The sequence below is a fragment of the Nanoarchaeota archaeon genome (assembly GCA_018897155.1).
GTDB lineage: Archaea > EX4484-52 > EX4484-52 > EX4484-52 > LFW-46 > LFW-46.
Genome location: JAHILE010000025.1, coordinates 1 through 52,707 on the forward strand (window position 1 = coordinate 1; position 52,707 = coordinate 52,707).

At 40.3% G+C, this 52,707-nt stretch carries 53 protein-coding genes and 1 pseudogene; 33 read left to right on the forward strand and 21 right to left on the reverse strand.

Annotated elements, in window-relative coordinates; genetic code table 11:
- From KKB09_02765 to KKB09_02780, 4 genes are all read left to right on the forward strand, one after another.
- Positions 1-250: DUF1016 domain-containing protein (locus tag KKB09_02765; protein MBU4300118.1), on the forward strand; the 250-nt coding region annotated here is incomplete at its 5' end.
- The gene (locus tag KKB09_02770) at positions 247-1,473 is read left to right on the forward strand and encodes a restriction endonuclease subunit S (protein MBU4300119.1); all 1,227 of its coding nucleotides are present in this window, start codon (positions 247-249) and stop codon (positions 1,471-1,473) included. The genes KKB09_02765 and KKB09_02770, both read left to right, overlap by 4 nt.
- A gap of 21 nt (positions 1,474-1,494) precedes the next feature.
- Entirely contained in the window at positions 1,495-2,928 is a 1,434-nt protein-coding gene (locus KKB09_02775) for a putative DNA binding domain-containing protein (GenBank protein MBU4300120.1), read from the forward strand.
- Positions 2,925-5,225, forward strand: a complete 2,301-nt coding sequence (locus KKB09_02780; protein MBU4300121.1) for a DEAD/DEAH box helicase family protein — start codon at positions 2,925-2,927, stop codon at positions 5,223-5,225. Before KKB09_02775 ends, KKB09_02780 begins: the two co-directional genes overlap by 4 nt.
- A 160-nt stretch (positions 5,226-5,385) precedes the next feature.
- Here the strand turns inward: KKB09_02780 and KKB09_02785 are convergent, their stop codons facing one another.
- From KKB09_02785 to twy1, 4 genes are all read right to left on the reverse strand, one after another.
- Complete coding sequence (locus KKB09_02785; GenBank protein MBU4300122.1) at positions 5,386-6,708, reverse strand: site-specific integrase; 1,323 nt, start codon at positions 6,706-6,708, stop codon at positions 5,386-5,388.
- A gap of 397 nt (positions 6,709-7,105) precedes the next feature.
- Entirely contained in the window at positions 7,106-8,434 is a 1,329-nt protein-coding gene (locus tag KKB09_02790; protein ID MBU4300123.1) for an endonuclease Q family protein, read from the reverse strand.
- 29 nt (positions 8,435-8,463) lie between these two features.
- Positions 8,464-10,767: a hypothetical protein gene (locus KKB09_02795; GenBank protein MBU4300124.1), complete on the reverse strand. Its 2,304-nt coding sequence runs from the start codon at positions 10,765-10,767 to the stop codon at positions 8,464-8,466.
- 45 nt (positions 10,768-10,812) lie between these two features.
- Positions 10,813-11,745 (reverse strand): 4-demethylwyosine synthase TYW1, encoded by a 933-nt coding sequence (gene twy1, locus KKB09_02800; GenBank protein ID MBU4300125.1) that lies wholly within the window; start codon positions 11,743-11,745, stop codon positions 10,813-10,815.
- A 277-nt stretch (positions 11,746-12,022) separates the two neighbouring features.
- Here twy1 and KKB09_02805 point away from each other — a divergent pair, with 277 nt between their 5' ends.
- From KKB09_02805 to KKB09_02835, 7 genes are all read left to right on the forward strand, one after another.
- Positions 12,023-14,572: a DEAD/DEAH box helicase family protein gene (locus KKB09_02805; GenBank protein MBU4300126.1), complete on the forward strand. Its 2,550-nt coding sequence runs from the start codon at positions 12,023-12,025 to the stop codon at positions 14,570-14,572.
- A 1-nt stretch (position 14,573) separates the two neighbouring features.
- Complete coding sequence (locus KKB09_02810; protein ID MBU4300127.1) at positions 14,574-15,593, forward strand: virulence RhuM family protein; 1,020 nt, start codon at positions 14,574-14,576, stop codon at positions 15,591-15,593.
- Positions 15,586-18,054: an N-6 DNA methylase gene (locus KKB09_02815; GenBank protein MBU4300128.1), complete on the forward strand. Its 2,469-nt coding sequence runs from the start codon at positions 15,586-15,588 to the stop codon at positions 18,052-18,054. Before KKB09_02810 ends, KKB09_02815 begins: the two co-directional genes overlap by 8 nt.
- Before the next feature lie 65 nt (positions 18,055-18,119).
- The gene (locus KKB09_02820) at positions 18,120-18,527 is read left to right on the forward strand and encodes a Bro-N domain-containing protein (GenBank protein MBU4300129.1); all 408 of its coding nucleotides are present in this window, start codon (positions 18,120-18,122) and stop codon (positions 18,525-18,527) included.
- Positions 18,528-18,585: 58 nt separating this feature from the next.
- Positions 18,586-20,529, forward strand: coding sequence for an NFACT family protein (locus KKB09_02825; protein MBU4300130.1), 1,944 nt, complete (start codon positions 18,586-18,588; stop codon positions 20,527-20,529).
- Between the two features lie 33 nt (positions 20,530-20,562).
- Complete coding sequence (locus KKB09_02830; GenBank protein MBU4300131.1) at positions 20,563-21,165, forward strand: TATA-box-binding protein; 603 nt, start codon at positions 20,563-20,565, stop codon at positions 21,163-21,165.
- Between the two features lie 473 nt (positions 21,166-21,638).
- Entirely contained in the window at positions 21,639-22,766 is a 1,128-nt protein-coding gene (locus KKB09_02835; protein ID MBU4300132.1) for a hypothetical protein, read from the forward strand.
- A gap of 11 nt (positions 22,767-22,777) precedes the next feature.
- Here the strand turns inward: KKB09_02835 and KKB09_02840 are convergent, their stop codons facing one another.
- From KKB09_02840 to KKB09_02850, 3 genes are all read right to left on the reverse strand, one after another.
- Positions 22,778-23,758 (reverse strand): hypothetical protein, encoded by a 981-nt coding sequence (locus tag KKB09_02840; protein MBU4300133.1) that lies wholly within the window; start codon positions 23,756-23,758, stop codon positions 22,778-22,780.
- A gap of 179 nt (positions 23,759-23,937) precedes the next feature.
- Positions 23,938-24,714 (reverse strand): nucleotidyltransferase family protein, encoded by a 777-nt coding sequence (locus tag KKB09_02845; protein MBU4300134.1) that lies wholly within the window; start codon positions 24,712-24,714, stop codon positions 23,938-23,940.
- Positions 24,715-24,751: 37 nt separating this feature from the next.
- Positions 24,752-25,696 (reverse strand): hypothetical protein, encoded by a 945-nt coding sequence (locus tag KKB09_02850; protein MBU4300135.1) that lies wholly within the window; start codon positions 25,694-25,696, stop codon positions 24,752-24,754.
- Between the two features lie 196 nt (positions 25,697-25,892).
- On the opposite strand from KKB09_02850, the gene glmS reads away from it, so the two are divergent.
- The 11 genes and pseudogenes from glmS to KKB09_02905 all read left to right on the forward strand — a co-directional run bounded on the left by glmS (position 25,893) and on the right by KKB09_02905 (position 34,497).
- Positions 25,893-27,653 carry a glutamine--fructose-6-phosphate transaminase (isomerizing) gene (gene glmS, locus KKB09_02855; GenBank protein MBU4300136.1) on the forward strand — a complete coding sequence of 587 codons (1,761 nt, stop codon included), beginning with the start codon at positions 25,893-25,895 and terminating at the stop codon, positions 27,651-27,653.
- A gap of 17 nt (positions 27,654-27,670) precedes the next feature.
- A complete protein-coding gene (locus tag KKB09_02860) occupies positions 27,671-27,919 on the forward strand; it encodes a hypothetical protein (GenBank protein MBU4300137.1) in 249 nt (82 codons plus the stop codon).
- A 4-nt stretch (positions 27,920-27,923) separates the two neighbouring features.
- Complete coding sequence (pgk, locus tag KKB09_02865) at positions 27,924-29,246, forward strand: phosphoglycerate kinase (protein ID MBU4300138.1); 1,323 nt, start codon at positions 27,924-27,926, stop codon at positions 29,244-29,246.
- Between the two features lie 50 nt (positions 29,247-29,296).
- Positions 29,297-29,584, forward strand: coding sequence for a nucleotidyltransferase family protein (locus tag KKB09_02870; GenBank protein ID MBU4300139.1), 288 nt, complete (start codon positions 29,297-29,299; stop codon positions 29,582-29,584).
- Positions 29,581-29,952, forward strand: coding sequence for a DUF86 domain-containing protein (locus KKB09_02875; protein MBU4300140.1), 372 nt, complete (start codon positions 29,581-29,583; stop codon positions 29,950-29,952). The genes KKB09_02870 and KKB09_02875 overlap by 4 nt, the downstream gene beginning before the upstream one ends.
- 9 nt (positions 29,953-29,961) lie before the next feature.
- Positions 29,962-30,450 carry an asparaginase gene (locus tag KKB09_02880; protein MBU4300141.1) on the forward strand — a complete coding sequence of 163 codons (489 nt, stop codon included), beginning with the start codon at positions 29,962-29,964 and terminating at the stop codon, positions 30,448-30,450.
- A gap of 10 nt (positions 30,451-30,460) precedes the next feature.
- Entirely contained in the window at positions 30,461-31,483 is a 1,023-nt protein-coding gene (locus KKB09_02885) for a type II glyceraldehyde-3-phosphate dehydrogenase (protein ID MBU4300142.1), read from the forward strand.
- 200 nt (positions 31,484-31,683) lie between these two features.
- Positions 31,684-32,862 (forward strand): annotated as a pseudogene (gene porA, locus KKB09_02890) (pyruvate ferredoxin oxidoreductase).
- Between the two features lie 60 nt (positions 32,863-32,922).
- On the forward strand, positions 32,923-33,198 hold the full coding sequence (locus tag KKB09_02895; protein ID MBU4300143.1) for a hypothetical protein: 276 nt from the start codon (positions 32,923-32,925) through the stop codon (positions 33,196-33,198).
- A gap of 127 nt (positions 33,199-33,325) precedes the next feature.
- The gene (locus KKB09_02900) at positions 33,326-33,571 is read left to right on the forward strand and encodes a hypothetical protein (GenBank protein MBU4300144.1); all 246 of its coding nucleotides are present in this window, start codon (positions 33,326-33,328) and stop codon (positions 33,569-33,571) included.
- 26 nt (positions 33,572-33,597) lie between these two features.
- Entirely contained in the window at positions 33,598-34,497 is a 900-nt protein-coding gene (locus KKB09_02905; protein ID MBU4300145.1) for a pyruvate synthase subunit beta, read from the forward strand.
- 26 nt (positions 34,498-34,523) lie between these two features.
- Here KKB09_02905 and KKB09_02910 read toward each other — a convergent pair whose 3' ends face one another.
- The 4 genes from KKB09_02910 to KKB09_02925 all read right to left on the reverse strand — a co-directional run bounded on the left by KKB09_02910 (position 34,524) and on the right by KKB09_02925 (position 37,709).
- Entirely contained in the window at positions 34,524-34,988 is a 465-nt protein-coding gene (locus KKB09_02910) for an NUDIX domain-containing protein (GenBank protein MBU4300146.1), read from the reverse strand.
- Positions 34,989-34,997: 9 nt separating this feature from the next.
- Entirely contained in the window at positions 34,998-36,668 is a 1,671-nt protein-coding gene (locus KKB09_02915; GenBank protein ID MBU4300147.1) for a hypothetical protein, read from the reverse strand.
- 50 nt (positions 36,669-36,718) lie between these two features.
- On the reverse strand, positions 36,719-37,066 hold the full coding sequence (locus tag KKB09_02920; GenBank protein MBU4300148.1) for a transcription factor S: 348 nt from the start codon (positions 37,064-37,066) through the stop codon (positions 36,719-36,721).
- Between the two features lie 190 nt (positions 37,067-37,256).
- Positions 37,257-37,709: a signal peptidase I gene (locus KKB09_02925; protein MBU4300149.1), complete on the reverse strand. Its 453-nt coding sequence runs from the start codon at positions 37,707-37,709 to the stop codon at positions 37,257-37,259.
- Positions 37,710-37,833: 124 nt separating this feature from the next.
- Here KKB09_02925 and rnz point away from each other — a divergent pair, with 124 nt between their 5' ends.
- Positions 37,834-38,748, forward strand: a complete 915-nt coding sequence (gene rnz / locus KKB09_02930) for a ribonuclease Z (protein MBU4300150.1) — start codon at positions 37,834-37,836, stop codon at positions 38,746-38,748.
- Here the strand turns inward: rnz and KKB09_02935 are convergent.
- Positions 38,741-39,154: a hypothetical protein gene (locus KKB09_02935; GenBank protein MBU4300151.1), complete on the reverse strand. Its 414-nt coding sequence runs from the start codon at positions 39,152-39,154 to the stop codon at positions 38,741-38,743. The two genes, rnz and KKB09_02935, sit on opposite strands and share 8 nt — an antisense overlap.
- 85 nt (positions 39,155-39,239) lie before the next feature.
- Here KKB09_02935 and KKB09_02940 point away from each other — a divergent pair, with 85 nt between their 5' ends.
- The 3 genes from KKB09_02940 to KKB09_02950 all read left to right on the forward strand — a co-directional run bounded on the left by KKB09_02940 (position 39,240) and on the right by KKB09_02950 (position 41,584).
- Positions 39,240-39,572 carry an OB-fold nucleic acid binding domain-containing protein gene (locus KKB09_02940; protein ID MBU4300152.1) on the forward strand — a complete coding sequence of 111 codons (333 nt, stop codon included), beginning with the start codon at positions 39,240-39,242 and terminating at the stop codon, positions 39,570-39,572.
- An 18-nt stretch (positions 39,573-39,590) separates the two neighbouring features.
- Positions 39,591-40,388, forward strand: coding sequence for a proliferating cell nuclear antigen (pcna) (gene pcn / locus KKB09_02945; GenBank protein MBU4300153.1), 798 nt, complete (start codon positions 39,591-39,593; stop codon positions 40,386-40,388).
- Positions 40,389-40,501: 113 nt separating this feature from the next.
- On the forward strand, positions 40,502-41,584 hold the full coding sequence (locus KKB09_02950; GenBank protein ID MBU4300154.1) for a type I restriction enzyme HsdR N-terminal domain-containing protein: 1,083 nt from the start codon (positions 40,502-40,504) through the stop codon (positions 41,582-41,584).
- Positions 41,585-41,700: 116 nt separating this feature from the next.
- Here KKB09_02950 and KKB09_02955 read toward each other — a convergent pair whose 3' ends face one another.
- From KKB09_02955 to KKB09_02990, 8 genes are all read right to left on the reverse strand, one after another.
- Positions 41,701-41,961 (reverse strand): type II toxin-antitoxin system YafQ family toxin, encoded by a 261-nt coding sequence (locus tag KKB09_02955; GenBank protein ID MBU4300155.1) that lies wholly within the window; start codon positions 41,959-41,961, stop codon positions 41,701-41,703.
- 18 nt (positions 41,962-41,979) lie between these two features.
- Entirely contained in the window at positions 41,980-42,234 is a 255-nt protein-coding gene (locus tag KKB09_02960) for a hypothetical protein (GenBank protein ID MBU4300156.1), read from the reverse strand.
- 107 nt (positions 42,235-42,341) lie between these two features.
- On the reverse strand, positions 42,342-42,767 hold the full coding sequence (locus KKB09_02965; protein ID MBU4300157.1) for an NUDIX domain-containing protein: 426 nt from the start codon (positions 42,765-42,767) through the stop codon (positions 42,342-42,344).
- A gap of 53 nt (positions 42,768-42,820) precedes the next feature.
- Positions 42,821-44,233, reverse strand: coding sequence for a CCA tRNA nucleotidyltransferase (gene cca / locus KKB09_02970; GenBank protein MBU4300158.1), 1,413 nt, complete (start codon positions 44,231-44,233; stop codon positions 42,821-42,823).
- A 239-nt stretch (positions 44,234-44,472) separates the two neighbouring features.
- A complete protein-coding gene (locus tag KKB09_02975) occupies positions 44,473-45,312 on the reverse strand; it encodes a hypothetical protein (GenBank protein MBU4300159.1) in 840 nt (279 codons plus the stop codon).
- 255 nt (positions 45,313-45,567) lie between these two features.
- Positions 45,568-45,780, reverse strand: a complete 213-nt coding sequence (locus KKB09_02980) for a hypothetical protein (protein MBU4300160.1) — start codon at positions 45,778-45,780, stop codon at positions 45,568-45,570.
- A gap of 8 nt (positions 45,781-45,788) precedes the next feature.
- Positions 45,789-46,553: a segregation/condensation protein A gene (locus KKB09_02985; protein ID MBU4300161.1), complete on the reverse strand. Its 765-nt coding sequence runs from the start codon at positions 46,551-46,553 to the stop codon at positions 45,789-45,791.
- 34 nt (positions 46,554-46,587) lie between these two features.
- A complete protein-coding gene (locus KKB09_02990; GenBank protein MBU4300162.1) occupies positions 46,588-46,812 on the reverse strand; it encodes a winged helix-turn-helix domain-containing protein in 225 nt (74 codons plus the stop codon).
- Positions 46,813-46,937: 125 nt separating this feature from the next.
- Between KKB09_02990 and KKB09_02995 the strand changes: the two genes are divergently transcribed.
- The 3 genes from KKB09_02995 to KKB09_03005 all read left to right on the forward strand — a co-directional run bounded on the left by KKB09_02995 (position 46,938) and on the right by KKB09_03005 (position 48,281).
- A complete protein-coding gene (locus KKB09_02995) occupies positions 46,938-47,084 on the forward strand; it encodes a hypothetical protein (GenBank protein MBU4300163.1) in 147 nt (48 codons plus the stop codon).
- An 85-nt stretch (positions 47,085-47,169) separates the two neighbouring features.
- Positions 47,170-47,958, forward strand: coding sequence for a geranylgeranylglyceryl/heptaprenylglyceryl phosphate synthase (locus KKB09_03000; protein MBU4300164.1), 789 nt, complete (start codon positions 47,170-47,172; stop codon positions 47,956-47,958).
- A 38-nt stretch (positions 47,959-47,996) separates the two neighbouring features.
- On the forward strand, positions 47,997-48,281 hold the full coding sequence (locus KKB09_03005; protein MBU4300165.1) for a hypothetical protein: 285 nt from the start codon (positions 47,997-47,999) through the stop codon (positions 48,279-48,281).
- 25 nt (positions 48,282-48,306) lie between these two features.
- Here KKB09_03005 and mtnP read toward each other — a convergent pair whose 3' ends face one another.
- The gene (mtnP, locus tag KKB09_03010) at positions 48,307-49,107 is read right to left on the reverse strand and encodes an S-methyl-5'-thioadenosine phosphorylase (protein ID MBU4300166.1); all 801 of its coding nucleotides are present in this window, start codon (positions 49,105-49,107) and stop codon (positions 48,307-48,309) included.
- 50 nt (positions 49,108-49,157) lie between these two features.
- Between mtnP and mtnA the strand changes: the two genes are divergently transcribed.
- The 4 genes from mtnA (at position 49,158) to KKB09_03030 (ending at position 52,539) form a co-directional block, all read left to right on the forward strand.
- Positions 49,158-50,192 carry an S-methyl-5-thioribose-1-phosphate isomerase gene (gene mtnA / locus KKB09_03015; protein MBU4300167.1) on the forward strand — a complete coding sequence of 345 codons (1,035 nt, stop codon included), beginning with the start codon at positions 49,158-49,160 and terminating at the stop codon, positions 50,190-50,192.
- A 99-nt stretch (positions 50,193-50,291) separates the two neighbouring features.
- Positions 50,292-50,522: a hypothetical protein gene (locus tag KKB09_03020; GenBank protein ID MBU4300168.1), complete on the forward strand. Its 231-nt coding sequence runs from the start codon at positions 50,292-50,294 to the stop codon at positions 50,520-50,522.
- Positions 50,523-50,532: 10 nt separating this feature from the next.
- A complete protein-coding gene (lsrF, locus tag KKB09_03025; protein ID MBU4300169.1) occupies positions 50,533-51,363 on the forward strand; it encodes a 3-hydroxy-5-phosphonooxypentane-2,4-dione thiolase in 831 nt (276 codons plus the stop codon).
- A gap of 192 nt (positions 51,364-51,555) precedes the next feature.
- Positions 51,556-52,539, forward strand: a complete 984-nt coding sequence (locus KKB09_03030) for an alcohol dehydrogenase catalytic domain-containing protein (protein ID MBU4300170.1) — start codon at positions 51,556-51,558, stop codon at positions 52,537-52,539.
- The last annotated feature ends 168 nt before the right edge of the window (positions 52,540-52,707 follow it).

Consider the following 52,707-nt stretch of genomic DNA (forward strand, 5'->3'; position numbering starts at 1 on the left):
ACTTGATTTTTATTTGCAGTTGATAGATGAACAATTGAAGCAGCCGGATGACCGCCCAAGTATTGGAATTTTGTTAGTGCCGCATAAAGACAGGCTGGAAGTAGAATATGCTCTAAGGACTGCATCAAAACCAATAGGGGTAGCAAAATATACTTTAAGCAAAAAATTGCCCAAAGAGCTGTATGGCAAATTGCCTTCAGCCAAAGATTTTCAGAAAATATTGACATCTAAAAAGGATCGGTTGTTATGAAAACCGGTTGGGAAGTGAAGAGGTTGGGGGATGTTTGCGAAATTGAATTGGGCAAAACTCCTTATCGAGGAAATAAATCGTTTTGGGATCAAGAAAAACAAACCACAAACGTTTGGCTGTCAATTGCAGATTTATTGAATGGTCAAGGTAAAATTGTAGCCGATAGTAAAGAATATGTTTCTGATAAAGGTGCAAAATTATCAAAAATTGTTAAAAAAGGAACTTTACTGGTTAGTTTTAAATTAACTTTAGGCAGATTGGCATTCGCTGGAAGAGATTTATTTACAAATGAAGCGATAGCTGCTCTAACAATTAAAAATGAAAAGACCCTTTCAAATCAATATTTATATTACTTCTTGACTTTTTTTGATTGGGATGCTGCAACGAAAGGAGACATTAAAGTAAAAGGTAAAACACTTAATAAAGCAAAGCTGAAACAAATTGAAATTATTCTCCCCACTCCCCCAGAACAACTCCGTATCGTCGCTATTTTAGATGAGTCTTTTAAAAGCATTACAAAAGCAAAAGAAAACGCTGAGAAGAATTTAAAAAATACAAAAGAGATTTTTGAAAGCTATTTGCAAAGTGTTTTTGAAAATAAAGGCGAAGGATGGGAAGAGAAGAAGCTTAAAGAAATTTGTGAGATTAAACCACCTAAAAGTGAAGCACGAAATAAATTAAAAGAAACTGATGTTGTTTCTTTTGTGCCCATGGAAGATTTGGGAATAAATCAGAAAATTTTAATTCCCGAAAAAGAAAGGACATTAAAAGAAGTAGAAGGAAGTTATACTTATTTTGCTAATGATGATGTTCTTTTAGCAAAAATTACCCCTTGTTTCGAAAATGGAAAATTAAGTATTGCTAAAAATTTAAAAAATAGCATAGGTTTTGGTTCTAGCGAATATATCGTTTTTAGAACAAATAAAAATATATTCTCAGAATTTTTATATTACTTTTTGTTACGTTCTCAATTTAGGGAAGAAGGTGCAAAAAGAATGACTGGGGCTGTGGGGCATAAAAGAGTTTCAAAGGAATTCATTGAGAATTCCATGATTGCCTTGCCACCTCTAGTTGAACAACATTTAATAGTCGCTAAACTCAACGCCCTCTCCGCCGAAACCAAAAAACTCGAAGCAATTTACGCGCGGAAATTGGCGGATTTGGAAGAATTGAAGAAATCCATCCTTACAAAAGCCTTTAAAGGAGAATTGGTCAATGAATAATATGTTTGGGGCGTACGGCATATGCTGAAAAACAAGATTTTTGATATTATCAAAAAAGGCGAAGGGATTCGCATTGAATTCAAAGAGTGCAAAACCGAAATAAACAAAGGAGTCTATGAAACTGTTTGCGCGTTTTTAAACCGCAGCGGCGGAGAATTATTGCTCGGGGTTAATGACCGCGGCAAAATAACCGGAATTGAGAAGGATTATATCGAGCAGATAAAAAAGGATTTTGTGACTGCGATAAACAATCCTCAGAAAATAACGCCGTCAGTATATCTGTCTATAGAGCAAGCGGAGATAGATGGAAAATTACTGCTTTATATTTATGTGCCTGAAAGCTCACAAGTGCACCGATGCAACGGGAAAATATTTGATAGAAATCAGGACGGAGACTTTGATATTACAAACAACAACACGCTTGCCACTTCTTTGTATCTGAATAAGCAAACGCTTTATACTGAAAATAAAGTGTATCCATATTGCAAAATTTCTGATTTGCGAAGCGATTTGATTGAACGGGCAAGAAAACTTGCGGTTAATCAAAACAGCAATCATCCGTGGCGAAATATGAGCAATATTGAGCTATTGAAAAGCGCGAAACTTTATTCAAAAGACTATCAAACCAACAAAGCCGGATTTACGCTTGCGGCAATTCTTTTATTCGGGAAAGACGAAACAATTCTTTCGGCATTGCCTCACCACAGAACGGATTTAATACTGAGGCGAGAAAATCTTGACCGGTATGATGATCGTGATGATGTGCGGACAAATCTCATAGAAAGCTACGAAAGAATACTTGCATTTGGACAAAAACATTTGCCCGACCCGTTTTATCTTGAAGGAACCCAAAGAATCAGCATAAGGGATAAAATCATTCGTGAAATTGCTTCAAACATATTAATCCATAGAGAATATTCAAATCCGTTTCCCGCAAAAATAATAATCGAAAAGAATAGAATTTATACAGAAAATGGCAACAAGACACATGGGCAGGGAATAATAAACCCTGAAAATTTCTCTCCGTTTCCTAAAAATCCGGTTATTGCCGGCGTATTCAAAGAAATCGGCAATGCTGATGAACTAGGTTCTGGCGTGAGAAATCTTGTAAAATACACTAAATTATACTCAAATAGCGCGCCTCAGCTATTTGAAGAAGATGTTTTTAAGATAGTTATTCCGTTGACCGACCAAGCTACCCAGCAGGCTACCCCGCAAGCTACCCAGCAGGCTACCGAGCAGGATGAACGAACAAAAGCAATTTTAGTTTTTTGCTTAGATCCTAAAACAAGAGAAGAAATTCAAACATCATTAAACATAAAGGATAGAGAATATTTCAGATCAGAAATATTAAAACCATTGATTGAAAAAGGATTATTATTCCTTACAATTCCAGATAAACCGAGCAGCCCAAACCAAAAATATTACTCAAAAGTAACTGGAGGAAAAACATGAATGAAGATGAAACTAGAGCCGAACTCATTGATCCCAAGCTAAAAGAAAGCGGTTGGGGTGTAATTGAAGGCACGAAAATCAATAGAAACTTCCCGATTACTTTAGGCAGAATTAAAACCGGTAATCTCAGAGCCAGCCCAATCAGAGCAGACTATATACTATCCTATAAAGGCCGTAAACTTGCAGTTATAGAAGCTAAAAGTGATGTTCAAGAACTTGGCGAAGGAGTTGCTCAAGCAAAAGAATATGCTTTGAAACTGCATTTGGAAACTACTTTCGCAACCAACGGCAAAGAAATATATCAGATTTGTATGGAAACCGGAAAAGAAGGGATAATAAAAGAGTTTCCAACGCCTGACGAATTATGGAATAAAACATTCAATATCAAAAACAATTGGAAAGAAAAATTCAATGCAATTCCTAAGGGAGGAATTTACGAGCCCAGGTTCTACCAGGAAATTGCAACAAATAACGCTTTAGATGCTATTGCCGAAGGAAAAAATCGATTACTTTTAACTCTTGCAACAGGTACTGGAAAAACTACTATTGCATTTCAAATTGCCTGGAAACTGTTCCATGCACGTTGGAATTTATTGCGGGATGGCGCAAGAAGGCCGCGGATTTTATTCCTTACTGACAGAAATATTCTGGCAAACCAGGCATTTAATGAATTTTCTGCATTCCCTGAAGATGCTTTAATCAGAATTACGCCCAAGGATATAAGAAAGAAGGGTTCGGTTCCAAAAAATGGCAGTATTTTTTTCACAATATTTCAGACTTTTATGAGCGGCCCAAATGATACGCCTTACTTCGGACAGTACCCTAAAGACTATTTTGATTTAATAATTATTGATGAATGTCATAGAGGCGGAGCAAATGATGAAGGAAATTGGCGGGCAATAATGGAATACTTCTCCCCTGCGGTTCAATTAGGTTTAACTGCCACTCCAAAACGAAAAGAAAATGCGGACACTTACAAATACTTCGGAAAACCGCTTTATGTTTATTCATTAAAAGAAGGAATTAATGACGGTTTCTTAACTCCGTTTAAAGTCAGGACAATTAAAACAACCCTGGATGAGTATGTTTATACTTCCGATGACGAGGTTATTGAAGGCGAAGTAGAAGCTGGAAAAATTTATCAGGGGGCGGACTGGAATAGAATAATTGAGATTAAAGAAAAAGAAGCACATAATGTAAAATTACTTTTAAAAGAGATTAATCAAAATGAAAAAGCCATTGTTTTTTGCGCAAGCCAGGACCATGCACTTGCAATTAGGGATTTAATTAATCAATATAAGAAAAGCAAAGAACCAAATTACTGTGTACGTGTTACTGCTAATGATGGAAGACTTGGCGACGAGTATTTGGCAGAATTTAGAGATAATGAAAAAACAATCCCGACAATTCTTACTACTTCGCAAAAGCTTTCAACCGGCGTTGATGCAAGAAATATTCGCAACATTGTTTTAATGCGTCAGATTAAAGAAATAATTGAATTTAAACAAATTGTTGGACGCGGCACAAGATTATTTGATGGAAAAGAATTCTTTACAATATATGATTTTGTTGGTGCATGTCAACACTTTAGCGATCCGGAATGGGATGGCGAACCAATGGAGCCCGAACTATCAACTGGAAAAAACCTGCAAGTAATAAAAGAGGCGACAGCACCTTACAATGAAGACTCAGAAGATCAGCCAAAAAAGAATATCTTAAAAATAAGATTGGGTGATGGTAAAGAAAGAGAAATTCAGCACATGGTTAAAACATCATTCTGGAGTGCTAATGGAAAACCAATTTCATTAGAAGAATTTTTAAAAACGATATACGGGGAATTACCCAATTTTTTTAAAAATGAAGACGAACTTCGTAAAATATGGTCGAATCCCATAACGCGAAAAGCTTTACTTGATAAACTGGATGATGCAGGTTATGGAATGACTGAATTGAAAACATTACAACAATTAATAAATGCGGAAAACAGCGACATATTTGATGTTTTAGAATATATTTCTTTTGCAATTAAACCAATTTCAAGGGAGGAAAGAGTTGCTAAAGCACAATCAAACATACTCAAGTCATTAGACAATAATCAAAGAGAATTTTTAGAATTTGTCTTGTCCAAATATATTGAAACTGGTATTGAAGAGCTTGATCAAGATAAACTACCAGATCTCCTTAAAATTAAATATTTTGCGATAAATGATGCGACTGAATTGCTCGGCGGCGTTACTAAAATACGGGCGACATTCATTAATTTCCAAAAGCATTTATTTGCTACGGCCTCAGATTAGTAGTATTCCACCCCCACCAGGCATCGCGCCCGACAATTACCTGATTCAAGAGCTCAATATTCAATAATCCTCTACATCAACCTCAGTCGATACGGCGCATTCTAAATATGTGATGCATTTTTGAAGAATGATATTTTTCGCGCAGTTCCTTCACGGCCCATTATTGAACGCTTGAAAACTTGAGTTTATCCTTTTGATTCCGCCATTCCGAATTCGGAATAAATTCCCCACCATTTAAAGGCTGACATCCGCTTGCGGAAATATCCATGCCTCCGACCATGATGTTTTTTTGCTGAGATGCCGCGACATTACTCAAAGCCTGCATCATCTCCGCCATTTTCTGCTCCATTTTCTCAAAGCGGTTATCATTTTCGTTCTCGCGCACGGCCATCACTATTCCGTTTAAAATATTGCCACACGAACATATTGATTCGTGAGAAGCTACTGCTGCGCTGCACTTCGGGCAAGTTTTAACAACAAATGTATTCTCCACCTTCTTTTGCTCAACATCAATTCCAGACATTGCAAACATTTCATTCTCAACATCCTCATCGACTAAGTGCGTGTATGTTGATAATGCACGGGATTGCGGAGCGTGACCTACGGCCTTCCGTATTACGCCCTCAGGAACTTTCTTCAAAACATACTGTGTTAATCTAGAATGTCGAAAAAGATATGGCGTTATTGCCCTTCCAAGAACTCGTGTGCTCAATAGCTTTATTGTTTTTGAAAACGCTGGATGTGTAATAAATCTTGGTTCGCCCTTGGTCATATAATAAAACAAAGGAGTATCCGGCATTTCTCTGAAAGCATGGGCGTTAATCCATTTCTCAAGCATAGGAGCTGAGACAATCGCAAAGACAACGCGTTTTCCAGTCTTGCCATCTACATTTATGCGGTATCCGTGCGTATTTTTTACAACATCTCGAAGCATTATGCCGCGTATCTCGCCAGGACGACATCCAGTTTCATATAATACGCCGAATATGGTTGAATACATCAGACCATCCTTTAAGCCAGATGCTGCAGAAATAAGCTTATTCACATCATCATCCGTAAGCAAATCCTCGCGTCTTAAACTGCTTTGTGGCTTCTTCTGTCTTAGATGCTTTGTTCTTGGGCTTTGCTCACCATCATCTAAGCCATCAATAAAACGGAACATAACCTTAAAGGTCGTAGCAAAATCGTTTATGCTCGCCGGTTTATATCTTCCACATAGACGTATCTTTGTCATTACGGAATCGATGTCTGCTTTTGTGTAATCAATTAAATCCTTTTCACTGTTTTGCGTAATGGTTCGGGCGAACATGAGATATTTCTTCACTCTAAGAAGAGATAACTGCCGGCTGATGAGCCAATCCCTGAAAGAAAATAATGTTTGCTTGTTTCTTGCGCTCATATCACTTCTTTCTATCAACGCGTTTGTCCGATTCATGTCTGCTGTCAAGTCGTATAATTTCTCTTTGACGTCATTAAATCCCATACGCTCACCGTTTTAGAACCCGCTTTATTAAAGCGAGGTATGGGAATATGACTTTCTTTGTATGCAGGGGAGGGGATATTCGCCGATTCCGGATAGTTTGTGACCTCGACGATTTTGAGGAATCGAAAGATTCCTCAAAAGCTTGAAAATCGCAGATTTTCATGAAGTCGAGGTCGCTGGTTTTCTCTTTCTACCCGGACTTGTCTTTCTCTTTTTCAAAAGAGAAAGAAACCGGAATCGAACCCCCGAAGGGACTAACCCACAGAAGCCTCAGTCCTGCCTCTTTTGTCGCTGGCGGCGATAAAACTTCCGCGCGCCGACTTAGACCGCTTGAGTACCCCTGCACAAAATATATGATGCGTTAGTTATTGGCAAAGGAAGATTTAAATACGAATTGTCAAACAGATTTTTTAAATTCAATAAGGCTTTTCTGCGGTTTTTTTTGATTATTCTTTGATTTATTTTCAGCACCATCAACCTCATTATTGATTTCATCCTCATTAAACACGCGCCCTACGCCATCAATTATTGGAACTCCGTAAACGCCGTCATATCCGGGCTTTACCTGAATCGCGCCGACGCGGTTTTTCATTATGATGTCCGCGATTTTCGGCTCAACAACCTTTTCGAGCTCCTCGCGCGGCGCATCCATCAGCACATTGAACTCGTTGCCGAACTTTCGAATCAATACATCAAACACAGCCCATACCTTTTTCGAAGAAACCGCGCCCCCGCCAAGCGCGTTTGCAATAACTTCAGAAAGCGGCAGCATTGTATAAAACGGAATCGCGTTTTTTGGTGTATAACCTTCGAGCCTGTCTGCAAGCTCCTCGACCCTGTTCAAAACGCCGATAACAAGCGGTTTCCCGCAAACAGGGCAAAGACCGTTGTGTTTTTTTGTTTCTTTCGGCTCCATAGAGATGTTGCAGAGCCTGTGCCCGTCAACATGATATTTGCCATAAGCGGGATTAACTTCAACGGTTCCCAAGAATTCTTTTGGATTCTTTTGCCGGAGTGCGCCGATAAGATTCTTGTATGTCGGTTCTTTGAAATCAAATATATTGCACTCCCTTCCAATCCGCCACGGCCAGAAAGAATGCGAATCAGAATTTGAGATAAGAGTAAATCGGTCAAGCTGGGAAAGCCTCCAGTTCATCGCGGGGTCGCTGGAAAGCCCGGTCTCAAGCGCGTAAATGTGTTTTGCCTGGTCCTTGAAACAGTCCTCGATACTGTTGAAACCGGACATTGAACCGAAAACTGAGAACCATGGAGTCCAGATATGCGCCGGAATTATCTCGATATCGTCAGATATCTTTTTCAAATCTTCTACCATATCGCAGCAGGGATACCTGCCGATAATCGGCCTGCCGTCAGAGCGCAAATTGCCTTTTTTTGCAAGGTGCGCGTTTATCTGACCGACAATTTCAAACGACGGCGCAAGAATAATGTTATGGACTCTTCTGCCTTTTCCGTCCTGCGTATAGATGCTTGAAACCTCCGTCTGGAAAACATAGCTCATGCCGTTTGCAGATTTTGGGATTCCTGTCCCGTCTTCGTGAAGATATTGCTTCAGTTCTGCAATCCAATCAGGATGCGTAAAGTCAGCTGTGCCAAGAAGATTCAGGCCTTTGATGCGCGCGTATTTATCCAAATTCGGAATAGTGAGGTCTTTTGAAGTTGCTCGGCTGTATTTTGAATGAAGGTGCAGGTCTGCAAAGAATTTCATAGAGTTTGTTGTTTGTTTAGTTTTATATATTATTTGGCGCAGATAATGGATGCTTCCTGTGCTGAAAGCGTTCCAAGTTTAACTGAACATGCGCACGGCGCATCCGCTGTGCAACCATTTCCAGCCACATTAAACTGGGTAATTGTCAGAAGACTTGTTCCCGAGCAAGCGTAACCGTTCTCGAACAGGGTGGCGCATAAGCCTCTTTCTTTTCCGTTATTTGTGCAAAAGGCATTGCATTCACCGGATGCAGTTCCGGAATATGCCGAAAGCGGCTTTTCTTGTTTTCTTAAGCATTTGCAGATTGTATCGCGCGAGTATGCTCCGAAAACATATCTGGAATCGCATTGTGAATATTTAAGGAAATTTTCCAGCTTGTCGTCCAATGGAAGTGCAGAAATTATTTGCGCCACTTTCCAGTCCTTTACATTTATTGCGGAAATGCCTTTGATTTTACTGCTCGGGTTATTCTGCGCTATTGTGCTGATTGAAACGTCATCTACGGCGGTAATCGTCAGACCGGTTATCGATTTTTCTTTTAATGCGCTCGGTGTTATTTGTGCGCCATTAACGCTAATTGTATTAAGGTATTTAAGCCGAATATTTCCAATGTTTGCCTTTTCAGTACCGCTGCATGGCCTGGAACTGATAGATACAGAATCGCCATTATCCAATCTTCCGATAACCTGCCCGATTACAAATTCATTGCAGAAATAATCCACAATGCCGAATGTAGGCTTATTTGTCGTGTCTGCAGCATATGCTTGTTTATATGTTGTAATGCCGCTTTTAATTTCTTCACCGTCAGGTATAGTATCGCCGTCAGTGTCCCTTTTTACAGGATCCAAAACATTAGTCGGATCTATTGCCGGAAGCTCTTCCCAGTAATCTGGAAGCCCATCGCCATCCGTATCGCGCCGAAGCATTGCCGGAGTGTATTGATTGCTGAATTCTTCAGAATCTATTTGGAACAGCTTTAAGTTAGCAAGCCCTTCAGCCCGCATTGTGCCGCTTTCAGATTCCACATCAAGAGGATCTACTTCAGAGGTAAAGTCTCCAACCTTTGCATCGTGAAGCTTTAGGCTGTCTATTGTTGCCTTTGAATATGCATCGGTGCCTATAGCACTTGTAAAATCGGCGACGCTTATTTTGGGATTAGTTACAACATATTCTGCAAAATTCAATTCGTTAGTTTTGCCCACCGCGCCAACCTGCTCAAAACCAAGGTAATAATTCAACTGCGGATATGCCGCAGGATACGAAACATCTAATGTCTCTGATTTTGAACGGCACCAACCCAGGCCGTTTCCCTGCGTACTATCCCATTTAATGATTTTTTGCCCGTTCGCATTGCATATTTTGGTGCACACATCACTAAGCGTTATTGCGCCTCCGCCGCCAATCATCCCACCCGAAGCATCTTCACTTGTTCCTGTCACGCTTATAGATGCCTTTTTGTCAGAATAATAACTATATTCAAATTCCATTGTAAAGTCACTTGTAGTTATCGGATTATTGCCGAGTGCTGGCGGAGTGCATGTTATATAAGTTTCTTTTGTCTGGCCTTTTTTTAAATAAATGTCATCGCCATTCAAACTACAGGTTCCATCTCCAAGATCTCCAAGAGTTATTTTATTTAAATTATTTAAAGCAGTACCTGCCTCATCATCAACAACTGTTGCAAAAATTTCACAATCATTTGCGGTCACTACGCCGTCGCCGACATTTGTAATCCTGACTTTTATCCTGACATCGGTTTCGAACATCAATGGCTGTTTTGAGAGAAACTCGATTTTAAGAGGGCCTTGTGTTTGCTGTACTGCTATTGTGCGTTCTTTCGGAGGATTCTGCAGCCACGCATTTTCAGAAAACACTTCAAGGCGCCCCCAAACCTTTGTTTTGTATGGATAGCAGACTCTAGCCTGCGCAATATAAGAAAATATCTCACCTTTCGGAAGGTTTGTCGGAGCCCTAAACACCCATTCAAAATTCCGGCTCTCACCAGAATACGTTTTTACGCCGCGCACCTGCGGCGCCATCAGACCGAATGTTTCTGTCTTGGATGTTATGTCAGAATATTCGGTAGTCAATTCCCAGTCATTGGGTAAATTAAATATATACACTATGCCAGTGCCCTCCTCAACAGCATAATCCCCCCGGTTTTCAATTGAAAGCGAAAGCTTTGTCAGCTGATTGCTTCTTAAATTAGTCGGAGAGAATGAAAACGAGTTGATAACAACTCCCGGACCCCCTCCGCCTGATGAGCTGCCAAAAGGATTAACACATCCGGAAATTAAAATAACCATAACAAGAATCAAGAAATATGCGCGCATGTATTTATTTTATTCCCGAGTGTTTATATGTTTGTTAGCAGATTTCTATTTTTTAGTAAGAAGTATCACTCTGCTGCGCGCGTCTTCGTCTTTATACAAATATCCTAAATGAGCATTCAATTCCTCTGCGAATTTTTGCACTTCGGCAAACAGCGGCATTGCCTCAATCGGAAGGCGCATTCTTGAAAATCCTATCCACATATATGCCTTTATCTCGACAAAATCAGCATCTGCGCGCATTATCAATTCCGCGTATTCTTTCGCATGCGAATCGTTCCTTCCTTTGACAAGCGTCAAGCGCACTGCTTTTTTGCAGGAAAATGACGGCATTAAAGTAATTGTCTCTTCAAACCGCTCCCAGAAATCTGCAAACTGCGGAATGTCGACTTTTTTATAAATCTCTTTTGTCGGCGCGTCAAGGGAAAGATAAAGCTGCGACGGCTCTTCAATATTCTTGAGATATTCTGGAAACTGTCCGTTTGTCACAAGAAACGTGCTCATATCGCGCTTTTTGAATTCCTCGATTAAAGCAGAGATTTTCGGATATGCCGTAGGCTCGCCGGTCAATGAAATTGCTGCATTTTTCGGTTCTTGCGCCTCTTTCCATTTTTTCATATTCGTGCCTTCAAATCCTTTGAAACCTGAAAGAAGAACGCGCTGCACCTCGATTGATTTTTCTATTATTTCTTTTGGCTCATCCACCTCAAAACCGTCCATTGAATTTGCAGAAGTTTTGTCGGTTGCGCGCCAGCAATAGACGCAGCGGTTGGGACAAAAATACGCCGCAGGCGTCATCTGAAGGCATGTGTGGCTTCTTATGCCGTGCAGTTTTCCGTAGAACTTCTCTTTATAGCAGACGCTCTCGTTGCGCAGGGATTTTTTGGTCCATTCGCAGATTTTTACAGCAGAATGATTTCCTACAAGCCCGTAATTCTGGCGGCGGAAAAGAATCTTGATATTTTCTGGAAGTTGAGGCATGAAATTGTTATACGAGAGGAATGCTTAAATTTATTAGGTATGTTCGAGTTTTTAGAATATTTCCATGATGGCCATAAAATGAAACAACCCGGTTCCAATGTAAATATACTCATAGAATTACGTTTTTTGTATAAGTGACCTGTTTTGATAGTGCTAAAACGCGCGTTTAACGCGGAAATTTTATAGTGATCATTCGTAATGTGATATTTATATATCTGTGGCGTTATATGGGTTCCTGTGAGGGAAAAACAGATGAAAAATGGGTTTGGTGAGCAAAATGAGACCTAAAGAAGCTAAAGCTCGAATCAAAATCAATAAATTACTTGAAGATTCGGGTTGGCGATTTTTTGACACTCAAAGCAAACCTGCGAATGTTGTTTTAGAGCAAAATGTCAAAATAACGCGAGAGCATTTTGATGAATTGGGAGATGATTTTGAAAAAACTAAAAATGGATATACAGATTTTTCTTTGCTTGATGAATTTGGTTTTCCTATCGGAGTTCTTGAAGCAAAATCAGAAGATAAACATCCCTTATCGGGAAAAGAACAGGCAAGAACATATGCAAAAAGTTTGAATGTAAGATATGTTATTCTTTCAAATGGCAATATTCATTTTTTTTGGGATTTGGAAACAGGCAATCCTCAAATCATCACCAAATTCCCCACTTCTGAATCTTTAGGAACGAGAAAAAAATACGCGCCAAATAAGACTGCATTAGTAAAAGAAAATGTTGATTTTGATTATATTGCCATAACTCAAAAACCGGATTATGCGACAGATCCGGACTATACTGATGAAAAGAAGAGAAGTTCATTTATTGACAAAACAGGATTGCGATTTTTTAGGCCATATCAGTTAAAAGCAATTTACAGCATTCAAAAATCAATATCTGAAGGCAAAGACCGGTTCTTATTCGAAATGGCAACCGGAACCGGAAAAACCCTTATTGCCGCAGGAGTTATTAAATTATTTTTAAGAACAAAAAACGTGAAAAGAGTTTTATTCTTAGTTGATAGGCTGGAACTAGAAGATCAGGCGCATAAAAATTTCAAAAAATATCTGCAAAATGATTTTAAGTCAGTAATTTTTAAAGAAAATAGGGATGATTGGAAAAAAGCGGATATTGTTGTTTCTACAATTCAAACGTTTATACGTTACAATAAATATAAGGATATTTTTTCACCGATTGACTTTGATTTAGTTATCTCTGATGAAGCCCATCGTTCAATTGGCGGAAATAGCCGAGCAGTATTTGAATTCTTTTTAGGCTATAAGTTAGGGCTTACTGCAACGCCTAAAGACTATTTGAAACATGTAAATACTGATAAACTTCTTCAAAATGATCCAAGAAAACTAGAAAGACGAGAGCTTCTTGATACCTATAAGACTTTCGGCTGTGAAAATAGCGAGCCAACATACAGATATTCTTTAATTGACGGAGTTAATGAGGGATTTTTGATTAATCCCGTAGTTGCAGACGGCAGAACCGATATCACAACAGAGTTATTGTCCGAGCAAGGATATGCAGTTTTAATTGAAAATGAAAACGGAGATAAGGAAGAGCAGACTTTTTTCCGCAACCAATTTGAAAAGAAGTTTTTCTCTGAAAAAACAAACTATGCCTTATGCAAGGCGTTTATTGAACATGCTTTGAAAGATCCAATATCCGGAGAAATAGGCAAATCAATTATTTTTTGTGTGAGCCAAACTCATGCCGCAAATATTGCAAATGCCCTTAATGAACTCGCCATGAAGATGTTTCCGGATAAATATAATTCTGATTTTGCCATGCAAGTCAGCTCGGATGTTGAAGCTGCCCAGCAAATGACGATTAATTTTGTAAATAATAATCTTGGCGGCAAAACAAAATTCTTGGAAGGATATGACTCCAGTAAAGTCAGAGTGTGCGTAACTGTTGGAATGATGACAACCGGATATGATTGTCAAGATATACTTAATCTGGGATTGTTTAGGCCTATTTTTTCACCTACTGATTTTATTCAAATTAAAGGACGTGGCACCAGAAAATATACGTTCACATATAAAATTAAAGATGAATTTGAAGGCTGGATTGAGAAAAAAATCGAAAAAGACAAATTCAAACTATTTGATTTCTTTGGAAATTGCGAGTATTTTGAAAAAGATTTCCCATATGATGAAAAGCTAAAACTTCCAGCAATAATAAAAACCTATGTTGATGATGGCGGGAAAAAACCGCCATTTGTTTCTGAACGCTATGAAAACTACAATCATGATACCGTTAAGAAATATGATGAGACCGCAATTGGAAAAAACGGCATGCGTATTGATAGAGAATTATTTGAATCGTTCGCAGATAAAGTGAGAGAAGATAAGTTTATTAACAAAAAATTCAGAGAAGGAAGGCTAGAAGAAGCAGAAGAATATGTTAGAAAAGAATTGTTCAATAAGCCTGAAGAGTATATCAACCTTGACAAATTAAGAAGAGCTGTAAAGCTTGACCGACGGTTGACTTTAAGGGAAGTTCTTGAGCAAATATTCGGGAATTTAAAACGATTTAAGCTAAAAGATGAGATTTTAGAAGAAGAGATTTCTAAGTTTATTGAATTGCATGGAACGGACAGGGAGAATCTGCAAGAGTGCATTCATGCAATAAGGCTATTTATGAAAGAGTATATTGCCAATGCCGCATTTAGAAAGATTATTGATGAGCGTAATTTTACAGAACTTGAAACAAATCCGGTTTTCTCTATGAAAGACTTAGAAGATTTGAATGGCTGGAGAGATACGCTGATTAATTATGTAAAAGATTACGTAAACTTGAATGTCTTTATGGAGGCTGCTTAAAATGCCAAACGAGTTAATGCCAAAAGATGAAGCCATGGATTTTTTAATTTATAGCTCTCCGGATGGAAATGTCAAAGTAGAAGCTTTTTTGCATAAAGAGAATATTTGGCTTACGCAAGATAAGATGGCGGATTTATTTGGAGTTCAAAGACCTGCAATTACAAAACATCTGATAAATATTTTTGAAAGCGGTGAATTAGATGAAAATTCAGTTAGTTCCATTTTGGAACATACTGCTTCTGATGGTAAAAAGTATAAAACTAAGTATTATAATCTTGACGCAATTATTTCTGTGGGGTATAGGGTGAACTCCGGACAAGCCACTCAATTCAGGATTTGGGCAACAAAAATTCTGAAAGAGTACGTCATTAAAGGATTTGCCATGGATGATGAACGGCTTAAAAATGGCAAATATTTTGGAAAAGACTATTTCGACGAGCTTTTAGAAAGAATTCGTTCAATCAGGGCAAGCGAGAGAAGGATTTACCAGAAAATCACAGATATTTTTGCGGAATGCAGTATTGATTATGACCCGCAATCCGAAATCACTAAAGAGTTCTATGCAGCAGTTCAAAACAAATTTCATTATGCAATAACCGGACAGACTGCTGCTGAAATTATCTATGAAAAAGCAGATGCCAAAAAGAACAATATGGGATTATCCACATGGAAACATGCGCCAAAGGGAAGAATTTTAAAATCAGACACTATAATTGCCAAGAATTATCTTCTTGAAAAAGAAATCAAGCAGCTTGAAAGAACTATTTCAAGCTTTTTTGATCATGTTGAAAGAATAATTGAAAATAGGACAGTTTTGAAAATGCACAATTTATCAGAAAGCGTCAATAAATTTTTAGAGTTTAATGAGTTCCGAGTTTTAGACGGAAAAGGAAGAATTTCTTTCAAGCAGGCTGAAGAAAAAGCGTTCAAAGAATATGAATTATTTGATAAAACGCAAAAGATTGAGTCTGATTTTGATAAATTTAGCAAAAAATTGTTGGAGAAGAAGGAAAATGCTTGATTCAGAGACTAAAAGAAGAATAGATACAGCAAGAGATATTCTTGTGGGAAAAATTCCGGACCCTAAATCGCAGATTGAACAGATAACTGTTGCATTAATCTACAAGTTCATGGATGATATGGATAAAAAATCCGAGGAATTGGGCGGGAAATCTAAATTTTTTACAGGAGCTTATGCCAAATATGCATGGAATAAGATTTTAGACCGATCTGTAAGCGGTTTTGAATTAGTGGCGCTTTATGGCGAATCAATCCAAAGCATGAATCAAAATCCGAATTTGCCGCAATTATTCAGGGATATTTTCAAAAATGCTTATCTGCCATATAGAGATCCCGAGACTTTAAGGGCATTTTTACGAATAATTGATGATTTTACATATGATCATTCTGAAAGATTAGGGGATGCTTTTGAGTACCTGCTTTCAGTTATGGGCTCTCAGGGAGACGCAGGGCAATTCAGAACGCCCCGTCATATTATTGATTTTATTGTCAAAGTAGTTGATCCTTCTAAAAAGGATACAATCCTAGACCCTGCATGCGGAACTGCGGGTTTTCTGATTTCAGCATATAAACATATTTTAGAAAAAAATATGAAAGATGGCAAGCTTGAATTAACTCCTGATGAAAGAAAGAAATTAGTTGAAAATATTGTCGGCTACGATATCTCTCCTGATATGGTCAGGCTATCGCTGGTAAATCTTTATTTGCACGGATTCAAAAATCCGCATATCTATGAGTATGATGCTTTAACTTCTGATGAAAAATGGAATGAAACGTTTGATGTTGCACTAGCTAATCCGCCGTTTATGACGCCAAAAGGCGGAATCAGGCCGCATAAAAGATTTTCTGTTGATTCAAACAGAGCCGAGGTTTTATTTGTTGATTATATGGCAGAGCATTTGACAAATGATGGGAAAGCAGGAATTGTTGTTCCGGAAGGAATCATATTCCAATCAGGCTCGACATATAAACAGCTTCGCAAGATGCTGGTTGATAACGCGTTATATGCTGTTGTTTCGCTCCCTGCAGGAGTTTTTAACCCGTATTCCGGAGTCAAGACTTCTGTTTTGTTTTTAGACAAACGGATTGTCAAAAAAAGCAAAGATATTTTATTTGTGAAGGCTGAAAGCGATGGGTTCGGATTAGGCGCGCAAAGACGCGAGATAAAAAATAACGACCTGACAGAAGCTTTAGAAATACTGCAAAAATACCAAAAAGCAATATTGGAAGGCGTTGAGCCTGAGATTCAGAGCAAAATCGCTCACATAGTTTCTAAAAAAGTTATCGGAAAAACAGGAGAGTATAATTTATCAGGGGATAGATACAAGGAAACAGTTGTTTATGATGGGAAATGGGATTTGGTGGAGTTGGGGGACGTTGCAGAAACATCTTCAGGTGGAACTCCTTTAAAGAGTAAAACGGAATATTATGAAAATGGAATTATTCCTTGGGTAAAAAGTGGTGAAGTTGCACAAGGATTAATTTACAAAGCAGAGGAAAATATAACTGAATTAGGCTTAAAGAATTCATCAGCAAAAATATTTCCAATAAATACAGTTCTAGTTGCGATGTATGGTGCAACAGTAGGTCAAGTTGGCATATTAAAATTTGAAGCCGCAACAAATCAGGCAATTTGTGGTATATTACCTAATAATAAATTTATTCCTGAATTTTTGTTTTCGATATTAAAGTCAAGAAAAGCATATTTAATTAGCTTAAGTGGTGGTGGGGCACAACCAAATATTTCGCAAAAGATAATTAGAGAATTAAACATACCTCTTCCGCCTCTTGAAGTCCAAGAAAGAATTGTTGAAGAACTTGAAAGCTACCAGAATATTATTGACGGCGCAAAGAAAGTCGTTGAGAGCTACAAGCCGAGCTTTAAGATTGAAAAAGAGTGGGAAATAAAAAGTTTAGATGAAGTTTGCATAAAAATAAATGACGGGACTCATTTAACACCTAAATATATGGATTCAGGAGTACCCTTTTGGAGAGTTACTGATCTAACAAACTCTAACGATTCAAAAAAATTCATCTGTAAAGAAGAACATCAAGAATTAATAAAACGATGTAAACCTGAAAAAGGAGACATATTATATTCAAAAAATGGAACGATTGGTGTGGCTAAATTGATAGATTGGAATTGGGAGTTTAGTATTTTTGTTAGTTTGGCCCTGCTTAAACCTAAACGAGATATTCTTAACTCAAACTATTTGGAAATATTTTTGAATTCTCCAAATGCGTTTAAACAAGCAACCGCCCATTCAAAATCAGGAACAGTAACTAATCTTCATTTAATAGAAATAAAACAAATGATAATCCCTCTACCTCCTCTCGAAATCCAAAAGCAAATCGTCGCGCGCATCGAAGAAGAACAGAAGCTGGTTGATGCAAACAAGAAACTGATTGAACTTTTTGAGAAGAAAATCAAGGATAAAATTGCTGAAGTTTGGGGCGGATGAATAACAAAACGTGCTGGAACTGCGCGCGTGAAATATATCACCCATAAAATTATTTGGTGTAACTGATGGATAAAGAAAATGCAATAAGACTATTCCAAGACCAGAACGTCAGAGTCGTGTGGGATGGCGAGTTAGAGAAGTGGTATTTTTCTATAGTTGATGTTGCCGGAATTCTCTCGGAAAGCGTCGACCCTCAGGCATACTGGAGAAAATTAAAGGAACGCTTAAAGGCCGAAGGAAATGATACCGTGACAAATTGTCACGCTTTGAGAATGCAGGCATCTGATGGCAAGATGAGGCTAACCGATGTTGCAGATACAGAACAGCTATTAAGGCGTATTCAATCAATTCCTTCCAAGAACGCAGAGCCGTTCAAATTATGGCTTGCGAAATTCGGAAATGAGCGCATTGATGAAACACACGACCCGGAGCTTGCAATCGACCGGGCTATGCAAACTTATCTAAAAAGATAAAAATTCGATTAGGAATGAAGTCAAAGATAAAATTGCCGATGTTTGGGTGTGAATGAAAATGGAAAAAGAAAATAAGGCTCAATTAGTGCTTGATAATCATGACAAAACAAGAAAACACATGAAAGAAGAGCTCTCGTCCCTTGACATCAAAATCATTGTTTCTGAAATGCAGAGCCTGGGCCTTATCGGCGCGCGAATGGAAAAGTTCTACCAGAAAGAGCGCGAAATACATATACTTCTTCACATTCCGCAGCAGGGCACGCATACGCTTGTGCTTGGCTCGGGAAAGATATTTTTGACAAAGAAAAGATTTGAATACGGGCAGGTTCCGCCTACTTTTGCAATGACTCTGCGCAAATACCTTGGAGGAAAAAAAATAGCGGCAATAAGCCAGCATGAATTCGACAGAGTTATTGTCATTGAAACTGACGCGCACAAAATCATCGCCGAGCTATTCAGGAACGGAAATATTGTGCTGACAGATCCTGAATATAAAATATGGTCAATGCTTGAGCGGCAGGAATGGAAAGACCGCGCGATAAAGATGCGCGAAACATACAAGTTCCCAGCGCGCGGAAATACTCATGGAATCTGCGGATTCCAAGCTTTTAGGGACCCCGAGCCCCAAAATGATGAAATATTCTCCAAGTTAAAAGAGTCTGACAGGCAGGTTGTCGTGTTCCTTGCATCTGTTATGTCATTTGGCGGAGAGTATGCGGAAGAGATACTTTTCCGCGCAAATATTGACAAGACAAAGAGCTGCAAAACGCTTTCTGAAAAAGAGATTTCGGCGATATCGCGCGAAATAAAAAAGATACTCGAAGAAAAACCGGCGCCTTATGTTGTTCTTGATGCGGAAAAAGCAGAGGATTTTGCGCCGTTTGAAATGGCTCGCCATAAAGGCAAAGCAAGAAAAGAAACAAGTACTTTCAACGAAGCGGTTGCCGATTATTTTTCATGCGACGATGCCAGAAACGCGCCAAAAATCGCGGCAGCTGTTGCAGCTGATAAAGGCACAGCCGCAAAGTTCAATATACGCCTCCAGCAGCAGATGTCTGCAATCGCGCGCATTGAAAGCGAGTCCAAGCACGCGAAAAAGACTGGAGACTTGATTTATGCAAATTTTGAACTATTCCAGCAAGCAGTTGCAGAAAAGGAAAGGCACAAGATAAACCGCAAGGAAAAAACAATAACGATAGCAATTGAAGGCGAAAAAGTAGTTGTCTTCTACGAACAGCCTCTATCAAAAAGCGCGGAGAAATACTACGGCCGGGCGAAAAAACTGAAGGAAAAAGTCGCGCGCCTTAAGCTTGAAATCGAGCGGACAAAAAAAGAAATGTCTTTGCACAAAAAAGATACAGTACAGAAAAAAAGCGCGCCCGAGCCAAAAAAAATAGAGTGGTACCACAAATACCGCTGGTTCTTCACATCCGGCGGATTTCTGTGCGTTTCAGGAAAGGACGCAGACACAAACGAGGAATTGATAAAAAAACGTGTTGAAAAGACCGACATCGTGATTCACGCGGACATCACCGGCTCGCCGTTCGGATTGCTAAAAACGCGCGGAAAACCGGCTGACGAAAAATCGATAAAAGAAGCGCTTGAGTTTGTCGCATCCTATTCAAGAGCGTGGCAGGCGGGAGTCGGGATTGTTGATGCCTATTGGGTACTTCCCGAACAGGTGACCAAAAAAACGCCTGCAGGAGAATATATCGGAAAAGGCTCGTTCATGGTCTATGGCAAAAAGAATTCCTTCAAAACAGAGCTTCGGCTTGCGATTGGTGTGAAAAACGGCGAGGCTGTTGCAGGCGCGATTTCTTCAGTCCCTGAGCCTTTTGCAGTAATAAAACCAGGGCGCTCGGAGGCAAAAAAGCTTGCCGAGGAAGTTAAAGCATATCTTATCACGCACAGCACAAAAGAGCTTAAATCAAGAGCAGAGAAGATATCACTTGACGAAATCGCGCGGCACATTCCATTCGGAAAGGGTGAACTGGCTATATAAAGGTTTTTTGCGCTATATATAAACAGATATTTTATGGTCACTTCTAAAAAAACAGGGAAAGTTGCGCAAACTAAAGAAAAAATAGCTCCTAAAACATCCCATAACATAAAAATACAAAATGTTGTTATTTCTGTAGATACCGGCACGCGCATGCTTCTTGACGTTCTTGCAAGGCACCTTGAAAACGCAGAATATGAGCCGGAATCATTCCCGGGGCTTGTGTACCGCATAAAGGAACCGAAAGCATCGACACTCATATTCACAACAGGAAAAATCATATGCTCTGGCGCTAAATCATTTGACGAAGCAAAACTCGCCATAACAAAACTGATAAAGAAATTCAGAGAAATCGGCCTGAAAGTGCCAAGCGAGCCGAAAACAGAAATTGTGAACATTGTCGCTTCTGCAGAGCTTGGGGCGCGCCTTGACCTGAACAAGATTGTTTTCGAGCTTGGAGAGTGCGAATATGAGCCCGAACAGTTCCCGGGGCTTGTGTACCGCCTAGATTCGCCAAAGGTAGTGTTTTTGATATTTAATTCCGGAAAGCTTGTTTGTACTGGGGCGCGTTCTGAAAAAGCAGTCGAGCTTGCGGTTGATAATTTGCGAAAGAAACTGAAAGATATCAAGGCGATGTAAAGCGAATTCAGCTGTTTCTTATATGTAATGCTTATGAAGTTCTCCACATAGGGAAATAATAATACATTATTTCCCTCCAGGAAGGAAACATTTATATATTATTTCCCCCTATAGCGGATTTCATAATCAAAGACGGCAAAGAAATAAAGCAGATTCTGCAGACATGCTACGACGTATCCGACCATTCCACAAAGGAAAGAGAAATAAAAAGTCTGCTTAAAGCATCCAAAGACCTGAAATGCAATAATTTAACAATAATTACTGAAGTTTTGCGTTTTTTGGGCAGTTGAGCTCAAATATCAATTCACAAAAACTGAAATTTGAGTGTGAATTTTAAAAAACGCAAAACTTGAAAATAATTACATTAGATTATAAAGCAGAAGAAAAAATTGCCGGAAAGAAAATAGCCTACGTCCCCTTATTGAAATGGCTGTTAAATGAAGTATAAATAGTATCGCAGCCAAAAGTATTTTATGCGCAGAAAGGGAACTGAAGGAATGGCGATAGAAGCCATAACAGGTATGGGCTATCACCTCATTTTTCTTTTAGTTGGGCTTCTTTTGATCTATGTAATTGCCAGCGGATATGGCACAGAACTTGTGGGAAAAGCGCGGGCTGCGATAAGCGGGATGGGACCTTGCGAACAACTAAGTAGTGTTGAATACAAGGAGTTTATGAAAGCCATTAACGATGTATATAAAGGCTGTGCAGATGAAGACAAATGTGGATTATCATATTGCAAAGAAATGACTATGAATATCCCGGAATGCTATAATGTAGACCGAGCATCTCTTGACTCTTTTGGAATATCCTACGTTTCAGACATACCGTTTTGTGTTTGGACTTCTGATAAATTTAATTTATATTGTGGAGAGTCTGACGGAGACTACAAAAATAATGGCAACGTGGATATTATCTACTATGGACAAACCGGAGTTGATTTCTGTAAATTAGGCGGCGCTTTTGGATGCTTTAGCCCCGTAGGCGAATATTTTTCGGTCGATACAGACTCTAAAGTAAAAATAGTTGCAGAAAAAAATGGACTGTTAGGGGGGGCAGACATAAAATTAGACGTCATTGGTGGTGGGGATTACAGCCCCTGCACGCCTGCTCCTAAAAAAGCAGAATGCTACGACGATACCGATTGTGTGGTAAACAGTCATGGATATTGTAAAAATAATGTGTGTGTGTATAGGAAGTATTGCTCATATCTTTGCGAAACGAAATATTCTTCATGTCCGACTACAGGTCCTGATGGCGAAAAATGCAGAATGGTAAAAGCAGATTGCACTTTAGGGGGGGGCTGTACAGCAACAACCGGCTCTTTGACACGCACATGTCCGGATGGAACAAAAACGATAATAAGTAAACTAGATATAAAATTCAGTGCAAAAGCAGTGTGGATAACAACAGATCCTGGGCTTTCTCTTTCATCTCTTGATTTCATATATGGCGAACGGTATTATCGAAGAGTAAGCCTTCCGTGGGATCGTTTAGAAGAACAATTCTATCCAGAGACCAATGATGAAATTAGAATATCTTTTGAGGTTAAAGATATTAGTAACGACAACAAAATCACGGCATATTTTGGATGTTATTGAAACTTTGGAACTCATTCAAAGCCTAACAATTTTTTAAGCGGTATCAAATGATCTCCGTCTGTAATATACGGGCTTGGAGCCATAGACAATTCCTCGCGCAAACCGTCGATTTTTAGGTGGACTTTATTTCCAGAAACATGCATCGTGGCTTGGTAAGAATTAAATTTCTCATCATCAGTTAATTCCTTTTCCACTCTTCCGTCAATTGTGTGTTTCAATCGAGTTCTGACTTTGAGCACACCGTTTGTCGCGACAGCCAGCTCCTTATTGTCTTTTGCCACCCTGTTTTTTGAATTATATCCTATATCGAGATAAAATAATCCGCTCCTGCCGATATTTAGCTCTTTTGTCACATGCCCGGGAGCCATAATAATTTCTAAATAAAAATCATCTTCATCAAATCCAACACCTACAGAACTAACGACGCCATCCCATCGATCGTCCGGGGTTCCCGTATACGAAAAAACATTTTTATACACAACATCCAAATTAAACGGTTCATTTACGTCAATTGAACCTGCATTTGAGGCAATATTTGAAACAGTATCTGTATTTTTCATAATCGGATTATCAAGTGCTTTAATTGTAGTGGTTGGCTGTACGGTGTGCGTCGGCGCCGGTGTATCGCTGTCACAGTAATTTATTTGCGATGTTGCGGCATCAGAACTTACGCAGCCTGAAAGCGCGGCTGTGGCTATCAAAGCTGCAACAGTGTAAATTCCAAGTTTTATAGCATCTTCAAGTCCTGCTTTAGCAGCAGAATCTCCAAGAAAATTATTAAGCGGCCCGAACTGTATCTTATAAGCATCCGTAATTTTTCTCGCAATTTCCGCCGCATTCGGCGGTTTCCCTCTCTTCAAAGAAAGTGCGTCAATAACTGGCTGAATATTAAAGTCACGAAGATAGTTATTAGAATTCCATTCCGACGTCTGATTTAACTGTTCCTTATAAATCGCCTGAACGTCAAAAAAGCTCACATAAATCACAACCATATAGTAACGTATCACGCCTTACGAGTTATGACAATACGAAATATTAGCTATAAAGATATATAAATCTTTGTGCGCCTGTTGCCGACACAAAATGAACTGTATAATACCTCAGAACTAAAGAAAACTACTTGTGCAGTTTATCAAATATCAAAAGAGTAAAACACAGCCTTGAAGGTCTATTAAACCGTGCCGTTATTTGAGCCTTTTATACCGAGCGCTTTTTCCGCCTGCCTGAACTCTTTTTCCTCATTTATCGGAATCCAGCTTTCGTAGGGTATTGTGAAGCTGTATAGAACTCTTCGCCTCACAAGCTCGGGCACTACAACATCTTCAAAATCAATCGGCTTTTTTGACATATCGACAAACTTGTCAATAATCTCATAGACATGTGGCTCAAGAACATAAATCGCAACATTTGCCGGCATCATAACAGGGGGCTTTTCCTCAAAACTTATGACGAATCCTTCATCATCTGTATTGACAACGCCGTAGCGGTATATTGTTTTATTCACCCGCACAACAGTTGAAAGGCATCCTTTCTCCTTTCCAACCATATGGCGCCTGAGGAGCTGTTTTGGAAAGTCTTTATTTAGAATCAAATCATCCGGATAGGTTATTATGCATGCCTTTTTTCGATCTATCACTCCAATATCAAGCCCTTGTTTTATTGCGCCAGCTTTCCCGAGCTTTTCTTTCTCAAGAGAATATTTTACAGTTATTCCAAATTTTGAGCCATCGCCAACATAATCTTTGAGCTGGTCGCCGCCATGTCCTAGGAGCAAAACAAAATCCTTAAAGCCGTTTTTTGAAAAAAGCTCGATGCAGTAATCAATTATAGGCTTGTCGCCGAGCTTAAGAAGAGCTTTTGGAATGGCATCATGAGTCCTGTGCCTTAGGCGCTCGCCCATTCCGCCGGCAATCAAAACAACCTGTATAGTTGACGCATCAGAATTCATAGTATTTTATGGGCGCAAAGATATATAAAAATATGATTTATTCCAGCACTCTCACGCTGTCAACTTTTCCGTCACCGTCAAGATCAAGCCCTTGCACAACGCAACCCCAGTTATCTTCTCCGGAATATTTCTCAAATATAGCCTCAAAATGCCTTGTCAGGCCAAGAACTGCCGCCTTTGTTCCTGCAAACCTGATTCCTGCAATTACCATTATACTTTTTTCGCGCTCAAACGGGCTTGCGATTTTTGCGATTATTCCGCAGGTGTCTTCAATATAACTTTTGCCGGTCTTTTCTGAAATTATTTTCCTGAACGGAAAGTTCTCGGTATCAAAGCGCACAGGAAGGTATTTGTTCACTTCAGCAGTTATCACATTTGTAAGGACACCACCGACAAGAATCATGTTCTGGTTATACTTGTTTTCCGCCCGCACATCAACATCAAGCTTTGTTACAAACTCGCTCGGAATTGAGGAATACTGCCCGAGAAGAAGCGCGAGATCTATCCCATAATGCCCGTCGCGCGACCTTACCTGATGCAGGCCATGAGGATCCGGCGCGCCGACAACAACATATGAGTTTAAAGCCCCGGCATTTATAAACGGGTAAAGGAACTGCTTAAGCTTCGGATTTTCTTTCCTAAATGGAATCTCAGCAAGCGATTCTTCACCGTATGGAAGCTCGATTGCAAACGCGCTTTCTGTAGGCGCGTAATATTTTGCAAGAGCTCCTCCGCGCTCAGACTTGCTCTTCACTTCCACAATCTTTTCGCGCTCCATTCTGCGGATGTGATAGTAAACCAGCTGCTCGTGAATTCTAAGGCGTTTTGCAAGCTCTGCGGGATACGACGGCCGTTCGGCAAGGCCAAAAAGAATCTTTCGGGCCGTAGCGTTAGCTATACTCTTTATACCTTCGGCGCCGGTTATGATTCGCGCGCTTTTGATATAATACTTATCATTTTTTTCTGTTACAAGGAATACCATACTAAAACCAATATTATAATAGTATAAGTAAATTTATATATTTTTTGCGCAAGTTTATTGGAATTTCACATGTTTTTAAACCAAATTGTAAAAAATATATAATAATACTAAAAAAAAATTATTAGAAAGATATATATTATAAAGAAGGTTATCGTGCTAAGCAATTGATAAATAATTCTTTAACTGGAGTTTTGATATGTGCGGAATAATCGGATATTCGGGAAAAGAAAATGCAAAGGGAAGAATATTCGAGTGCCTTAAAAAGCTTGACTACCGCGGATATGATTCCTGGGGCATTGCAGTTGCATATAAGAGCGAAATTATTGTCGCAAAAAAGGCAGGACGACTGCCTGAAAAAAACAGCGAAATCAACCTCCCAAATGCGAATATGGGTGTAGGGCATACAAGATGGGCTACGCATGGCGGAGTTACTGAAAAAAACGCGCACCCGCACCTGTCAAACAACGGAAAAATCGCTGTCGTGCATAACGGAATTATCGAGAATTTCGAAAAACAAAAAGAATTTCTTAAAAGCAAAGGATTCATTTTTAATTCTGAAACAGACACTGAAACAATACCCAACACAATCGAATATCATATGGGGCGCGGTTATGACTTCATAGAAGCCGCAAAACGATCGCTTAGGCATCTTGAAGGGCAGTATGCTGTGATTGCCATGGATGGTGAGGGCAAAATGGTCGCAGTAAGAAAAGAAGCGCCACTTGTTGCAGGTATTGGTAAAGACGAATATTTTTTTGCATCAGATGTAACTGCTTTTCTTGAGCACACAAAAGACGCAATATTTCTTGAGGAAAATGAAATGGCGATAATCGAGGGAAGCTTTCAGATATTCAACATGCAGAAGAATGTTTTTGTAGAACGGAATATATCTAAAATCGAATGGGATGCCGAGCAGGCAAAAAAAGGAGATTTCGATCACTTCTTCCTGAAAGAAATAATGGAGCAGGCGAACGTAATAGAGCGGATATCGAAAATAGATCCGAAACTAATAAAAGAAATTGCTGACGAAATAAAAAAGGCAAACGGAGTATATATTGTTGCCTGCGGAACTGCATCATATGCATGCCTTCACGGCCTCTACACATTCTCAAAAATTGCAAAAAAGCACATAAATTTCTGCGTTGCCTCCGAGTTCCAGCATTTCAAGCATTTTCTTACGGATAAGAGCCTTATAATAGCAGTTTCCCAAAGCGGAGAGACTGCAGACACGCTTTGTGCCATAAGGGCTGCAAAATCAATGGGTGCAAAAGTCGTATCAATAACAAATTCTATGGGATCTTCTCTTATGCGGGAATCACACAAATCGATACTGCAAAAAGCAGGCCCTGAAATCGCAGTAAACTCAACAAAAGCATACACTTCGCAGCTCGCTCTTCTTGGCCTGATAGCATACGAGCTTGCAGGAAATCTGGATGAAGGCATCGCTAAGCTTAACGAGCTTTCAAAAGACATATTTTACCTTACATCTGAGAACGCGCGAAAATTCGTAAAAACACTTGCAGAAAAACTGAAAGACCATGAGCACATATATCTTGTCGGTCGAGGCATGCAGTATCCTACAGCTCTTGAAGCTGCACACAAAATAAAGGAAGTTTCTTACATACATGCAGAGGCATTTGCCGCAGGTGAGCTGAAGCACGGACCTAACGCACTGATAACAAAAGGAACACCGTATGTGATTTTTACTGCAGATGAAAACGAAAAGGAAATAATATCGAGCGCGATGGAGGTAAAGGCGCGCGGAGCATATGTGATAGGCGTCGGCCCGAAAAACAACGACGTCTTTGATTATTTCATAAAGGTCCGCGAAGCAGGCGACTTCAATTCAATAGTCCAGATAATTCCTATGCAAATTTTGTCGTATCAGTTGGCGCTGTTACGCGGGTGCGACCCGGACAAGCCAAGGAATCTGGCGAAAAGTGTGACTGTAAAATAAAAATGGAGGGTGAATCTATGGCACAAACATATAGGGAAATTGCAGGAATACTACCGAGTGATGCGGTCCTTAATGGCCCCAACAAAATATATGCAATAACGCCGAAGAAATTAAAAGGACTATCCAACGACGCAAAGAATATGTTAACCTCTTTTGGAATGGTTCCAAAAGACGAAATAAAAAAAATCGATGACGATAATAACCACACATCTCCTGTAAATATTACAATCACGCCATCATATATACGCGAACATTATGGAGAGTAATTTTATGAAACTCAAAAAACCTAATCTAAAAGGGAAAAACGTATTCCACAAAGTGGACATGAATTCGTCATTTGACAAAAATACGGGGCAGTTCAAGGACATCTCAAAAATCCGCGAGGCTGCGCTGTCGATAAAATACGCGCTTGACTGCGGCGCAAGAACAGTCATTGTCGCTTCGCATCAGGGAGACCGCGACAAAGCAGAAAGCCTAAAAAACCATGTTGAGGTCCTGCAATTGCACCTTCCGCAGGAAAGAATCACTTTCGCAGGAAAGCGGTGCGGAGACGATATTGCAGAAATGGTAAAAAATGCGCGAGATGGTGAAATCATAGTTCTTGAAAACACGCGGCTTGAAGACGAAGAATGGGCCGCGCCGCATCCCACACAGACAAAAATGTATTCAATGCTGAAAAAAATCCCGGACCTCAATGCAATAAAGGATGATCCTGCATCGCATAGAAAAGAGCTCTGCTCATTCACTATCTTAGAGCATTTGAGCAGCGAAGGAGTGCCGGTTTATGGCGGTCCGCTGCTTCACAATGACGTAAAAATGGCGGCAAAGGCGTGCGCAATGCTTGAGAAAAAAGGTGGAATTCTTCTTATCGGAGGCAGGAAGCTGGCAGACCAGCTTGAGCTAATTCCGCAGATTCTTGAAAAGTTCCCGAAAACAGACGCTCTGCTTGGTGGCCTTCTTTCAGTGCATATGGAAAAAGCGCTGGGAAAAAATCTTGGCCCGAACAACGAGCTTTTGCGCGACAAAGACAACCTGAAAAGCGATGAAACTGAAATGCTAAAAAAGGCTGTTGAGATAATGAATAAATTCAAAGGACGCATAGTATTGCCGCAAGATTATTTTATCAAAACTGACGACACATTACTGAATGTGCCTGTCAACGAAATACATAATGGAAAGGTCATTGACATCGGCATAAAGACAATCATAGACTACAAGCGAAGGATAGAGGCGCGCAGAAAAACAAGCGTCATGATAAACGGAGCGATGGGGCATTACGAATCCGCAAAATTCATGACAGGCCCGGGATTTGTCGGCGGCGCAGAAGTCTATTCCGCTGCATTCGACATAGAGAACAAACACTTTGTAATGTGCTTTGGCGGAGATTCTACTGCAATTGTGAACAAGCTCGGATTTGTCCCGAACATGCACAGCTCATCAGGAAAGGCATTTTTCAAGCGCATTGTCTACGGCCCGCATTTTGACTGCAAGTTTATTTTCCAGAATAATGGATGCAATGGAAATAATAAAAACGGCGTGAATGGAAATAAAGGCGTCGACGCAAATAAGAAAATACAAAAAACAACTGATTGAGATATAAATAAGGCGCACTAATATAATATAAATACCATTATGGTGATTCAATGGACAAAAAAATCCAGGATATCAAAGCTCAATTAGTACCGATCCTAAAACAAAACAACGTCTTAAAAGCCGGAATTTTTGGCTCTTTTGCGCGCGGAGAGCAAAAAAAGTCAAGCGATATTGACATATTGATTAAATTCAAGGAAGGTAAAAGCCTGCTTGACCTTGCAAGACTTGAGCTTATGCTCGAAAAAAAACTCGGAAGAAAAGTCGACTTAATAACTTACGACTCCCTTCACCCTTTGATAAAAGACAAAATTCTAAAGGAGGAGATTCAAGTCATATGAATAAAGAGCCTCTTGTTTTCGTTAAGCATATTCAGGAAAGCATGGAAAAAATCGAAAAATCTGCAAAAGAGCTTTCAAGAGAAGATTTTCTTAATTCCGAGGAAACTCAGGATGCGACCATAAGGCGACTTGAAATTATCGGCGAAGCTGCAAAAAACTTACCGGAAGAATTTCGAAAAAAACATCCAGAAATTCCGTGGAGTGAAATAATAAGGACGCGCGACAAGCTCATTCACGGATATTTTGGAGTGGATATTAACCTCACTTACGATATTGTAAAAAATGATTTGCCCGCATTAAAAGAAAAAGTAAAGCAAATTCTTGAAAAGGACAGTATTGGCAAAAATGACTTAAAGCCGTCAAAATGAGGTGCTAACGTGAAACTAGTGTTTATTCAAACCGGCGGAACAATAGATAAAGATTATCCAAAAACAACAAAAGGATATGTTTTTGAAATCTCAGAGCCCGCAATAAAAAGAATAGTGCAACGAGTTGCGCCCAACTTTGATTTTGAAATTGTTTCGGTCTTAAAAAAAGATAGTTTAGACATTACTGAAGCGGATAGGATTAAAATATCTAAAACATGCCAAGAGGTAATGGCCGATAAAATAATCATCACTCATGGAACCGATACGATGATAGAAACCGCAAAGGCGTTGAGCAATATAAAAAATAAAGTCATAATTTTGACAGGTGCCGCAAGACCTGAAAAATTTTCTGATTCTGACGCATCGTTTAATTTAGGCGTGGCTATCGGAGCAGCAAACGTTCTTAAAAAAGGTATCTATATCGCTATGAATGGTAGAATTTATCCTTGGAATAATGTCAAACGAAAGTTAGAAACAGGACAATTTATTGATTATTAATGTGATTCCTATGATACGAGTAGGCATAAACGGCTTTGGAACAATCGGAAAAAGAGTGGCAGACGCTGTTGCGCTGCAGGATGACATGAAAGTTGTCGGTGTTGTCAAGACGCGCCCGACATTCGAGGCGAAACTCGCGCAAAGAAAGAATTATCCGCTTTTTACAAATGTCAAGGAAAATATTCCTGCATTTGAGTCCGCAGGATTAAAAGTCGAAGGAACGCTTGAAAATCTTCTGGATAATTGCGACGTGATTGTTGACTGCACTCCTGGAAAAGTCGGCGCGATAAACAAGGAAAAACTCTATGCGCCGCGCAAAATCAAGGCAATATTTCAGGGCGGAGAGAAGTCGAATATCGCGGAAATGTCATTTAATGCATCAACTAATTACTCCGCATGCATAGGCAAGAATTTCCTGCGCGTGGTTTCCTGCAACACAACAGGACTCTGCAGGACGCTCGGCGCAATTGACAGAACATTCGGTCTGCAAAAAGTCCGCGCAACAATGATACGCAGAGGCGCAGATTCTGGAGATTCGAAAACAGGCCCGATTAACGCAATAGTTCCCAACCCCCCGACAATCCCGAGCCATCACGGCGCTGATGTCAATACAATCTTGCCGAAACTGGACATTGTAACCGGAGCATTTATTGTACCGACAACATTGATGCATGTACATATGGTAAATGCAATACTGAAAAAAAATACAACTCGCGAGGAAGCAATCGCAGTGCTTGAAAATGCTTCAAGAGTTATCCTTGTAAACGCGTCAGACGGAATTGAATCAACCGCACAGGTGATGGAATACGCGCGAGACCTTGGAAGGCCGCGCGGCGACCTGTTTGAAATCGCAGTCTGGCGCGAAAGCATCAATGTCATAAACGGCAACGAATTGTTCTACATACAGGCAGTGCACCAGGAATGCAATGTTGTGCCCGAGAATGTCGATGCGATACGCGCGATTATGGGCATTGAATCAGACGCGCACAAAAGCATGGAAAAGACGAATAAGAGCTTAATGATTTTGAAATAGGATTTCAAAGAGTTCTTACGTAATATATTACGTAATAATCAATAATACTACGTATCGTATTACGAACATACTAATTACGAAATGACATCATATATTTGCAGAAATACGCCAAATTTAGAGACCGATCAAAGACACATATTTTTCCAAATACATCTTACACCAAGCATAAAAAGATTTTAATCAAATAAAAATACATCATTATGGCAAAAGAAGTATTAGAAGGAAGTAAAGCTGTTGCAGAAATAGTTCGGCTATGTGCGCCAGAAGTGATTGCAGCATATCCAATCACACCGCAAATTCAATAAGTCTCTATTAGGCTTATCGAAGCAGAAACGCATATTGTTGAGGACCTTGCAAAAATGAAAGCCAATGGCACACTCAATGCAGAATATATCGAATCGGAATCGGAATTCTCCGCGCTGTCTTCAATTATCGGAGCATCGGCTGCAGGCGTGCGCGTCTACACGGCAACAAGTTCCCAAGGGCTTGCACTCATGCATGAAGTTCTTTTTGCATCCGCAGGACTGCGCCTACCGCTTGTGATGACTGTCACAAATAGAGCCCTTTCTGCTCCGCTCAGCATCTGGAACGACCACCAGGATTCTATTTCCGAGCGCGACTCAGGCTGGATTCAAATTTATGTTGAAACAAATCAAGAAGCAGTAGACACTCACATACAGGCTTTTAGGATTGCAGAAAATTCCGAAGTACTTCTTCCAATAATGGTGTGCATGGACGGATTTTTCTTGACGCACACTGTTGAGCCGATAGATGTTCCTGAAAAAAAAGATGTTGAAAAATACATTCCGAAATATGTTCCTAAATACGCTACGCTCGATTCCAAAAATCCGAAATCAATCGGCGCATTTGTCTATCCGCAGTTTTATATCAATGCAAAGTATGACAATGATGTTGCGCTAAAGAACTCTGCCAATGAAATAAAAAAAGCAAACAAGGACTTTGAAAAAGCATTCGGAAGAAGATATGGCAACGGGCTTATTGAGGAATACAAAAACGACAGAAAAATCACAATTATTGCAATGGGCTCTGTATGCGGAGCGATACGCGATTGCATTGATATAAGAAAAGATACGGGACTTTTGCGCGTGCGCACTTTTAGGCCTTTCCCGCGCGAAGACATCTTAGAAAATCTTTCAGACAAAGACACTGTGCTTGTGCTTGACAAAGCAGTTTCGCTTGGCAATGCAGGCGCGCTGTTCACCGAAGTCAGAGACGCGCTTTATTCGGCTAAGAAACGACCGAAGGTTGTCGGATTTATTGCAGGGCTTGGCGGAAAGGATATCCGGGTTAATGACATAAACAGCATGATTGACCGCGCGAAAAAGATGAACGACGGCGATATAGAGTGGGTGGAATGAAGATTATTTTTAACTGTGGCAATTATTGCATTAATATTTGCTGCGGGCTGCGTTCAGGAGATGCAACCGCGGACAAGCGACAGGAATCTGGCATACATGGATTGTAAAGATGCGTGCGAATATGATGCCAAAATTGTGCGCGAACAAAATTTATCAGATGGCCCGTGCCTGCTCAATCCCGCAAAAAGTGCAACAGACTGGGTCTGCGACATCGCACATAATCCACGCCTGCCGATTGATGATTTGCCAGAGAATCAGTGCAGCGCGTATCGCGAAGGAAAAGCAAAGCATTTTGTTGAACTGGATAAAAATTGCGAATTAATAAGAGCGGTTTGAAAGCAAGAAAGTAATCAATTGATGTCATGATTGTTTCGGATGATTAAAAATGAATAGGAATTTCAGTCTCGCGATTGTGACGCTGCTCGTGATAGCATCTTTGCTGAGCTATATTTATTTTTGGAATGTGGATGCTAGAAGAGCAGAAATCGGCGCATTATGCACAGATCTTTGCTTGAATAAAAGCAGATTTCTTTTAACAGGCCCGTGTCTTTCAGAAGAAATCGTGCCAGGCTGGACCTGTGATGTCGCGCACAATCCGAGGCAGGAAATAGATAATTTGCCCGAAAATCAGTGCGCAGCATTCAGAAACAGAAGTGTGCGCCATTTTGTGGAAGTGGATGAGAATTGCAAATTAATACGGGCGGTTTAAATAATTATGAAGTTTATTAAAAAGTGATATTCATGCCAAGTACAGATTTAATAACCCCGGGACATCGGACATGCGCGGGCTGCGGACCGGCGATTACAATACGCGAAGTGCTGCGCGCAACAGGCCCTGACGTTATTATCTGCGAAGCCACGGGATGTATGGAAGTAACTACAACACCATATCCTGAAAGTTCCTGGAAAATCCCTTGGATTCATGTGACTTTTGAGAATGCGGCATCAGTTGCTTCTGGAGTAAAAGCGGCTTTGCGAACACAGGGCAACAACCACACGCAAGTCATTGCACTGGGTGGTGATGGCGGAATGGTTGATATAGGATTTGGCGCGGTTTCAGGCGCGCTTGAAAGAAATGAAGACATACTTATTATAACCTATGACAATGAGGCCTATGCAAATACAGGTGTGCAACGTTCCGGTGCAACGCCGTATGGCGCATCTACAACAACATCTCCTGCAGGAACGGATTCAATCGGCAAGCCCGAATGGAAGAAAAACCTGCCTATGATTGCTGCAGCTCACGGATGCAAATATGTTGCCACAGCATCACCAGCATATCCTGCAGATCTTGCAAACAAAGTCAAAAAGGCGCTGTCAATAAAGGGTGTCAAATATATGCACATTCTTTCGCCATGCCCAATTGGATGGCGCACAGAGTCTTCGCAGACAATACAAATTGCAAAATTAGCAGTAACAAGCGGTATGTGGGTTCTTTACGAAATTGAAAACGGGCTCTTTAAGAGAACATTTACGCAAAAAACAATGCCTGTAAAAGAATATCTCGCGCCGCAGGGCAGGTTCAATCACTTAAAAGACGCAGACATCGCAAAGATACAGGAGCATGTTAACAGCGCATGGAATGCACTTGAGAATTTGGAAAAGAGCGGCGTGAATTTGATTAAGATTCTTTAGAAGAGTGATAATCAGCAAAAACAGTTTTATTTAAGATCAAAATATCTATTCAGATAAAATTTGTACATTGCTCCGGTTTGTGAAGGAATCTCCTCTCTAGAATTTATTATTCTCATTGAAGAAAAACGCAGTTCTTCAAGGCTTATTTTTTGATCTGATGAAACGCTTATAGAATATCCTGTCGATAAATCTTGTCGATTATGTTTTGTTGTGAATTTACCGACATACTGCCCTAAAAAGTTCCTTTCTGATGGATTGATTAGCAATCCCACTTCCCGATCTGCAATTCGGATAAGCGTATCGTCTATATTTTCTCCCTTGAGCATTCTTCGTCCGGGTAAAGCCCATACGTTTTGATATGGGGCGACTTTTCTTTTCACAATAACTACGCCTTCATCTCCATATTCAATAACAAGATCAAATGTAGGAATAACAGCCCATTCCAATATTTCGTCAGAAATTTCTTTTGGTATGGCTTTTATATCCACCATAGTTTCAACCTATCCGCATTCCACAACTATCTGCAGTTTCTTGCCGATTGTTTTGCTTGACGCGATTGTGCAGTTATCACCAAACGCGCTTGTTTTATTAGCAGCATTATCCGTATCACTTTTGTCAGAAACTGCTGCTTTACCGCCTTCCACATTCTGTGCGCCCCAGCCAAAAAGCTTTACCTGCTCGCTTTTGGCGTCCACTACTGCAACAGCCTTGAGCACCATGGCCTCCCTTACGCCGGAATAAACAGGCGCGACATAGAAATATCCGTCTTTTATTTTCTTGAAAAGCGGCTGAAGCGCATACCAGTCGCTGTAAAGGCTGATCTCGCCGCGCACGTCATCAAGCGCGCGTTCAGGACCGATAAGGCCGAGAGTTCGGGTGTCGTAAATCTTCGCAGTTCCATAATCTTTTCCATCTGCTTGAATTTCAATATACTGCGTTATTGCTTTTCTCGTTCTGCCCTCGGGCTCAAGCTGGAGCAGTCCGTACGTCCTTCCAGTGTCCTTGTCATACTGGAAATACATGTTGCGCGCAAGCTCAAAGACATTCTCATGCTGTAAGTAGTAGTTTAAAAATCCCTTCCATGAGGCATATTTTGCCCAGACTGCCGCGCGCTCCTCTGAATAGTCTTCATCAATTAATACTTGCCCTTCAAGAAGCCACTTCGGAGCATTTCCACTCCTAATCTCGGCTTCGGAATAAAATGTTACGACACCATTATTGTTAAGCACTACAATTCCGACTTGCTCAGTGTAAAATTTGACTATGAATTTTGTCGGATAGCGCATTTTTACAGGCGCAAACCACACAGGACTGCCTTCGGAATCATGCGTAAAAACTGTGTCCCCGTAAGTGAAAAATGGATACTTCATCCAGTACTTTGTCTTTACATCGCGTATTTTTCCTGTTGCAATCTGGTATGCAAGAGATACAAAATCTCTGCGCTCTTCGGAGAATTCGATGTTTTCATTAATCTTTTTTCGGTCAGACGGGTTCTGCGCATTTACTATTATGTATGCCGGCGATGGCTCGCCATTATTTGCAAGGCGCGCAGGCTCATAAGCCATTACCCAATAAAGCGTATTATTTATAGAATAAATTCCATCCCAATCACTTGACAGAGACCATCCGGTTTCAGTAACCATTGTCTTTGGAACCTGAAGCGCATATTCCTGCGAAACAAGCCGCATATTCTGAATATCCTCCCATTTTATGTCCAAAACGAGCGTTGACTTTGCATCCTCTACAATAACTGTGTCTGAACCGCGCATTTTATACCAGTCGACTTCAAGAGGCGGAGCAAAAATCAATGTTGTTATTCCAAGAAAAATCAGTATTGCGATAGTTCCTGCAAATAGTTTTGGGTGCGCGAATTTCAGGCGTGTTGGAGGCGTTTCCTCATCCATGAGATGAATACGTTTAATGCCCTTTCGAAGTCCGGTAATTTTTATCCCTTCCGCAATAAGGCGGAAGAAACCCGCAAATACGAGGCTTCCGATAGGGCTTGCAGTAACTAATATCGCGCCAACAAACCAAGATAGAATGATATTCTCTAAATGGCCGCGTTTAACGAGCCCTCTTAAAAGCCCAAAAACAGCAATAGAACCAACAAGGAATGCCCATAGTGTATAAAACCCTAAAAAACCAAGGTTTGTGAATAATTCAAGCCACATAAAGCTCATTTGTTTTCTATATTTAAATAGCTCGTTGTGGCTTGTTTAGTTTAACTATATTCTCTCCACGTCTTCTGGCATGAAGTGCATCTATAGAATCGTGTTTCCGGCTCATCAGATGAACGCGTCTGCTGCGTCCACCATACAGCCTCGTTGTGCTTGCATTCGGGGCAATCTATTTTGGTAAGTGGCAATATTCTTGATTTTTTATCGCCAATAACCGGAATTACATCACCTAAATCATGCAACATTTTCTCATGAATTACGCCTGAAGCTTTGGCTTTCGGATTTATGTTCTCTGCCTTTGCGCTTTTTCCGCATTTTTTGCAGACTAATATCGTCTTTGCGCCGTCCTTTTGAGGCATCATCAATATTCCGCATTTGTCGCACAGTTTCATATAATCCATCTCTGAACCATTAAATTTTATAAACATATTTAAAATCCTAGAGCGTCCGTTCGCTTCATTCTCGGCTTTTTTAGGCTTTCCTAAAAGCCTAAAAAATCCTTTCGCTATCACTCTAGGCTTTTCTTGGATTAAAATCCAAGAAAATCCGTTCATTTGCTAATTCTCGGCTTTTTTGGGTTTCTCAGAAACCCAAAAAATCTTTAAGCAGAAGCCTTGGATAACCAAGAAAAGGAATGCGCAAAATCATTTTCCCGCGCACCCAATCGGCAGGAATATCCCATGGATCCGGACCTGTATTCGCATCCCCCCAAGTATTGATTGTTTCGTCACTATTGATCTTCCACACGCGATGTACTATGAGCTGCTGCCTGTTTGGCTGATAATACACAATAATCGTGCCATTTTCCCGACCGGCAGCCATTTCACTCGTCTCTATTCCTTTGAGCACAAGAAGGTCACCGCGCGTGAGCGTCGGCACCATCGAATATGAAACTACAGTAACTATAGGATTTTTTGTATCCAATACCGCGCCCAAAACAGTATAAGATGCCACTGCAAGCACAATTCCGAGGATAAGGTATTTTACGGTCTCAATAAACTCTTTTGCAGCAGGGCTTTGTAAAAATTTTGCCATGAACTCACAAAACTGTCTATTCTCAAATAATCTTTATATAACCGTAAAAAAAGCATCATAAAAAATAAGACAAACAACGAAAACAGAAATAAAGCATTTAATAGGCTGCAAACAAATTATATGAATGATAAAAGTAGTATTTCTCGGCACATCTTCAGGAGTCCCTACAAGAGAGCGCAGCCTGCCAGCAATTTTTTTGATGCATGAAAGCGAGCGCCTGCTTTTCGACTGCGGTGAAGGAACTCAACGCCAGCTGATGTCCGACAAGCTGAAATTCATGAAAATAAACAGAATTTTCATTACGCATTGGCATGCAGACCATTTTGCAGGGCTTCTCGGACTTGTGCAAACAATGTCTCTTGAAAACCGCGCAGAACCGCTTTATATCTACGGCCCGCAAAGGACTGACGAATTTGTCGAACGGCTACTCGGAGTCGGTTATTTCTCAAAGTCATTCAAAGTGATTGCGAAAAATGTTGATGAGGGTGAAGAAATAATATGCGACGGCTTCAAAGTACTGCCATTTCGCGTAGAACATAGAGTTCCTGCACTAGGTTATGTTTTCAAAGAAAATAATAAAGTGCGCGCAGATATGGAAAAGGCAGAGAAGTTTGGGCTAAAAACCGGGCCAAAAATCGGCGCGCTCAAAGCCGGAAAAAATGTAGTAATAAACGGAAAAACAGTAAAGCCGGAAGATGTTCTAATAACCGAACAAGGGAAAAAAATAGTATATACCGGCGATACAAAATACAATGAAAATATTGTCAAATTCTCAAAAGATGCGGATTTATTGATAGCCGATTCGACTTTCGGCGAAGAATTTGTGGAACGCGCAGGAGATTTTCGCCACTCGACTGCAAATGATGCTGCAGAAGCTGCAAAAAAAGCCAATGTAAATCAACTGGTTCTGACTCACATAAGCCGGAGATACCAGGATTCCGAAGGAAGCATCCCTGCAAAGAGCTTAGAGGACTCCGCACGCAAAATTTTTAAGAATACTATTCTTGCGCGCGATTTTCTGGAGATTGAAGTTAAATAAATTGACTGTTAATCCTGAAATGTTCCTTTATGGTGAAATAATCCTTGTGGGAAAACGTCACCTCAGGCTTTATGCCGGACAAATTCCGGACCTCTTTTATTCTTTTAATGGTTAAGCCACCCATCAGTATTCTTCTCACTTCGGTGGAATCATCTATTTCCACAGGGATAAGATTGAATGGAAACGGTATTCTCTCCATCTGTTTTAATCTATCAAGCGAAACTGGGTAAGAGCGCGGGGCACCTTCACAATTGGTATAATATGCAATGTTTTCTTCCAGCCCACCATAATACAGGATTTGTTTTTTGACATCCAAGAGCCCTATCTGCCGCGTCGCGTATCCGTCAAAAAAAGAAACATAACTATCGACGACAGGTTTATCACGATCAAAAATATCTGGAGTCATATAAACTCATGCGTATATGAAATATATAAATTTATCGACAACTCCATATACCAACACATTTAAACCTTCGGCGCGCATTAGATATATGGCTTATCAGACCCAGAACATATGCGCAGTCGAGCGCAAAATCAAGGAAATTAATCCTGAAACAGATTCAAAAGTTCGTGTCATAGGCACGGTTCTAAGCAAAACGGAAAACGCATTCATGATTGACGATGGCGAAGGAACGATACAGATATTCGCAGATTCAAAGGCAATGCAAAACGTGGTTGAGCGAAAAATCGTGCGCGTCATAGGGCATATTCTGCCCAATGCAAGCACGTTTGACATAAAGGCGGAAATAGTTCAGGACATGACCGGATTGAATCTTAAGACGCATGAAACTGTCCAAAAACTCTGGAACCGCGAAAATATGTAATGATTTAAGGTGGCTTTAATGAGTGATGATAAAAAGAGCGAAAAGAAAGATGTTTCTGAAAAATCGGCTTTAAAGGCTGTGCTGTCCGATGTAATGCTATTCCGTGATTCTTTAACAGCGATACACGAACTCGTAAACGAGGCGATTTTCAAGGTAAAGGCCGACGGCATTTATCTTACTGCGACAGACCCGACAATGGTTGCGCTTATCGATTACAAGCTCCTATCAAGCGCGTTTGAAACCTATGAGCTCAAGGAAGCCGAGGACATCGGCTTAAATATTGAGAACCTGCTTGCGGTTCTAAAGCGCGCAAAAGCCGGTGAGAAAGTCACTCTTGATTTTGCAAAGGGCGCAAACAAGCTTCTTGTGACAATTGCAGGCGCTTCAACCAGAAAATTCACAATTCCTGTTCTTGATATAGAAAAAGGCGAAGTGCCTGAAATGAGCCTTGATTTCGCCGCAACAATCGAAGTAAAAACAAACGTCCTTGCCGATGGTATTGATGACGCATCCATTGTAACCGACACAGTAATTCTGGGCGCAAGCGCAAATGAATTCACAATGCGCGCAGAAGGCGATTTGAGCAAAGTCGAAATCGCCCTTGAAAAAGGCTCTGCTGATCTGATAGGCATTGAGGCAAAAACAACGGTGTCATCGAAATTCTCGCTCGAGTACCTCAAAAAAATCGTAAAGGGCGCGAAAATCGCAGACACTGCAAAAATACAGCTTGGAAGCGATTATCCGCTGAAAGTTACGTTCCGGGCAGTGGACAACCTGCAAATAACGTATGTGCTCGCGCCAAGGGTTGAGGATTAGGTTTGTGAATCGCAAGTAATCCCAATATTTTACTTAAATGGCACGGCAATGGTATAAAAGTAAATATAACTCCGGCTATGGGGGATTATCACACACAACGAGATGTGAATAAAATGTTAGATACTAAACCAGAAAGAGAAACAATAGCTAATTTTACCAAAGACGATATTGGGACAACTGAAGAGAATGTTAAACAAAAGTTTATGGTCCCACTATTAGTGTTACTAGGACATAAAAGAGAGGATTTAGAATTTGAACATGCTACTCGTAGAGGGCGGATAGATATATTCATTAAAAAGAACGTTCCATCGGAGTGCAAAGTGATAATAGATACTAAAGCATATTATGAAGATTTAAATGAAACTAAATACATTGAGCAACTAAAAGCTTATGCACTTGATGAAAATTCTTTAGTTGCTATTTTAGCTAATGGTCTTGAAATGAGAATATATAGTTTACTTAGGGGTGTTGCTTTCGAGCAATCATTGTTATATTGTATAAAACGCGAGGATATTATTAAAGAGGACACTTGGCAAATATTACTAAATCTTCTCGAAATATCAAACTTAAAGAACCGAAAAGTTCCTGATTATATTAATGAAAGAGAACGTGCAATTAGAGAAACTCTGATGAAAGAAGAAGAAATGATACATGAATTTGATAGCAAAGTTGAAGGCATTCATAGCGATATCGAAAGTAACGAAGAGAAAATAGAAACGTTACAAAAAGAAAAAAATAATTTAGAAAAAGAAATCAGTGAAAAAAGAAATGCTATTTGGGAAAAGTTATCACTGAAACGCTATTCTTTTAAGCAAAATATTGCCACATCTCCGTCAGAACCTCAAGAATCATCTAATCAATATTCTTCCGATCATAGAAAGATGGCTAAGAGGGTTCGTCTTTCAGATCTTGTATCGAATGGATTGATAAAGGATAGGCAAATCCTTCATTTATTCTATCGTCAGCCCATTTCATTAGAAAAAGCTCAGATTGTTGCCGATGAAAATAAATTAAAATATTTGGGTGATGGTAAAAACTACTCTACATCTGAATTAGCACGAACATTATTAAAAAAACATAAATGCATAACTCATAATTACAATGTTCAAGGCCCTCTATATTGGCAAACAGAAGATGGTCAGACAATCAACGAATTAAATGAAAAAATACGGCTGAATAGGGGTGATAGGGAATAATTTGTTGTGCGTAGCAACTCTATGGACACTCCGTATCCTTGTCTCGCTTTCGGCTCGGTCATATAACAGCGGACATACGGCTACGCTTCGCCCAAATAAGAAATGACCCTAGCAAATCATCTTCGGAATATCTTATCGTGATGCTCCAAATCAAGAAATCGGATAATATTTCCGTCAATCCGGAACGTAAGAACAAATGACTTGGCTATATGAACCTCCCTTCTATTTTTCATGTCGTAGCGCAGCGGTTTATAATGCTCGGGACTGGCAAGAATTTCTTCGATTTTCTTCATGCAGATTTCGTATCGCTTCTTGTCCCTTTTGAATAATTTATTGAGTGTTTCCCTTAATTGGTGGTCGTACTCAATTTCATACATTATATCATCCCTTTAAAATCAGAAGCTTTCGATATCTTTCCGCATTTCTTCGACGTTCTTAAATCGGTAAAATTTTCCTGTCTTTTCGATTTTCTCTAACTTCTTAAGATATTCGGGACGGACTTCGTGCACGTCATTGTCTATTACTTCTACTTCGGCTTCGAGCGCATTTACCCTTTTTTTAAGAAGCATAATATCGCTTTGCATCTGCCTCATTACTGCAAGCTCTGGACGCAAACTTTTTCTAAGTATCTTTCCTTCCATACAAATCACAAAATATACTTGGATTTCGGAATTTAAAAAGATGTTTTTTGACTCGTGACGAAAATAGCTCAATTGTCGAAGTTATTCAAAAATCCTTTTACTTCACTGTGCTCATTCTAAGGCTTTTGAACAGAGTTCATAAATTGTTCTGCCTTTTTTAAAATATTCTTCGCATTGTCAAACGTCAGTTTCTTCAGCGCGTCTTCATACGGCAGCCATTCAAAACCGATATGCTCATCAGATATTGTGATGTCGCGCGCGCAAGTCTCTGCCAGAAAGAAGATGACTTCCTTGTGAACTGTCTGGCCCTCGCGCCGGAAGAAATATTCTATTTTCTCGCGAAAGCCAAAGACAAAATTCAGGTCAGTGATGCCGGTTTCCTCGCGCGCCTCGCGCACAACAGTGTCTTTGTCCTGCTCTCCTTTCTCGATTTTGCCCTTGACAAATTCCCAGTGGCCGGACTCATAATGCAAGAGAAGATAAAGCCTTTCTCCGCCATCCATCCTGAAAATCACTGCGCCTCTTGATGATTCTTGCGGAATATTTAGCCACCTCCATTAACCATTTTCTTGTCTCACAGACCAAAAATAATAAATCATCGCAACAAATCCTTCTGAAGGCCGCGCCAGAATTCGCGGCTTTTTATTTTGCCGGCTTTTTTGAATTCAAAAACTTTGAAACCTTTTGATACGGATTCTGCAATTGTGCTCGGAACGCCTGCATCGTGCAGCTTTTTCGCGCTGTTTTTCAAATGCTTCTGGAAAAAGCCAATCGCATCGATATGCTCTCGCGCGGTTTCCGCGGTAAGGAATGTCCCTTCAAGCCATACTTTTTTGTATTTTGAAACAAATCGATCCTGATGCTCTGCCGGATTAAAAACAGAGGGTCCTCGCACCGAAAGATATTTAGGAAGATTTTTTGAGAGAAGCTCAACAGCAATTCCGCATTCAACATCTGCAAATTCCCAAACATCAACAATGTCAAATCCTTCGGACGTCATTGTTTTTGCCATACCTGATGAGAACTTACGAAGCTGTGGATAAAGGATATCATCGATTGCCAGGGGTTTTTTGAATATTACAATAACGAGATCAGTTCCTTTTTCTTTTTGGTGCAAAGCAAACTTTTTTGTATTTATTTTTTCTTCGGGCTTAAAAAAGTATGAAATGCTTGGGCTCTTAAGGAATTTTCTTGCTTTAAAAACGAATGCTGCAATCTTTTTGTGCGACAGCACTGCTGCAACATTGCGGTTTTTGTCTGTCGGGTCAAGAAATATTAATGGCTGATTTTCGAATTTTTTCCTAAGACGCGCATATTCATGCTTCGAAAAATCATGCCGTTTCCCGGCGAGCTTTTCATCCTGCGTCTGAAAATGATCATTAACGTCAAGCACTTCCTGATAATGCCAGTACTGGCTTGCCGCAAGAATATTTTCAAAAGAACCATATTTTATTGCCAGAAGCTCACAAAGATAACCGGAAAAGCCACCAGTCTTTAAGTCCGAACCATAACATCCGTTTGCTTTTAGGAATTTCTTCAGTAAGCGTACGGCATCTGTATTTTTAAGATGCTCGTTAACAAAAGCCTTATGAAACGGCGTTCGGTCAACAGCAGACTGTAGGAGTTCCGCGCGCTCCACTTCATACGCAGGAACGATTTCAATGCGAAAGCTATTTATCACGCCCTTGGTATAAGGGTGTTCAGCATAGCTAATTTGATAATTCTTCGACTTGAATTTCTGAAAAACCGCTTTTCCGATTTCAAGGCCTTTTCTCTCGAGAGTTTCGCGCGCAACATTTTGGCCGAAGAATATAAATATGTCAAGGTCTTTATCACCTGCAAGAAACGTATCTTTTGCAAGAGAGCCCATCAAATCGGCTTGTATAGAGAATTTTTCTCGAATAAATGATTGAATTTCGAGAAACATATAATTCGATTTTTTTCTCTCTGATTCTTTCGGATTTATTTTTTCAAGAACTAACTTGAGAATCTGTGATGAGTCACTCATATTATTTATTAGGATTCGAGATTATATATTCCTGCATATTATGACAAACGCGATAGAATCAATAACACGAAGTGACTAGTATGGCAATCAGTACATTGCCACCTTAAAAAGTATAAGCTTAGAAATAAAAATAATCTCCGGCCAATAGATAATGCCGGAAATACCATTTCAATACGCATATTGCATTATTATTAATTGCCTTTAATGGCGCCTTTTTATTCAATAATACTGCATTTCTCTTATTTCTCAGGACTTTCTCGCTTGTTCACTTTTTCCCAAATAAGGTCGAATGTCGGCTTTACAAAGTTTTGGGAAAAATGCTCAGAAGCAGACCAGAAAGCAACATCCTGTGTCGGATGTGTTTTTATATCATCAGTAAGACCGATTATGCTTGCATTACCGTTGACCATAAACATTCTTGTTGTCGGAACGCTCGCGCGTGATGTATCTCTAATCACTATCTTGCTGCCAAGAGCCTTAAGAGCATCAACATCGGATTTGTTTGCCGCAGATATCGGAGCTGCAACTCTCATAGTAACTCCTTTATCCAAAGCAGCCTTAATCAAATCAGCATGCTTGCCATTCAATTCTTTTAAGCCCACTTCTGATGTGAGTATGTCTATATTCGTATCTGCATTTTTAAGCATTGTACCGAGCTGTTGATGTATTGAATGCCTTCCTTTGAGCGAACCGGACATATCTGCAGCATCCACAAGATTAACGCCGGAAGAATGAAGCTTTTGCAACTCATTTAATGCATCGCTTTCCTTGAATTCCTCAATACGCTCAATCGCGTCTGCAAGGTCTGCCTTCATCTTGTTCTTTGCGCGATCAAGAGATTCTGAAGGAGAAACCGCCACATACTGCAAAGGCTTTGCATTCTTAATTATAACAAAACCTTTTTCTGCAAGCGATTCAAGAACATCATATGAACGGGACCGTGGAACTACAGCCATTTCTGAAAGCTCGCCAGCAGTCGATGTGCCGCGTGCCAGCAGAGCAGCATATAGCTTTCTCTCATAAAGATTAAGGCCGATTGCCTTCAACTTATCCATTGTTTTTTGGCTTACTATTGTCATTACATTCACCCAATATTTCAAAAATGATATATCTACTTAGGGTTTGTTCTATATATAGATTTGGTTTATTTAGATTTTTCTATTGATAACGCCGTAAATTTCGGCATATGTCGAACAAAGACATTATTAACGCACTCTAACAAAATACTTACTTGATAGTTGTTAAAATATATAAAGCTTTGTTTTCACTTAGAGGTCATACTAAATAGTAAAGAACTGCAAATATTTAAATAGTTTACAGAAGTTTAAAGACAACTATTTACTGTATTTATGTGTGCGCCTTTCCAAATCCGCGAGCTTGCGTGACAATTTCAAAGTCTCAGTACTTGAAAGAAGCTCAGGAAACCTGTTTGCTTTATCAAGAACAAATCGAAGCCTGTTGATTTCTTTTACATCAGAATCCCACTTCAACGAAACCTCTGTATCCATCACGCCTGTTTTTCCGGCAACCCTCTGTTTTATTTCCATAAATTGCATCATATCCCCTTCTCACATGTTGTTTTTGAAATAAATATCTCGCCAAAAAGCGTTGGCTGATTGCATATTATCCGCTCCTGGTTTGAAAGATGAAGCAATGAGCTGAAATTTTTTATTTTCTCTTCCGGCGTTGCAACTTTCTTCGCCGCAAAAAGAGTTGAAAACGCGATAACACCATCTTTTGCTTTTTCAATATAGGATATAACTGATTCGTAAACTTCTTCAATCTTTTTGGTTATATCTTCGCCTTTCAACTCTATGTTAAATATATGCCTTGCTGCGCGCCTATTTTGAACCTTCATGGCCTTGCCAAGCGCGTTTATAAGTTCTTTTATAGTGACGCGCCTTCGCGGTTCCCTTTTTAGCGGAATGTCCATTGCAGGAAGAATGAGCTGCTCGCCCGAGGACATTTCATCCTCAACTTCCGCATCAACTTCTTCAAGGGATACGGGCTCTTCATCAATCTGCTTAAGCGTTTCTGATTTTAAGCGATAAATTATGGCTGCGGCAAGTATGATTCTTGAAGGCGCCCGAAGATCACGCTTCTGAAGCGTCTGTATGAATGATGTAAACCGCTCGCTTAATTTTATCAAATCAACATCCCACGGATTCATGTCTCTTGTAAGGGAAAACAGCACATTTTCCCAGTCATCAGTTGATATGTATGTAAGAATTTTCTCAGATTCTGATTTGAACGAAAACTTCTCTTCCTGAATCAACTCCGGAACATCGGAATCCTTAAAATCAATATCCTCAACACCCATAACAACCATCATTTTCGCAACAATGAACATCAAATTATTCGCATATCCACCAGACAACTTTTTTTCTTCTTCCGACAGAACTTTCGCGCTTATTATTGAACACTCCTTGGCTTTTAAGCTTAAAACAATGCATATTTGCCGTTGACCATGAAATCCCTGTTTTTTTTGCAATTTCGTATGTAGAAAGAGGCTTCTTAGAGCTAAAAAGCACGTGCCTTATTGCAGAATCAAGAGTATCACTAGTTTTATCCCCCAGCATAATTTATCTCCCCTTTGTAATGTTTTCAGTTGATGCGATTATATATTGCATGCAGGGATATTTAAAGATTTTATGACGCCAACCTTTATAAAATCCCTTTTCAAAAGAGAGACTACGGTGAATGTATGGTACAGGCCTATTGTGTAAAATGCAAAGCAAAAAAAGAGATGAAAGACGCTAAAAGTGTAACGCTAAAGAATGGAAAACCCGCAACATCCGGTGTTTGCCCAACATGCGGCACAAAGATGTTTCGAATCGGTGCTGTAAAATAAACGCTCCGCATAGTAATTTTTTGAAGGGCGAAAGCCCTTCTTATTCTTATTTTTCATTATTTTGATTTTAATCTAGGTGTATCTCATGTCATTAAAAATCGGAAAAATTGAAACATATATTCATGAAAAACTGAAGGAAAACGGTGCGCTCCACTTCACTCTCGTAGATCCTGAAGATATGATAGAAGATCCAGAACATCTTAAGGCAATTGTCAAAACTGCCGAAAAGGCCGGAACAGATGCATTTATGGTCGGCGGCTCACTCGGCATTGCGCATTCGGATTCTTTCAAGGTGATGAAGCTGATAAAAGAGAATAGCAATCTGCCACTCATCATATTCCCAGGAAATGTAGACGGCGTTCTAAAATCGGCAGACGCGATATTTTTCATGAGCCTTCTCAATTCAAGAAACCCATATTGGATTTCCGGCGCACAGGCACTTGGAGCGCCGCTTATCAGAAGAATGGGCCTTGAAGCAATTCCGATGGCATACTTAATCGTAGAGCCAGGAGGAAGCGTTTCTTTCATAGGCGACGCAAAGCCGATTCCGCGGGACAAACCGGATATTGCAGCAGCATACGCCCTTGCAGGAGAATTTCTCGGCATGCGGGTAATTTACCTTGAAGCAGGCTCAGGCGCCCGTGTTGCAGTGCCTGACGAAATTATTGCAATGGTCAGAAAAGCAGCAACAGTGCCGATAGCTGTAGGCGGCGGAATAAAGACTGCGGATGTTGCTGCGCAAAAAGTCGCGGCAGGAGCAAGCATAATCGTCACAGGCACGCTGATTGAAGAATCTAAAGACCTTGGCGAGAAGTTGGGCGCGCTGATTAAAGCGGTTAAGGAAGAGGGGAAGAAGAAGGTTGCTAAAGCTTGAAATCGCAGTATTTAAATTTTGAAATACAAAAGAATGTTATGGAATCACATGCACCATATAAAAGATTACTTGAAAATCCTATAGAACGACAAAATTTATTACTTCTTAATTTAAGCAAAATTCCAAAAGTAACAGAAGAGAAATTATTTGCAATATACTGCTTAATCGAATCAGAATTTAACAAGGATGGAAAGACATTAGGCTATTCTTTTAACTATTCGTTTGGAAAATTGCGCTGCAAGGAACTCGAAAATGACCTTTTAACTCTCGCAATTCAAAGATATATAGACTATAATGACATTAGAGACGTTAAAGAAACATAACACCAAATTCTATAATTTAACCTTCTCAAATCAATGCGCCTTTCAATGCCGTTGCGCACGAGCATCCGCGCGTGTTCGGTATTTTCGCGATCGCTTCAACAAGCATCTTTTTGACTTTTGCCTCGTTCTGCTTCATTGTTGCCACGATTTCCTCGATGCTGACATTGTGATCCTTCCAGCAGTCGTAATCAGTGACCATTGCAATTGCGGCATAGCATATCTCGGCTTCGCGCGCCAAAACGCACTCAGGCACAAGCGTCATATTTATCGTGTGGCAGCCCCATGACTTGAAAAGAAAGGATTCCGCGCGCGTTGAAAACCGAGGGCCGTTGACGCAAACCATTGTGCCTTTTTCATGAATTGCAAATCCATGCGATTTTCCGGTTTCTATAAGCAGTTTTCTTAAATCAGGGCAGAACGGGTCTGCAACAGAAATATGGCAAACCTTACCATTATCGTAAAATGTCGATTGCCTTCCATGAGTCCTGTCAATAAACTGGTCCACAACAACGAGGTCGCCCGGCTTGTAGCTCTCCTGCAAAGAACCGACAGCAGTAGGCGCAAGAATATGCTTTACTCCAAGGCTTTTGAGCGCTGAAATATTTGCGCGCGAATTCACAAGATGCGGCGGTATTGCGTGCCCCGGGCCGTGCCTGTTCAGAAACGCGACTCTTTTTCCTGCAAGCGTGCCGATAACAATTTTTGAGCTCGGCTTGCCGTAAGGCGTATCAGGATAAACTTCTGTTGTGTCTTTCAGAAGCGCGGGGTCGTAAACTCCGGTGCCTCCAATAATGCCAATTTCTGCAATATCCGTATTTGTTTGCATACAACTTGTTCGCGCGCAAACAATTTATGCTTTTAAAACAATAGGGGTTTATGCAAGTTCAAGGCAAACATTACAGAACCGTCTGGATGGAAGGGAATTCTGTCAAAATGATAAACCAGCTTCTTCTGCCGCACAAATTTGAAATCGCGAGTTTAGCAACGCATAAGGATACTGCGCGCGCAATAAAAGACATGACTGTACGCGGCGCAGGCGCTATCGGAGTTTCGGCAGGATTTGCAATGGCTCAGGCGTTTATTGAATCAAATGACGCAAAATATCTCGAAGAGGCAAAAAAGCATATTGAATCGACGCGCCCTACTGCACAGAATTTATTTTATGCAACAAATCGTGTTTTAAATGCGGCAAAAAATTCAAAAGAAGCAGCAATTCTTGAAGCGCAAAAAATCGCTGACGAGGATGCAGAAAACTGCAGGAAAATAGGAGAACTTGGAAGCGCATTAATCAAAGACGGCGCGAAAATCGAGACACACTGCAACGCCGGATGGCTTGCATTCTCTGACTGGGGAAGCGCATTATCTCCAATTTATTTTGCAAAAAGACAGGGCAAAAAAGTGTTTGTCTATGTCGATGAAACAAGGCCGCGGCTACAGGGAATGCTTTTAACATCATGGGAACTTGAAAATGAAGGAATTGAGCATAAGATAATTCCGGACAATGCCGGAGCATTTTATATGTCGCAGGGAATTGACATAATGCTTGTAGGCGCGGACAGGATTGCTGCAAACGGGGATACTGCAAACAAAATCGGAACTTTTGAAAAAGCGATTATGGCAAAAGAATTCGGCGTGCCGTTCTATATCGCTGCGCCGACAACAACAATTGATCTAAAATGCGCTTCAGGAAAAGACATTCCGATTGAGGAAAGAAGCGAAGATGAAGTTCTATATGTTTCAGGAATTGATGATGGCGGAAGTGTACGAAAAGTCAGAATCGCGCCCCAGAATTCGCGTGCCTTAAACCCTGCTTTTGATGTGACGCCTGCGAAATACATTACGGGAATAATAACTGAAAAGGGGATAGTAAAGCCAAACAATGATGAAATAAAGCAGTTATTTGAACATTAAGTGTCTATGAGTGGTGTCTTAAAACCCGATGCGCCTGAAAACACACCTACAACGTTGACATTGCACTAAGCTTATATTTTTCTGATTTCAAATAAAAATATGCCTATTGAAGGACACACAGACTATAAAAAACGGGAATATTGCAACAGCATAAAATGCCCTGTTCAGTTGATAATGAATAAGAAGACGGACAGCTTAAACGAGTATGAGGAATTAAGAACTATATGCAAAAACAACTGCATTCACACAACTTATGAGTTTCATCATTGGCTTATTGAAAACGGATATTTATTGGTCCGGCCGGATAAAAAACAAAGCGAGAGTAATTGAGGCGATTTTAATGGATTGGGGAATGAAAAACAGGATTTCGAGAATAATAAAGCCAAAGACAGGCCGCTGCGTAATGCTTGCAGTTGACCACGGATATTTTCAGGGACCGACAACCGGCCTTCGAGACCTCGGAAAAACAGTCAATCCGCTTCTGCCATATGCAGACGCATTAATGATTACGCGCGGCGCAATAAAGACCTGGATACCTGCAGAAGCAGACATACCGATAATTCTGCGCGTCTCAGGCGGCCAGAGCATACTAAAAGAACTGTCAAATGAAATAATAACAACATCAATTGAGGACGCAATACGAATCAACGCATCTGCAATAACCTGCTCTGCCTATGTAGGTGGAGAGTATGAAAAACAGACGTTAGAGAATCTTTCAAAAATTGTGGATGAAGGAAACAAATACGGCATACCTGTTCTTGCAGTGACTGCTGTCGGAAAGGATTTGGTGCGCGATGCAAGATATCTTGGCCTTGCTTCAAGGATTTGTGTAGAGCTTGGCGCGCATATGGTCAAGACATACTACACCGAAAATTTCAGTGAAGTAGTTGAAGCATGCGGCAGCGTCCCTGTTGTGATTGCTGGCGGAAAAAAACAGCCTGAAAAAGAGGCGCTTGAGATGGCGCATAGCGCAATATCTGCAGGGGCTACGGGCGTTGACATGGGACGAAATATCTTTCAGAGCGACTCTCCGATTGGTATGATAAAAGCAGTAAGGGCAGTAGTTCATGACAAAAAATCCGTGGATGAAGCATACGCAATCTATGAAAAAGAGAAGAAAAAAAACGGAGAGAAATCATCCAATGTTGATGCGCCGCATGAAAAAGTGTAAACTGCTGATGCGTATGAAAGTCATCTCGTTTCATGGCGCTTACCGCGCCAAGCTTTTGAGGACTCCAGTTCCTCAAAATCGCTGCGCTCATTTTGAGCCATTCGCAAACTTCATTAGGCTAAAAAGCTTGAAAATCTTTGATTTTCATGACTCGAAGCTTTTCATTTTGCATTCTTCAGGAGGTGAAGCAAAATGAAAGTTGCAGTATATTACAAAAATAATGATGTGTGGATAGAAGAGCGGTCAAAGCCGGAAATATCCGACGGAGAAATTCTTGTTAAAATGAAAGCATCCGGAATCTGCGGAACTGATGTGATGGAATGGTACAGAATAAAGAAAGCTCCGCGCGTCCTTGGCCATGAACTGGCAGGCGTTATTGTTGAATCGAAATCGGATAAATACGCTATTGGTCAGCGCGTTTTTGTAAGCCATCATGTTCCTTGCAATGTATGCAAATACTGCAGAGCAGGAAATCATACTGCGTGCGAAACCCTGCATAATGGCAATTATGAGCCCGGAGGGTTCAGCGAATTTGTAAGAGTTCCGAAAATAAATGTTCTTTTTGGCACATATCTTTTGCCGGAAAATGTCTCTTATGAAGAGGCGACAATGATGGAGCCTATTGCATGTGTTTTGCGCGCCCAGAGAATAATGAATGTTGCTAAAGGGCAAATAGTTATAGTTATGGGTTCCGGAGTTTCGGGGCTTTTGAATATACTCATCGCTAAATTAAGAGGCGCAAAAGTTGTTGCGACAGACATCAACGAATACCGGCTTAAAAAAGCAAAAGATTGCGGCGCGGATAGTGTATTAAACGCAGGCGAAGAAATAACTGTCAAAGCAGAGCATATTATAATGTGCACCGGAGCAATGCCTGCATTTGAAAAAGCATTCAAATGCGCGGATAAAAAAGGGACTATTATGCTTTTTGCCATCCCAAAAGAGAATATTTCTATTCCAAATGCCGAGTTTTGGAGAAATGAACTAACCTTGATTTCAAGCTATGGTGCTGCGCCGCGCGATTTGGAAGAATCTTTGGAATTGATTAAATCCGGAAAGATAGATGCCAAAAGCTTGATAACTGACAGGTTTTCATTAGATGATGTTCAAAAGGGATTTGAAACGGCAACAGCGGCAAAAGAATCGCTAAAGGTTGTGATTATTCCAAATGCATGATATTCTGACTGCGCCAAACTTTCGTACATAAAGAAATTGCCTAAAATTTGCGCATCCGTTCGCGAACTCTGTTCACTTGCGTTCTCAGCTTTTGAGGACTCCTTCAATTCCTCAAAATTCGTTCGCTCTCGGCTTTTTCAACCATTCACAAACGTTATCGGGTTGAAA

Coding starts and splice junctions, on each gene's coding strand:
- KKB09_02770 (MBU4300119.1), top strand. CDS start 247: ATGAAAACCGGTTGGGAAGTGAAGAGGTTGGGGGATGTTTGCGAAATT.
- KKB09_02775 (MBU4300120.1), top strand. CDS start 1,495: ATGCTGAAAAACAAGATTTTTGATATTATCAAAAAAGGCGAAGGGATT.
- KKB09_02780 (MBU4300121.1), top strand. CDS start 2,925: ATGAATGAAGATGAAACTAGAGCCGAACTCATTGATCCCAAGCTAAAA.
- KKB09_02785 (MBU4300122.1), bottom strand. CDS start 6,708: ATGGGATTTAATGACGTCAAAGAGAAATTATACGACTTGACAGCAGAC.
- KKB09_02790 (MBU4300123.1), bottom strand. CDS start 8,434: ATGAAATTCTTTGCAGACCTGCACCTTCATTCAAAATACAGCCGAGCA.
- KKB09_02795 (MBU4300124.1), bottom strand. CDS start 10,767: ATGCGCGCATATTTCTTGATTCTTGTTATGGTTATTTTAATTTCCGGA.
- twy1 (MBU4300125.1), bottom strand. CDS start 11,745: ATGCCTCAACTTCCAGAAAATATCAAGATTCTTTTCCGCCGCCAGAAT.
- KKB09_02805 (MBU4300126.1), top strand. CDS start 12,023: ATGAGACCTAAAGAAGCTAAAGCTCGAATCAAAATCAATAAATTACTT.
- KKB09_02810 (MBU4300127.1), top strand. CDS start 14,574: ATGCCAAACGAGTTAATGCCAAAAGATGAAGCCATGGATTTTTTAATT.
- KKB09_02815 (MBU4300128.1), top strand. CDS start 15,586: ATGCTTGATTCAGAGACTAAAAGAAGAATAGATACAGCAAGAGATATT.
- KKB09_02820 (MBU4300129.1), top strand. CDS start 18,120: ATGGATAAAGAAAATGCAATAAGACTATTCCAAGACCAGAACGTCAGA.
- KKB09_02825 (MBU4300130.1), top strand. CDS start 18,586: ATGGAAAAAGAAAATAAGGCTCAATTAGTGCTTGATAATCATGACAAA.
- KKB09_02830 (MBU4300131.1), top strand. CDS start 20,563: ATGGTCACTTCTAAAAAAACAGGGAAAGTTGCGCAAACTAAAGAAAAA.
- KKB09_02835 (MBU4300132.1), top strand. CDS start 21,639: ATGCGCAGAAAGGGAACTGAAGGAATGGCGATAGAAGCCATAACAGGT.
- KKB09_02840 (MBU4300133.1), bottom strand. CDS start 23,758: ATGGTTGTGATTTATGTGAGCTTTTTTGACGTTCAGGCGATTTATAAG.
- KKB09_02845 (MBU4300134.1), bottom strand. CDS start 24,714: ATGAATTCTGATGCGTCAACTATACAGGTTGTTTTGATTGCCGGCGGA.
- KKB09_02850 (MBU4300135.1), bottom strand. CDS start 25,696: ATGGTATTCCTTGTAACAGAAAAAAATGATAAGTATTATATCAAAAGC.
- glmS (MBU4300136.1), top strand. CDS start 25,893: ATGTGCGGAATAATCGGATATTCGGGAAAAGAAAATGCAAAGGGAAGA.
- KKB09_02860 (MBU4300137.1), top strand. CDS start 27,671: ATGGCACAAACATATAGGGAAATTGCAGGAATACTACCGAGTGATGCG.
- pgk (MBU4300138.1), top strand. CDS start 27,924: ATGAAACTCAAAAAACCTAATCTAAAAGGGAAAAACGTATTCCACAAA.
- KKB09_02870 (MBU4300139.1), top strand. CDS start 29,297: ATGGACAAAAAAATCCAGGATATCAAAGCTCAATTAGTACCGATCCTA.
- KKB09_02875 (MBU4300140.1), top strand. CDS start 29,581: ATGAATAAAGAGCCTCTTGTTTTCGTTAAGCATATTCAGGAAAGCATG.
- KKB09_02885 (MBU4300142.1), top strand. CDS start 30,461: ATGATACGAGTAGGCATAAACGGCTTTGGAACAATCGGAAAAAGAGTG.
- KKB09_02895 (MBU4300143.1), top strand. CDS start 32,923: ATGCAACCGCGGACAAGCGACAGGAATCTGGCATACATGGATTGTAAA.
- KKB09_02910 (MBU4300146.1), bottom strand. CDS start 34,988: ATGGTGGATATAAAAGCCATACCAAAAGAAATTTCTGACGAAATATTG.
- KKB09_02915 (MBU4300147.1), bottom strand. CDS start 36,668: ATGTGGCTTGAATTATTCACAAACCTTGGTTTTTTAGGGTTTTATACA.
- KKB09_02920 (MBU4300148.1), bottom strand. CDS start 37,066: ATGAAACTGTGCGACAAATGCGGAATATTGATGATGCCTCAAAAGGAC.
- KKB09_02925 (MBU4300149.1), bottom strand. CDS start 37,709: ATGGCAAAATTTTTACAAAGCCCTGCTGCAAAAGAGTTTATTGAGACC.
- rnz (MBU4300150.1), top strand. CDS start 37,834: ATGATAAAAGTAGTATTTCTCGGCACATCTTCAGGAGTCCCTACAAGA.
- KKB09_02935 (MBU4300151.1), bottom strand. CDS start 39,154: ATGACTCCAGATATTTTTGATCGTGATAAACCTGTCGTCGATAGTTAT.
- KKB09_02940 (MBU4300152.1), top strand. CDS start 39,240: ATGGCTTATCAGACCCAGAACATATGCGCAGTCGAGCGCAAAATCAAG.
- pcn (MBU4300153.1), top strand. CDS start 39,591: ATGAGTGATGATAAAAAGAGCGAAAAGAAAGATGTTTCTGAAAAATCG.
- KKB09_02950 (MBU4300154.1), top strand. CDS start 40,502: ATGTTAGATACTAAACCAGAAAGAGAAACAATAGCTAATTTTACCAAA.
- KKB09_02955 (MBU4300155.1), bottom strand. CDS start 41,961: ATGTATGAAATTGAGTACGACCACCAATTAAGGGAAACACTCAATAAA.
- cca (MBU4300158.1), bottom strand. CDS start 44,233: ATGAGTGACTCATCACAGATTCTCAAGTTAGTTCTTGAAAAAATAAAT.
- KKB09_02975 (MBU4300159.1), bottom strand. CDS start 45,312: ATGACAATAGTAAGCCAAAAAACAATGGATAAGTTGAAGGCAATCGGC.
- KKB09_02980 (MBU4300160.1), bottom strand. CDS start 45,780: ATGGAAATAAAACAGAGGGTTGCCGGAAAAACAGGCGTGATGGATACA.
- KKB09_02985 (MBU4300161.1), bottom strand. CDS start 46,553: ATGGGTGTTGAGGATATTGATTTTAAGGATTCCGATGTTCCGGAGTTG.
- KKB09_02990 (MBU4300162.1), bottom strand. CDS start 46,812: ATGCTGGGGGATAAAACTAGTGATACTCTTGATTCTGCAATAAGGCAC.
- KKB09_02995 (MBU4300163.1), top strand. CDS start 46,938: ATGGTACAGGCCTATTGTGTAAAATGCAAAGCAAAAAAAGAGATGAAA.
- KKB09_03000 (MBU4300164.1), top strand. CDS start 47,170: ATGTCATTAAAAATCGGAAAAATTGAAACATATATTCATGAAAAACTG.
- KKB09_03005 (MBU4300165.1), top strand. CDS start 47,997: ATGGAATCACATGCACCATATAAAAGATTACTTGAAAATCCTATAGAA.
- mtnP (MBU4300166.1), bottom strand. CDS start 49,107: ATGCAAACAAATACGGATATTGCAGAAATTGGCATTATTGGAGGCACC.
- mtnA (MBU4300167.1), top strand. CDS start 49,158: ATGCAAGTTCAAGGCAAACATTACAGAACCGTCTGGATGGAAGGGAAT.
- KKB09_03020 (MBU4300168.1), top strand. CDS start 50,292: ATGCCTATTGAAGGACACACAGACTATAAAAAACGGGAATATTGCAAC.
- lsrF (MBU4300169.1), top strand. CDS start 50,533: ATGGATTGGGGAATGAAAAACAGGATTTCGAGAATAATAAAGCCAAAG.
- KKB09_03030 (MBU4300170.1), top strand. CDS start 51,556: ATGAAAGTTGCAGTATATTACAAAAATAATGATGTGTGGATAGAAGAG.